Source organism: Amorphus orientalis (assembly GCF_030814015.1).
GTDB classification, from domain to species: domain Bacteria; phylum Pseudomonadota; class Alphaproteobacteria; order Rhizobiales; family Amorphaceae; genus Amorphus; species Amorphus orientalis.
This window is the reverse complement of sequence record NZ_JAUSUL010000001.1, coordinates 686,882-744,041: the sequence shown is the minus strand read 5'-3', so window position 1 is coordinate 744,041 and position 57,160 is coordinate 686,882. Positions and strand designations below refer to the sequence as shown.

The 57,160-nt window shown below is 66.9% G+C and carries 54 protein-coding genes (2 of these 54 cut by a window edge); 34 read left to right on the top strand and 20 right to left on the bottom strand.

Annotation, left to right across the window (positions count from 1 at the left end; all coding sequences use genetic code 11):
• Window positions 1-87, bottom strand: partial view of an NAD(P)H-quinone oxidoreductase gene (locus J2S73_RS03330; RefSeq protein WP_306883996.1) — the start only. It extends 936 nt beyond the left edge of the window; only the first 87 of its 1,023 coding nucleotides appear in the window; the start codon lies at window positions 85-87; its stop codon lies off the left edge, out of view.
• Window positions 88-315: 228 nt separating this feature from the next.
• On the opposite strand from J2S73_RS03330, the gene J2S73_RS03325 reads away from it, so the two are divergent.
• Window positions 316-510, top strand: a complete 195-nt coding sequence (locus tag J2S73_RS03325; protein WP_306883995.1) for a DUF1192 domain-containing protein — start codon at window positions 316-318, stop codon at window positions 508-510.
• Window positions 511-523: 13 nt separating this feature from the next.
• Here the strand turns inward: J2S73_RS03325 and J2S73_RS03320 are convergent, their stop codons facing one another.
• From J2S73_RS03320 to J2S73_RS03290, 7 genes are all read right to left on the bottom strand, one after another.
• Window positions 524-1,249 (bottom strand): alpha/beta hydrolase, encoded by a 726-nt coding sequence (locus J2S73_RS03320; protein ID WP_306883994.1) that lies wholly within the window; start codon window positions 1,247-1,249, stop codon window positions 524-526.
• Between the two features lie 307 nt (window positions 1,250-1,556).
• Complete coding sequence (locus J2S73_RS03315; protein ID WP_306883993.1) at window positions 1,557-2,018, bottom strand: RidA family protein; 462 nt, start codon at window positions 2,016-2,018, stop codon at window positions 1,557-1,559.
• Window positions 2,019-2,221: 203 nt separating this feature from the next.
• A complete protein-coding gene (locus J2S73_RS03310; RefSeq protein WP_306883992.1) occupies window positions 2,222-3,862 on the bottom strand; it encodes a benzoate-CoA ligase family protein in 1,641 nt (546 codons plus the stop codon).
• A gap of 69 nt (window positions 3,863-3,931) precedes the next feature.
• Entirely contained in the window at window positions 3,932-5,116 is a 1,185-nt protein-coding gene (locus J2S73_RS03305; protein WP_306883991.1) for an acyl-CoA dehydrogenase family protein, read from the bottom strand.
• Between the two features lie 4 nt (window positions 5,117-5,120).
• Window positions 5,121-5,954 carry an enoyl-CoA hydratase family protein gene (locus tag J2S73_RS03300; protein WP_306883990.1) on the bottom strand — a complete coding sequence of 278 codons (834 nt, stop codon included), beginning with the start codon at window positions 5,952-5,954 and terminating at the stop codon, window positions 5,121-5,123.
• Window positions 5,951-6,472, bottom strand: a complete 522-nt coding sequence (locus tag J2S73_RS03295) for a MarR family winged helix-turn-helix transcriptional regulator (RefSeq protein ID WP_306883989.1) — start codon at window positions 6,470-6,472, stop codon at window positions 5,951-5,953. Before J2S73_RS03295 ends, J2S73_RS03300 begins: the two co-directional genes overlap by 4 nt.
• On the bottom strand, window positions 6,472-7,236 hold the full coding sequence (locus J2S73_RS03290; RefSeq protein ID WP_306883988.1) for an SDR family NAD(P)-dependent oxidoreductase: 765 nt from the start codon (window positions 7,234-7,236) through the stop codon (window positions 6,472-6,474). Before J2S73_RS03290 ends, J2S73_RS03295 begins: the two co-directional genes overlap by 1 nt.
• 200 nt (window positions 7,237-7,436) lie before the next feature.
• Here J2S73_RS03290 and J2S73_RS03285 point away from each other — a divergent pair, with 200 nt between their 5' ends.
• The 5 genes from J2S73_RS03285 to J2S73_RS03265 all read left to right on the top strand — a co-directional run bounded on the left by J2S73_RS03285 (window position 7,437) and on the right by J2S73_RS03265 (window position 14,376).
• Window positions 7,437-9,782 (top strand): bifunctional salicylyl-CoA 5-hydroxylase/oxidoreductase, encoded by a 2,346-nt coding sequence (locus tag J2S73_RS03285; RefSeq protein ID WP_306883987.1) that lies wholly within the window; start codon window positions 7,437-7,439, stop codon window positions 9,780-9,782.
• Window positions 9,783-10,069: 287 nt separating this feature from the next.
• Window positions 10,070-11,251, top strand: coding sequence for a glycoside hydrolase family 3 N-terminal domain-containing protein (locus J2S73_RS03280; protein ID WP_306883986.1), 1,182 nt, complete (start codon window positions 10,070-10,072; stop codon window positions 11,249-11,251).
• Window positions 11,252-11,524: 273 nt separating this feature from the next.
• A complete protein-coding gene (locus tag J2S73_RS03275) occupies window positions 11,525-12,559 on the top strand; it encodes a TRAP transporter substrate-binding protein (protein ID WP_306883985.1) in 1,035 nt (344 codons plus the stop codon).
• Complete coding sequence (locus tag J2S73_RS03270) at window positions 12,556-13,077, top strand: TRAP transporter small permease (RefSeq protein WP_306883984.1); 522 nt, start codon at window positions 12,556-12,558, stop codon at window positions 13,075-13,077. Before J2S73_RS03275 ends, J2S73_RS03270 begins: the two co-directional genes overlap by 4 nt.
• A gap of 6 nt (window positions 13,078-13,083) precedes the next feature.
• Entirely contained in the window at window positions 13,084-14,376 is a 1,293-nt protein-coding gene (locus J2S73_RS03265) for a TRAP transporter large permease (protein ID WP_306883983.1), read from the top strand.
• Between the two features lie 33 nt (window positions 14,377-14,409).
• Here the strand turns inward: J2S73_RS03265 and J2S73_RS03260 are convergent, their stop codons facing one another.
• Together J2S73_RS03260 and J2S73_RS03255 are read right to left on the bottom strand one after the other, a co-directional pair.
• Complete coding sequence (locus tag J2S73_RS03260) at window positions 14,410-14,787, bottom strand: hypothetical protein (protein WP_306883982.1); 378 nt, start codon at window positions 14,785-14,787, stop codon at window positions 14,410-14,412.
• Window positions 14,788-14,893: 106 nt separating this feature from the next.
• The gene (locus J2S73_RS03255; RefSeq protein ID WP_306883981.1) at window positions 14,894-15,490 is read right to left on the bottom strand and encodes an alpha-ketoglutarate-dependent dioxygenase AlkB family protein; all 597 of its coding nucleotides are present in this window, start codon (window positions 15,488-15,490) and stop codon (window positions 14,894-14,896) included.
• Window positions 15,491-15,764: 274 nt separating this feature from the next.
• Between J2S73_RS03255 and dnaK the strand changes: the two genes are divergently transcribed.
• The 6 genes from dnaK (at window position 15,765) to J2S73_RS03225 (ending at window position 22,777) form a co-directional block, all read left to right on the top strand.
• Complete coding sequence (gene dnaK / locus J2S73_RS03250; RefSeq protein WP_306883980.1) at window positions 15,765-17,681, top strand: molecular chaperone DnaK; 1,917 nt, start codon at window positions 15,765-15,767, stop codon at window positions 17,679-17,681.
• Window positions 17,682-17,883: 202 nt separating this feature from the next.
• Window positions 17,884-19,017 carry a molecular chaperone DnaJ gene (dnaJ, locus tag J2S73_RS03245; RefSeq protein ID WP_306883979.1) on the top strand — a complete coding sequence of 378 codons (1,134 nt, stop codon included), beginning with the start codon at window positions 17,884-17,886 and terminating at the stop codon, window positions 19,015-19,017.
• A 64-nt stretch (window positions 19,018-19,081) separates the two neighbouring features.
• On the top strand, window positions 19,082-19,720 hold the full coding sequence (locus J2S73_RS03240) for a class I SAM-dependent methyltransferase (RefSeq protein WP_306883978.1): 639 nt from the start codon (window positions 19,082-19,084) through the stop codon (window positions 19,718-19,720).
• Between the two features lie 107 nt (window positions 19,721-19,827).
• Window positions 19,828-20,388 (top strand): ATP-dependent protease subunit HslV, encoded by a 561-nt coding sequence (gene hslV, locus J2S73_RS03235; protein ID WP_306883977.1) that lies wholly within the window; start codon window positions 19,828-19,830, stop codon window positions 20,386-20,388.
• Window positions 20,389-20,535: 147 nt separating this feature from the next.
• On the top strand, window positions 20,536-21,837 hold the full coding sequence (gene hslU / locus J2S73_RS03230) for an ATP-dependent protease ATPase subunit HslU (RefSeq protein WP_306884936.1): 1,302 nt from the start codon (window positions 20,536-20,538) through the stop codon (window positions 21,835-21,837).
• Between the two features lie 103 nt (window positions 21,838-21,940).
• Window positions 21,941-22,777 carry a glycosyltransferase family 32 protein gene (locus tag J2S73_RS03225; protein ID WP_306883976.1) on the top strand — a complete coding sequence of 279 codons (837 nt, stop codon included), beginning with the start codon at window positions 21,941-21,943 and terminating at the stop codon, window positions 22,775-22,777.
• On the opposite strand, the gene J2S73_RS03220 is transcribed toward J2S73_RS03225, so the two are convergent.
• Window positions 22,731-23,252 (bottom strand): AprI/Inh family metalloprotease inhibitor, encoded by a 522-nt coding sequence (locus J2S73_RS03220; protein ID WP_306883975.1) that lies wholly within the window; start codon window positions 23,250-23,252, stop codon window positions 22,731-22,733. The two genes, J2S73_RS03225 and J2S73_RS03220, sit on opposite strands and share 47 nt — an antisense overlap.
• Window positions 23,253-23,682: 430 nt before the next feature.
• On the opposite strand from J2S73_RS03220, the gene J2S73_RS03215 reads away from it, so the two are divergent.
• On the top strand, window positions 23,683-24,222 hold the full coding sequence (locus J2S73_RS03215) for a GNAT family N-acetyltransferase (RefSeq protein WP_306883974.1): 540 nt from the start codon (window positions 23,683-23,685) through the stop codon (window positions 24,220-24,222).
• 41 nt (window positions 24,223-24,263) lie between these two features.
• Here the strand turns inward: J2S73_RS03215 and J2S73_RS03210 are convergent, their stop codons facing one another.
• Entirely contained in the window at window positions 24,264-25,259 is a 996-nt protein-coding gene (locus tag J2S73_RS03210; protein WP_306883973.1) for a 2-hydroxyacid dehydrogenase, read from the bottom strand.
• A 535-nt stretch (window positions 25,260-25,794) separates the two neighbouring features.
• Between J2S73_RS03210 and J2S73_RS03205 the strand changes: the two genes are divergently transcribed.
• The gene (locus tag J2S73_RS03205) at window positions 25,795-26,340 is read left to right on the top strand and encodes an SH3 domain-containing protein (RefSeq protein WP_306883972.1); all 546 of its coding nucleotides are present in this window, start codon (window positions 25,795-25,797) and stop codon (window positions 26,338-26,340) included.
• A 126-nt stretch (window positions 26,341-26,466) separates the two neighbouring features.
• On the opposite strand, the gene irrA is transcribed toward J2S73_RS03205, so the two are convergent.
• A complete protein-coding gene (gene irrA, locus J2S73_RS03200; protein ID WP_370874383.1) occupies window positions 26,467-26,922 on the bottom strand; it encodes an iron response transcriptional regulator IrrA in 456 nt (151 codons plus the stop codon).
• A 435-nt stretch (window positions 26,923-27,357) separates the two neighbouring features.
• On the opposite strand from irrA, the gene fabA reads away from it, so the two are divergent.
• From fabA to J2S73_RS03145, 11 genes are all read left to right on the top strand, one after another.
• The gene (fabA, locus tag J2S73_RS03195) at window positions 27,358-27,891 is read left to right on the top strand and encodes a 3-hydroxyacyl-[acyl-carrier-protein] dehydratase FabA (RefSeq protein ID WP_306883971.1); all 534 of its coding nucleotides are present in this window, start codon (window positions 27,358-27,360) and stop codon (window positions 27,889-27,891) included.
• Window positions 27,892-28,089: 198 nt separating this feature from the next.
• Entirely contained in the window at window positions 28,090-29,307 is a 1,218-nt protein-coding gene (gene fabB, locus J2S73_RS03190) for a beta-ketoacyl-ACP synthase I (RefSeq protein ID WP_306883970.1), read from the top strand.
• Between the two features lie 184 nt (window positions 29,308-29,491).
• Window positions 29,492-30,364 carry an enoyl-ACP reductase FabI gene (fabI, locus tag J2S73_RS03185; RefSeq protein ID WP_306883969.1) on the top strand — a complete coding sequence of 291 codons (873 nt, stop codon included), beginning with the start codon at window positions 29,492-29,494 and terminating at the stop codon, window positions 30,362-30,364.
• Window positions 30,361-31,068 carry a phosphoribosylanthranilate isomerase gene (locus J2S73_RS03180; RefSeq protein WP_306883968.1) on the top strand — a complete coding sequence of 236 codons (708 nt, stop codon included), beginning with the start codon at window positions 30,361-30,363 and terminating at the stop codon, window positions 31,066-31,068. The genes fabI and J2S73_RS03180 overlap by 4 nt, the downstream gene beginning before the upstream one ends.
• An 87-nt stretch (window positions 31,069-31,155) precedes the next feature.
• Window positions 31,156-32,370: a tryptophan synthase subunit beta gene (trpB, locus tag J2S73_RS03175; RefSeq protein WP_306883967.1), complete on the top strand. Its 1,215-nt coding sequence runs from the start codon at window positions 31,156-31,158 to the stop codon at window positions 32,368-32,370.
• On the top strand, window positions 32,367-33,209 hold the full coding sequence (trpA, locus tag J2S73_RS03170; RefSeq protein WP_306883966.1) for a tryptophan synthase subunit alpha: 843 nt from the start codon (window positions 32,367-32,369) through the stop codon (window positions 33,207-33,209). Before trpB ends, trpA begins: the two co-directional genes overlap by 4 nt.
• Before the next feature lie 40 nt (window positions 33,210-33,249).
• Complete coding sequence (accD, locus tag J2S73_RS03165) at window positions 33,250-34,221, top strand: acetyl-CoA carboxylase, carboxyltransferase subunit beta (protein WP_306883965.1); 972 nt, start codon at window positions 33,250-33,252, stop codon at window positions 34,219-34,221.
• A 16-nt stretch (window positions 34,222-34,237) separates the two neighbouring features.
• Window positions 34,238-35,557, top strand: a complete 1,320-nt coding sequence (locus J2S73_RS03160; protein WP_306883964.1) for a bifunctional folylpolyglutamate synthase/dihydrofolate synthase — start codon at window positions 34,238-34,240, stop codon at window positions 35,555-35,557.
• 135 nt (window positions 35,558-35,692) lie between these two features.
• On the top strand, window positions 35,693-36,697 hold the full coding sequence (sppA, locus tag J2S73_RS03155) for a signal peptide peptidase SppA (protein ID WP_306883963.1): 1,005 nt from the start codon (window positions 35,693-35,695) through the stop codon (window positions 36,695-36,697).
• Entirely contained in the window at window positions 36,694-36,990 is a 297-nt protein-coding gene (ihfB, locus tag J2S73_RS03150) for an integration host factor subunit beta (RefSeq protein WP_306883962.1), read from the top strand. The genes sppA and ihfB overlap by 4 nt, the downstream gene beginning before the upstream one ends.
• Before the next feature lie 93 nt (window positions 36,991-37,083).
• Window positions 37,084-37,446: a lipopolysaccharide assembly protein LapA domain-containing protein gene (locus tag J2S73_RS03145; protein ID WP_306883961.1), complete on the top strand. Its 363-nt coding sequence runs from the start codon at window positions 37,084-37,086 to the stop codon at window positions 37,444-37,446.
• 147 nt (window positions 37,447-37,593) lie between these two features.
• On the opposite strand, the gene lpdA is transcribed toward J2S73_RS03145, so the two are convergent.
• From lpdA to zapE, 7 genes are all read right to left on the bottom strand, one after another.
• Complete coding sequence (lpdA, locus tag J2S73_RS03140; RefSeq protein WP_306883960.1) at window positions 37,594-38,994, bottom strand: dihydrolipoyl dehydrogenase; 1,401 nt, start codon at window positions 38,992-38,994, stop codon at window positions 37,594-37,596.
• Window positions 38,995-39,146: 152 nt separating this feature from the next.
• Window positions 39,147-40,733 (bottom strand): 2-oxoglutarate dehydrogenase complex dihydrolipoyllysine-residue succinyltransferase, encoded by a 1,587-nt coding sequence (odhB, locus tag J2S73_RS03135; RefSeq protein ID WP_306883959.1) that lies wholly within the window; start codon window positions 40,731-40,733, stop codon window positions 39,147-39,149.
• Between the two features lie 57 nt (window positions 40,734-40,790).
• The gene (locus tag J2S73_RS03130) at window positions 40,791-43,745 is read right to left on the bottom strand and encodes a 2-oxoglutarate dehydrogenase E1 component (protein WP_306883958.1); all 2,955 of its coding nucleotides are present in this window, start codon (window positions 43,743-43,745) and stop codon (window positions 40,791-40,793) included.
• Between the two features lie 140 nt (window positions 43,746-43,885).
• Window positions 43,886-44,797, bottom strand: a complete 912-nt coding sequence (gene sucD / locus J2S73_RS03125; RefSeq protein ID WP_306883957.1) for a succinate--CoA ligase subunit alpha — start codon at window positions 44,795-44,797, stop codon at window positions 43,886-43,888.
• A 94-nt stretch (window positions 44,798-44,891) separates the two neighbouring features.
• Window positions 44,892-46,082, bottom strand: coding sequence for an ADP-forming succinate--CoA ligase subunit beta (gene sucC, locus J2S73_RS03120; protein ID WP_306883956.1), 1,191 nt, complete (start codon window positions 46,080-46,082; stop codon window positions 44,892-44,894).
• A 70-nt stretch (window positions 46,083-46,152) separates the two neighbouring features.
• Window positions 46,153-47,115, bottom strand: coding sequence for a malate dehydrogenase (mdh, locus tag J2S73_RS03115; RefSeq protein WP_306883955.1), 963 nt, complete (start codon window positions 47,113-47,115; stop codon window positions 46,153-46,155).
• 141 nt (window positions 47,116-47,256) lie between these two features.
• Entirely contained in the window at window positions 47,257-48,402 is a 1,146-nt protein-coding gene (gene zapE / locus J2S73_RS03110) for a cell division protein ZapE (RefSeq protein ID WP_306883954.1), read from the bottom strand.
• A 190-nt stretch (window positions 48,403-48,592) separates the two neighbouring features.
• On the opposite strand from zapE, the gene J2S73_RS03105 reads away from it, so the two are divergent.
• The 9 genes from J2S73_RS03105 to J2S73_RS03065 form a co-directional block, all read left to right on the top strand.
• Window positions 48,593-49,366: an enoyl-CoA hydratase gene (locus J2S73_RS03105; protein ID WP_306883953.1), complete on the top strand. Its 774-nt coding sequence runs from the start codon at window positions 48,593-48,595 to the stop codon at window positions 49,364-49,366.
• A 401-nt stretch (window positions 49,367-49,767) separates the two neighbouring features.
• Entirely contained in the window at window positions 49,768-50,034 is a 267-nt protein-coding gene (gene rpsT, locus J2S73_RS03100; RefSeq protein WP_306883952.1) for a 30S ribosomal protein S20, read from the top strand.
• 755 nt (window positions 50,035-50,789) lie between these two features.
• Complete coding sequence (locus J2S73_RS03095; RefSeq protein ID WP_306883951.1) at window positions 50,790-51,230, top strand: rhodanese-like domain-containing protein; 441 nt, start codon at window positions 50,790-50,792, stop codon at window positions 51,228-51,230.
• A gap of 158 nt (window positions 51,231-51,388) precedes the next feature.
• Window positions 51,389-52,840, top strand: coding sequence for a chromosomal replication initiator protein DnaA (gene dnaA / locus J2S73_RS03090; RefSeq protein WP_306883950.1), 1,452 nt, complete (start codon window positions 51,389-51,391; stop codon window positions 52,838-52,840).
• A gap of 248 nt (window positions 52,841-53,088) precedes the next feature.
• Complete coding sequence (gene dnaN / locus J2S73_RS03085; protein WP_306883949.1) at window positions 53,089-54,207, top strand: DNA polymerase III subunit beta; 1,119 nt, start codon at window positions 53,089-53,091, stop codon at window positions 54,205-54,207.
• A gap of 39 nt (window positions 54,208-54,246) precedes the next feature.
• Entirely contained in the window at window positions 54,247-55,407 is a 1,161-nt protein-coding gene (gene recF / locus J2S73_RS03080) for a DNA replication/repair protein RecF (RefSeq protein ID WP_306883948.1), read from the top strand.
• Between the two features lie 120 nt (window positions 55,408-55,527).
• Window positions 55,528-55,833: a BufA1 family periplasmic bufferin-type metallophore gene (locus J2S73_RS03075; RefSeq protein ID WP_306883947.1), complete on the top strand. Its 306-nt coding sequence runs from the start codon at window positions 55,528-55,530 to the stop codon at window positions 55,831-55,833.
• A gap of 34 nt (window positions 55,834-55,867) precedes the next feature.
• Window positions 55,868-56,758, top strand: coding sequence for an MNIO family bufferin maturase (gene bufB / locus J2S73_RS03070; RefSeq protein ID WP_306883946.1), 891 nt, complete (start codon window positions 55,868-55,870; stop codon window positions 56,756-56,758).
• On the top strand, window positions 56,748-57,160 hold the 5' portion of the coding sequence (locus J2S73_RS03065; protein ID WP_306883945.1) for an HvfC/BufC N-terminal domain-containing protein. 364 nt of this gene lie beyond the right edge of the window; the window shows 413 of its 777 coding nt (coding positions 1-413); the start codon lies at window positions 56,748-56,750; its stop codon lies beyond the right edge, outside the window. The genes bufB and J2S73_RS03065 overlap by 11 nt, the downstream gene beginning before the upstream one ends.

Here is a 57,160-nt window from a genome sequence, read left to right as displayed (position 1 = left end):
CGGGCGCTTTTCGGGAACCAGAACCTCCGGGCCACCCGGCTCGCGGATCGCCACCACGGTCATGGTATCGGGCACTGAAACCGCCATTGTCTTCCTCTTCGCTGGTCTGCGTCACACGAGTTAACCGGTCCGGCGACCTGACGCCAGCAACCTGGCCCGTTCAACCGTCCCACGCGCTCATGGTTCAGCCCGGCCGCATCCTCGACAGGGCCGTCGGCCGCTTAACCAAACAGGCCTTCCGCACCGGCACGTGTTTCCCTTCACCTCATGTTTGCGTTAGACTCGCTACAGGAAACGGCACGAAGGTGCGCGATCATGATGTCGATCAGCGATGATGAACGGCTCAGCCGCCCCGCCGCGATCGTGATCGGGGAAGATCTGTCGGCTCATTCGCTGGAAGAGCTTGCCGACCGGCGCGCGGCGCTTCAGGCGGAGATCGAACGGATCGACGAACTCGCCGAATCCAAGTCCGCGAGCCGGGCGGCGGCCGACAGCTTCTTCAAGACCTGACGCGGCCCGTCCCTCAGTCGCGTCCGGCGATCATGATCTTCTCCGCCAGAAGACCCGGGTTCGTGAAGCAGAGTTCGTGGCTTCCGGGCGACTGGACCAGCCGGAACAGGCCCAGCTTTTCCGACATGCGCGGGTGCCAGCCGAGGCTCTGGGGCAGCGCCGTATCCTCCGTGCAGTTCACATAGGACTTTGCGACCTGCATCGCGGCCGGATTCGTCTTCAGCGAAATCTTGTCGGTGAAGGTCGCATAGGGATGCGGGTTCAGCTTCTCATAGGTGGACTGGGCCAGCTCCAGGTCGGCATCGTTGATGAAGACCTCCCGCCAGATCGGAAAGGGCAGCATCACGCCGTTGTCCGGGCTCGCCGCGGCAATCCCGTCGAACAGCGTGACGTAATGGGGCGGCACCAGATCGTTGAGGCTCTCGCCGTCGTTGGGAACGAACGCGTTCCAGTAGACCAGCCGCCGCAACCGGTCCGGAACCCGGTCGGCGACGCCGGTGATGACCATTCCGCCATAGGAATGGCCGGCGAGGATCACGTCGGACAGATCGTGCTCGGTCAGATAGTCCACGATCGAGGAGATCGCCGCGTCCAGGCCCACGCTCTTGGCGTCCCCGGGCCGGTTTCCCGCGATGGTCGGCAGGTGAACCACGTGCCCCGCGGCTCGGATCGGAGCCGCCGTCTCCTCGAAGAGCTCGCCCGTATGCCAGGCACCGTGAACCAGAACGTAGGTCGCCATCGTCATCCCCCTTTGAGCAGGTCGTGTTCAACGGCGAGGAGTTTGACCGAAAGGGACCCGCCGAAGCTAGAGCGTTTCCCGCGATCGGGCGTCGCCGCCGGATCGATAAAATCCGGCGCGCGCCCTTAACCCTTCGTTAAGGTCAACTGGAGATAAACTGTGTCATCCGCATCGCCGGATCGATCACTGTGCCGGACCGCTGCGCGGTTCCGCGGACGCCTCCAAGACCGACTTTCAGCCGTCCCTCATCGGGGCGGCTTTTTTTGGGGGGCGGCTTTTTTTGCGCCCGTGAGCGCGGTGTCGGCTCTCAGCCGGCGGTCTCGGGAATGACGGCGGTGGCCTCGATCTCGACCAGGGCCTCGGTCTCCACCAGAGACACGACCTGGACCAGCGCCATCGCCGGAAAATGCTTACCGAGCGCCGAGCGGTAGACCGGACCCAGCTCCTTCAAAGACGCCCGATAGGCCTCCATGTCGGTCACGTACCAGGTCAGGCGCGCGATGTGCTCCGGCCCGCCGCCGGCGGCCTCGACGACATCGAGGATGTTGCGCAGCGCCTGGCCGACCTGCGGCAGGAACCCGTCGGGAAATTTGCCCTCCGTGTCCCAGCCGATCTGACCGCCGACGAACAGGACGCGGCCGGCACCGATCATGCCGTTGGCGTAGCCGCGCGGCGCAGGCCACCCCTCCGGCTGGACCGCTTCGAGCGGCGACGGCAGGCGCGCAGGGGCTGCTGAGGATTTCGGATCTTGGGTGTCGGTGTCGCTCAACGCGCCATCTCCCGGTTCTGTTGCCGCTGGTGATCGTCTCGCCCGCGTGGCCCCCCGGAGGGCCGGCACGGCACGAGCGCTCACATGTGAAACTGCGGCTCCGGAGCGGATGGCGGCGGGTGCTCGCCACGCCGCTGGAGCCGTTCGAGATCAGGTGGACCCACCTGAGTACCGGTCCCGGGAAAGGTCCGGGCGAAGGCGGCTCACGCCGCCCCCGACGCCTGATTGCGTTCCGCGATCTGACGGAGCTGGAAGCGCTGCAGCTTGCCGGTTTCGGTGCGCGGCAACTGCGCCACATACTCCACCGCCCGCGGATACTTGTAGGGCGCGAGTTCGTTCTTCACGTGGTCCTGCAGCTCCTTGGTCAGCGCCGCGTCGCCGGTGTGGCCGTCTTCGAGCACCACATAGGCCTTGACGATGTGGCCCCGGTCGGGATCCGGCGCGGCGACGACGCCGCACTCCGCCACCGCCGGATGGGCGAGCATGGCCGCTTCCACCTCCGGGCCGGCGATGTTGTAGCCGGACGAGATGATCATGTCGTCGGAGCGGGCCTTGTACCAGAAGTACCCGTCGGCGTCGGTCTCGAAGGTGTCGCCGGGGATGTTCCAGCCGTCCTGCACGTAGACCGTCTGCCGGTCGTCGGCGAGGTAGCGGCAGCCGGTCGGTCCGCGCACCGCGAGACGTCCGGGCACGCCGGGCGGGCAGGTGTTGCCGGCCTCGTCGATCACCTTGGCCTCGTAGAACGGCACCGGCTTGCCGGTCGAACCGGGCCGGATCTCCTCCTCCGGCGCGGCGATGAAGATGTGCAGCATCTCCGTGCCGCCGATCCCGTCCATGAGCTTGATGCCGGTCTTGTCGTACCAGGCGTCCCAGGTCGGCTTCGGCAGGGCCTCGCCCGCCGAGACGCATTTGCGCAGGCTGGAGATGTCGAACTCGTCGAGCTTGGCGAGCATCGCCCGGTAGGCCGTGGGCGCCGTGAAGGTGACGGTCGCCTTGTACCTGGCGATCGCCTCCAGGAGATCGTCCGGCCCCGCCCGCTCCAGAAGGATGCCGGCTGCGCCGACCCGGAACGGGAACAGCACAAGGCCGCCCAGGCCGAAGGTGAAGGCGAGCGGCGGCGAGCCCACGAAGCGGTCGGTTTCCTCCGGACGCAGCACCTGCTTGCCGTAGCAGTCGCAGATCGCGAGCATGTCGCGGTGGAAATGCATCGTCCCCTTCGGCTGGCCGGTGGTGCCGGAGGTGAAGCCGATCAGGCAGATGTCGTCGCGCGAGGTGTCGCAGGCTTCGAAAGGCGCGTCATAGGCGGCCATCTGGGCTTCGAGACCGTCGTCCGCATCGGTGTGGAAATAGACGATGTCGGTCAGCCTGGGCGCCAGCGTCTTGGTCTTCTCCATCTCGTCGGCGAGGCGATTGTCGCAGACGGCGAGGGTCAGCTCCGACTTCTCGACCAGAACCGAGAGCTCCCGGGCGCGCAGCAGCGGCATGGTGGCCACCACGATGCCACCGGCCTTGATGATGGCGAAATAGACAGCCGTCATCATCGGATTGTTGGCCGAGCGCAGCAGCACCCGGTTGCCGGGCTTCAGCCCGTAGCGGTCGACCAGAACGTGGGCGATCCTGTCGACCACCTTCGCCAGGTCCGCGTAGGTCCATTCGATGTCGGTGCCGATCAGGGCGACGTTGTCGCCGCGGCCTTCGGCGACGTTGCGGTCGATCAGTTCGACGGCGCAGTTGAGCCGGTCCGGATAGCCGAGCTTCTCCAGGTTCGGAAACTCCGGCCACTGCTCCGGCGGCGGGAGATTGTCACGGGCAAACGTGTCGACGTGTGCGCTTTCGGTACCCATCACTCGGTCCTCTGGTCGGAAAGTGCTTTTTGTTGGTGATCCCAGACGCTTCCTCGGCATCGCGTGTTGTTATTGAGAGCCTCCCGCGGCGGCGTAGGCCTGGAGGGCCTGGCGGGCGATGACCACCTTCTGAACCTCGCTCGCGCCCTCGTAGATCCTGAGCGCCCGGATCTCACGGTAGAGTTCCTCCACCCGGGTGCCGGAGCGCACGCCGTCGCCGCCGTGAATCTGGACGGCCTTGTCGATGACGCGCTGGGCCGCCTCGGTGGCGTAGAGCTTGGCCATGGAGGCCTCGCGGGTGATGCGCGGCGCGCCCTGATCCTTGGTCCACGCGGCCCGGTAGACCAGAAGCGCCGCCGCATCGACGTCGAGCGCCATGTCGGCGAGCGCGGCCTGGGTGAGCTGAAGGTCGGCGAGCGGGGCCCCGAACAGATGCCGGGTGCTGGCCCGGTCGAGGCCTGCGTCGAGGGCGGCGCGGGCGAAGCCGAGGGCGGCCGCGCCGACGGTGGACCGGAACACGTCCAGGGTCGCCATGGCGATCTTGAAGCCGTCGCCGCCGCCACCCAGCCGATGATCCGCCGGCACATGGACGTCGTCGAACCGGATCCGGCCGAGCGGATGCGGCGCGATCACGTCGAGGCGTTCGGCGACCGACACGCCCGGCCTGTCCGCCTCGACCACGAAGGCCGACAGTCCCCGCGCGCCCGGTGCCTCGCCAGTGCGCGCGAACACCACGTACTGGTCGGCGATGCCGCCGTTGGAGATCCAGGTCTTCTCGCCGGTGATCCGGAACCCGTCCCCGTCCGGCTCGGCGGTGCTGGCCATGGCGGCAACGTCGGAGCCGGCTTCCGGCTCCGTCAGGGCGAAGGCGGCGATCGCCTTGCCGGCCGAGACGTCGGGAAGGAAACGGGCCTTCTGGTCGTCGCTGCCGTAGAGGCTGATGGATCCGGTGCCGAGCCCCTGCATGGCGAAGGCGAAATCGGCGAGCGCGTGGTGCCGGCCCAGCGTTTCCCGGGCGATGCACAGCGTCCGGACGTCGAGTTTCTCCGAGGCGCCGCCGTAGGGGGCGACCACCGTGTGCTTGAGGAACCCGGCCTCGCCGAGCGCCTGGACGAGGCGGCGGCAGGTGCCGTCGACATCGTGGTGATCGACCAGACCGGGAACCGTGGCTGCCGCCCACCGGTCCAGCTCGGCGGCGAAGGCGCGGTGCCTGTCCTCGAAGAACGGCCAGTCGAGAAAGCTCGTGTCCGCCATCGGCTCAGTTTCCCTCGAAGATCGGCGTCTTCTTTTCCGCGAACGCCTCGAAGGCGCGGCGGTAGTCCTCGGTCTGCATGCAGATCGACTGAGCCATCGCCTCCGCGTCGACGAGCTGGTCGACCGACATGTCCCACTCCATGTGCATCATCTTCTTGGTGATGCCGTGGGCGAAGGTCGGCCCCTTGGCGAGTTCCGCGGCGAAGGCCTGGGCTTCCGACAGCACTGCGTCCGACGACAGCAGGCGGTTGAAGAAGCCCCAGCGCTCGCCCTCGTCGCCGCGCATCACCCGGCCGGAATAAAGCAGTTCCGCGGCGCGCCCGAACCCGATGATCCGGGGCAGGATCCCGCAGGCGCCCATGTCGCAGCCGGCCAGTCCGACCTTGGTGAACAGGAAGGCGACCTTCGAGGCCTCGGTGCCGAAGCGCACGTCGGAGGCCATCGCGATGATCGCGCCGGCGCCAACGCAGACCCCGTCGACGGCCGCGATGATCGGCTGCGGGCAGGCGCGCATCGCCTTGACCAGATCGCCGGTCATCTGGGTGAAGTCGAGAAGCCCCTTCATGTCCCGGGAGAGCAGCGGCTGGATGATCTCGAACACGTCGCCGCCGGAGCAGAAGTTCCCGCCGGCCCCGGTCACGACGATGGTCTTGACCTGCTCCTCGTGGTGCAGCGCGCGGAAGGTGTCGCGCAGCTCCGCATAGCTTTCGAAGGTGAGCGGGTTCTTCCGCTCGGGACGGTTGAGCGTGATGGTCGCCACCGGTCCGTCGACCGACAGAAGAAAATGCTTGGGCGTGTAGCCGGACAACGGCAGGTCGATCTGGAATCGGTCGCTCATCGCGCGCTCTCCCATTTTTTCGAATGATGCTGCACCGATGCCTTCGCCTGACCGAGCTGGTCGAGAAGCACCTCGATATCGTTGCCCGACAGATCGGCGAACAGCTCGCCGATCCATTCGGCATGTTCTTCGGCCATGACGGCGAACGCATTGCGGCCGGCCGGCGTCAGACGCACGAACGTGGACCGGCGATCGGTGTCCGATGCCCGCCGCTCCACCAGCCCGTCGTCCGCGAGACGTTCGACGAGACCGGTGACGTTTCCGTTCGACACCATCATCCGGCGCGAGATCTCGCCGAGCGACAGACCTTCCGGCGCCTTGTCGAGCTGGGCCATGAGGTCGAACCGCGGCAGCGTGACGTCGAAGCGCTCGCGCAGCCGCCGGCGGATTTCCGCCTCGATCATGTTGGTGCAGGCCAGCATGCGCAGCCACAGACGCAGCTCGCCGGTGTGGTCGCGCGGACGCTCCAGCGCCCTGGTCTCCGCATCCAGCGCCGTGAAGCCGGTCATCGGAGCCATCACATCACCTCGCCGCCGGCGACCGCGATCGACTGTCCGGTGACCGCGCTCGCCGCCGGCCCGACCAGCCAGCGCACGGCATCGGCCACTTCCTCCGGACGGATCAGACGCTTCAGCGGGTTGGTCTTGGACAGGGCCTCCCGGGCCTGGTCCTCGCTCCGCCCGGTCAGCGACACGATCCGCTCGACGCTCTCGGCGGTCAGATCGGTGTCGGTGAAGCCCGGGCAGACGGCATTCACGGTGATGCCTTTGCCGGCGGTCTCCAGCGCCAGCGACCGGGTCAGGCCGATCACCGCGTGCTTCGAGGCCGTATAGGCGGAGGTGTAGGCGTAGCCCTTCAGCCCGGCGGTGGACGCGACGTTGACGATCCGTCCGGCTTCCGCTTCCAGCATCGCCGGCAGCACCGCCTGGGAACAGGTCACCACCCCTTCGACATTGACGGAGAACAGCTTTCTCAAAAGTGCCATGTCGGTCTTCAGGAACGGAGCCGTGCTGGCGATTCCCGCGGAATTGACCAGCACCTCGACCGCGCCGTTGTCCGCGGTCGCCTTGTCGAAGGCAGCCGCAACGGACTCCGGGTCCGTCACGTCCGCCGGGACCGTCGTGGCCCCGCCTATCGCCTCGGCGGTCCGCTCCAGAACGTCCTTTCGCCGCCCGAGCAGCGTGACACGGAATCCGTCGGCCTTGAGGGCCTGTGCAATCGCCGCGCCGATCCCCGTTCCCCCGCCGGTAATCGCCGCATGCCGTCCGCTTGACCCGTTCAAATCGCGCCCCTCAAATTCGACCGTTCCGGCCGGTGCACGCGCTGGCGAGCTCCAAACTCCGGCATTCGGCCATGATTTTTATCAATGACATTGATCGCTTGCGCCCTAAATTGTTTCAAGCTTAAAATATCCGTACGGGGCGCACAAGAGGTGCGATACTCCCCGATCCCACCACACGCGGCCGCTTCGGGAGACGAGCCATGAAGATTTCCGTGATGGGCGGCGGGCCCGCCGGGCTCTACTTCGCCATTTTGATGAAGAAAGCGCGACCGGCTACGCAGATCACTGTCTACGAGCGGAACCGTCCCGACGACACCTTCGGCTTCGGCGTGGTGTTTTCGGATGAGACGCTGCAGACGTTCGAGAAGTACGACTTCGAGAGCTACCGCCTGATTACCGATCACTTCGCCTACTGGGACGACATCGAGATCCAGTTCAAGGACAACGTGTATCGGATCGGCGGAAACGGTTTCTGCGGCACCTCCCGCAAGCAGCTCCTGCTGCTCCTGCATCAACGCGCCCGCGAGCTCGGCATCGACCTGCAGTTCGAGACCGAGATCCAGGATTTCGAGGCCCTGATGCGGGACTCCGATCTGGTCATCGCCTCCGACGGCATCAACTCGCTGGTGCGCGAGACCTACAAGGATCACTTCGAGCCGTCGGTCGATCTCCGGCCGAACAAGTTCGCGTGGATGGGCTCGACCAAGCCTCTGGACGCGTTCACGTTCTTCTTCGAGGAGAACGAGCACGGCATCTTCATTGCCCATAGCTACCAGTACGAGCCGGGCCTCTCGACCTGGGTCATGGAAACCGATCCGGACACCTGGGAGCGGGCCGGCCTGGGCAACATGAGCGAGCAGGAGTCGGCGACCTATCTGGAGAAGGTGTTCGCCAAGCAGCTCGACGGACATCCGCTGCTGATCAACCGCTCCTACTGGCGCAACTTCCCGGCCATCCGCAACAAGCGCTGGACCAAGGACAACATCGTCCTGGTGGGCGACGCAAAGTCCACCGCGCACTTCTCCATCGGCTCGGGCACCAAGCTCGCCATGGAGGACGCGATCGCCCTGTTCGAGGCGTTCAAGGCGAACGGCTCCTCCGTTGCCGACGCGCTGGCCGCCTACGAGACCGACCGTCGCGAGGACGTGGAGAAGATCCAGCACGCGGCGGAGGTCTCGCTGGTCTGGTTCGAGCACGTCGACCGCTACTGGGACATGGATCCGCTCCAGTTCGCGTTCGGCCTGATGACGCGCTCCAAGGCGATCACCTACGACAATCTGGAGCTGCGCGAAGAGGAGTTCGTCCGCGACGTCGACAAGATGTTCGCCAGGCAGGTCGCCGCTGAAGGCTTCGACGTCGACGTGGACAACCCGCCGCCGCCGATGTTCCACCCGCTGCGCATCCGCGACATGGTCGTGGAGAACCGGCTGGCCGTCTCGCCGATGGACACCTACTCGGCCGTCGACGGCCTGCCCCAGGACTTCCACCTGGTGCACTACGGCGCCCGCGCCATGGGCGGCGCCGGCCTCGTCTACACGGAGATGACCTGCGTGTCGGAGAAGGGCCGGATCACCCCGGGCTGCGCCGGCATCTACACCGACGATCAGGAGGCCGCCTGGAGGCGGATCGTCGACTTCGTGCACACGAACTCCCACGCGAAGTTCTGCATGCAGATCGGCCATTCCGGGCGCAAGGGCTCGACCAAGCTGATGTGGGAGGGCATCGACCAGCCGCTCGAAAGCGGCGGCTGGGACGTGGAGGCGCCGTCGGCCCTTCCCTACTTCGACAACAGCCCGATCCCGAAGGTCATGGACCGCGCGGCCATGGACCGGATCAAGGGCGAGTTCGTCCAGGCGGCCGAGCGCGCCAACCGGGCCGGCTTCGACATGCTGGAGTTGCACTGCGCCCACGGCTACCTGCTGGCCAGCTTCCTGTCGCCGCTGACCAACACCCGGACCGACGAGTACGGCGGATCGCTGGAGAACCGCCTGCGCTATCCGCTGGAGGTGTTCGACGCCGTGCGGGCCGTGTGGCCGAACGAGAAGCCGATGTCGATCCGCCTGTCTGCGACCGACTGGAAGGAAGGCGGCATCACCGGCGACGATGCGGTGGAGATCTCCCGCGCCTTCGTCGAGCACGGCGCGGATCTGGTGGACGTGTCCACGGGCCAGACGGTGCCGGATGCCAAGCCGATCTTCGGCCGCATGTTCCAGACGCCCTTCGCCGAGCAGATCCGCAACGAGGCCGGGGTGAAGACGGTCGCGGTCGGCAACATCACCACCGCCGACCAGGTCAACACGATCCTGGCGGCGGGACGAGCGGACCTGGTGGCCATGGGCCGCCCGCACCTGCTCGATCCGGCGATGGGGCTCGACGCGGCGGCCGAATACGGCTTCGCCAAGATGTACTGCCCGCCGCAATATCTCGCGGGCTATGATCAGGCCCTGCGCAACGGACAGCGCGCCCGCGCCGAGCTGAAGGAACTCAAGCTCAAGGCCCGGCCGCAGCACCGCTACACCACCGAGCGCAAGCAGGCGGCCGAGTAGGCGCACCGGAGCCGTCGGGCTCCGGGCACAACATTGGCTCCGACACGCCGGGGCGTCCGTCACGATCAGGTGTTTTCAGCCGGTCGTGACGGGCGCCCCGGTTTCGTTTTGCCGCGGAATTCCTGTGCGTTCGCGGACGGACCTGCTGTGCGGAAGTTGCCGGGAGGAGTTGATCCCGACGGCAGGAACGGGCAGGTACGGGCCGGGTCCTCGCATCGCGACGGTCCGTACCCTGCCGCACCGCAATCGGATGGCGGCGCCCTGCCGCCAAGGAGCTGCCGCCGCCGATGACGTTGATCCGTTCCGCGTTCGCCGCTGTGATCCTGCTGGCCGCCTCGGCCTGCGTCGCCACCGGCGATGACCCCTCCTCCGTCATCAAGGCCGGCAACCAGAGCGCAAGCTGCTCGGCGCCCGCCGCGCGGGTGCCCTCCGGCGTGCCGCTGGAGACGATGGTCGGGCAGCTTCTCGTGGTCGGCTTCGAGGGATCCTCGCCGGGCTCCGCCTCGGCCGCGGCCGTGCGCGACGACCTCGCCGCGGGACGGGTCGGCGGCGTCCTGTTCCTCCGCCACAACGTCTCGACGGCGGCGAACGTGAAGGCATTGGCCGCCGGCTTCATCGAGGCGGCCGGGTCGACGCCCCCTCTCCTGATGATCGACCAGGAGGGCGGCGCGGTCGCGCGGCTGACGCCGTCCATGGGCTTCCCGGCGACGCCGTCGGCGGAAACCGTGGCCCAGCGCTATTCGCCCGGGGAGGCCGAAGCGGTCTACCGCAAGATGGCCGACGGGCTGCGCGCCTGGGGCTTCAACGTCAACCTCGCCCCCATCGCCGACGTCGAGGTCAATCCGTCCAACCCGGTCATCGCAAAGCCGAACCGGGCCTATTCCAGCGATCCGCAAGTGGTCGCGGCCTACAACCGGGCCTTCCTCTCCGCGCACCGCGCCGCCGGTGTGGCCGGCACCCTGAAGCACTTCCCCGGCCACGGCTCCTCCGCCGGCGACAGCCACAACGGCGCCGTCGACGTCTCGGCGACCTGGAGCGAGGCGGAGCTGATCCCCTACCGGACGCTGATCGATGCCCGGGCCGTGGACGTCATCATGGTCGGCCACCTGCGGCTCGACCGGCCCGGCGCGACCGACACCCTGCCGGCCTCGATCTCGCCGTCGCTGATCCAGGGACTGCTGCGCGACGAGCTGTGCTTCAGCGGCGTGGTCGTCACCGACGATCTCATCATGCGCGCCATCCGCAACCGCATGAGCGCCATCGACGCGGTGGTTGCCGCGCTGAAGGCCGGCAACGACATCGCGGTGGTCTCCGGCGACGCCTCGACGGGGCCCGACTTCCCCCAGAAGGCGATCGCCGCCGTGGTCTCCGCCGCCGAGCAGGACCCTGCGTTCCGCCGGTCGCTGGAGATGTCCTATGCGCGGGTCATGGACCTGAAGCGCCGGTTCGGGGCCCCGAAGGGGCTCTAGAGGCCTCGCACGACCCAACTTTCGGGCACCCAAGGCCATCGCGCAGGCGAACTGCCTGCGCGTTAATCCTCATCGCACGCGCTCGCCCGGGATCACCGCGCTTTCGCTCCGTTCCGCTCGACAGCGGCAACGTTTTAGGTTTGAAATATCGCCACTGACCCGGGGCTTTGCGCCACAGCGAGGAAATCGGAGCACGCCTGTGCCCCGATGTGGCGCAGGCATTGCAGGGTCGGGGTCGAGAGAGAATGAAACCGGACAGAGGAGAACCCGAGCATGTCCGTCCTTGGTAAGACCTTGAGGACCGGCGCCCTGGCGCTCGCGGTCTGCACGGCCGCCGCAGTCGGCCAGGCAGACGCCCAGACCACCCTGCGCGTATCGAACTGGCTGCCGCCGGGACATCCGCTGATGACGGACATCATCGGACCGTGGGGCGAGAAGGTCGAAGAGGTGACCGACGGCCGCGTGAAGGTCGAGGTCATGCAGGCGCCGATCGGCAAGCCGCCGGCCCAGTACGACCTGATCCGCAACGGCGCCGCCGACGTCGCCTACGGCGTGCACGGCTACACGCCGAACCGGTTCGGCCTGACCTCGCTGGTGGAACTTCCGTTCCTGTCGAACACCTCCGAGGCGCTCTCGGTCGCCTACTGGCGGGTGTTCGAGGAGTATCTGAAGGAGGCCAACGAGCACGAGGGCGTCAAGGTCGTCACCCTGTTCACCCACGGCCCGGGCGAGATCTACACCACCCAGGACGCGGTGACCTCCGCCGATCAGCTCAACGGCGCCAAGTACCGCGTCGGTGGCGGGCTCGCCAACATGGTCGCCCAGAAGCTCGGCATCGTGCCGGTCTCCGCGCCGTCGCCGCAGGTTTACGAGATCCTGTCCAACGGCGTCGCCGACGGCATCCTGTTCCCGGCCGAATCGGTGCCCTTCTTTAAGATCGACACGGTCATCAAGAACGGCACCAGCGTTGACGGCGGGCTCTACAACACGAGCTTCTTCATCATCATGAACCAGCGTACCTGGGACGGGCTCTCCGAAGAGGACCAGAAGGCGATCGACGAGGTCTCCGGCGAGACGCTCGCGCGGATCGCGGGCCAGGCCTGGGACAACGCCGACACCGCCGGTGTGGAGAAGATGAAGTCCGAGGGCATCGAGATCATCGAGGCCGACGACGCCTTCATGTCGGCGCTTCAGGAGAAGCTCGCCGGCATCGATTCCGTGTTCCTCGACGCGGCGAAGGAAAAGGGCATCGACGGCGAAGCCGCCCTCAAGATGCTCAAGGAAGAAGTGGCCAAGGAAAGCAAGTGACCGCACGGTCCGGGCCAACCGAAGCAGCAGCGCGCCGCCGGTGGGCGGCGCGTCTGCCGGCGGCATGTGCGGCCGCGCTGCACGTCATCGCGGGCGTTCTGCTGTTCGCGATGATGATCCTGACCGTCGTGGACGTGATCGGGCGCTATCTCTTCACCGCACCCGTCCCCGGCGCCTTCGAGGCGACGGAGGTCATGCTGGTCCTCATCGTGTTCGTCGGAATGCCGATCGTGACCGGTCGGCAGGAACATGTGAGCGTGCTCCTGTTCTACGACCGCGCGCCCGCCGCGCTGGTTCCCGTTCTGCGCATTCTGAGCCGCGTCCTGACCGCCGTCGCCCTCGGCGTTGCGGCCTGGCTGCTCTACGAGAAGGGGGTCGAGCTCGCCGCCTATGGCGACACGACCGTTCTTCTGCGCATCCCGCTCGCGCCCGTCGCCTACGCGATGGCGGCGCTGTCTGCCGTGGCGACCGTGGTCGCTGCCATCGCCGTGTTCCATCGCGGCGAAGCGGAGGCATAGGATCTCTTGGATAGCTGGGTTCCGGGCCTGATCGGCCTTCTCATTCTCCTGTTCGCCGGCGTTCCGATCGCCGTCGCCATGGGCATCGTCGGGAGCGTCGGACTGATCCTGATGATCGGAGCCCAGGGTGCCTGGGCGATCGTCGGCCAGACCGTGTTCGACACCGGCCTCTCCTACACCCTGTCGGTGGTGCCGCTGTTCATCCTGATGGGCAACTTCGTGACCCGGGCGGGCCTCTCCGACGAGCTCTATGCGGCGTGTCACGCCTGGCTCGGCCCCCGGCCGGGCGGGCTCGCGATGGCCACCGCGGTCGCCTGTGGCGGCTTCTCCGCCGTCTGCGGATCATCGCTGGCGACGGCCGCCACGATGGGCAAGGTCGCGCTGCCGCAGATGCGCAAGTACCGCTACGACGACAGCCTCGCCTCCGGCGTGATCGCCGCCGGCGGCACGCTGGGCATCCTGATCCCCCCGAGCGTGATCCTCGTGATCTACGGCGTCACCACCCAGCAGGACATCGGCCGGCTGTTCATCGCCGGCATCGTCCCGGGCATCATCGGGATCCTGAGCTACATCGTCGCCGTCCGCGTCGTCTGCGCCCTCGACCCGTCCAAGGGGCCGCGCGGACCGAAGGTCCCCATGGCGGAAAAGCTGCGCGCCACCCGCGGCGTGCTCGGCATCATGGGGCTGTTCGTGCTGGTGATCGGCGGCATCTATGTCGGCGCCTTCACCGCGACGGAAGCCGCCGGCATGGGCGCGTTCGGCGCGTTCCTGATCGCGCTGTACCGGCGCGCCCTCACCTACCGCATCGTCGGAGAGATCCTGGCCGAAACGGCGGCGACGACCACCATGATGTTCGCCGTCCTGATCGGCGCGCTGGTGTTCGCCAACTACGTCAACATCGCCGGTCTGCCGAACGATCTGACCGCCTTCGCCTCGGCCCAGGACGTGCCGCCGTTCGTGATCCTGCTCGGTGTGCTCGCCGTCTATCTGGTGCTCGGCATGGTGCTGGAGAGCCTGTCCATGGTGCTCCTGACCGTGCCGATCTTCGCGCCGCTGATCGGAGCGCTCGGCTACGACCTGGTCTGGTTCGGCATCGTCGTCGTGATCATGACGGAGATCTCGCTGATCACGCCGCCGGTCGGGCTCAACGTGTTCGTGCTGAAGACCGTCCTGCCGGACGTGCCCATCGGCACGATCTTCAAGGGCGTGGTGCCGTTCATCCTCGCCGACGTGGGCCGGATGATCCTGCTTCTGGCCTTCCCGGCGATCGCCCTCGGCCTGCCCAACCTGATGGGGTGAGGGTTCTCCCTCACCTTCCGCCGCATCTCCGGTTTACCGCGGCACCGTGACGACCATCTCACGACCGCCCGTCGCGTGAACCGAATCGACGGCCCGCACGGTCACCTCGTGGAGGCCCGCGGGGATCGCGACGCCGGAGAGGCTCCGGGTGAACGGCTGCTCGTCCACATGGGGATGCAGGAGTTCGCGGGTTCCCAGCACCGCCCCGTCCGGACCCAGCACCTGGAACGCGTTGGCGTAGTGGTCCCAGCCTTCGTCGGCATGGCGCACCGTCACGTCGAAGCGATAGGTGCCGCCGCCTTCGGCCCGGACCACGACATCCACGACATCGGCTTCTCCCGCATACGCGGCGAGCGGCCAGAGCGACGCCGCAAGCAGCGTGATCAGAAATCTTGATCGGGTTCGGGCCATGGCATTTCCTCCGTGCGTCTGCCGCAGACCGGTCGTCCCCCTGCCGGGTGCACACGGGCAACTCACGTCCCCGCGAGTGCCCGGAAGGTGCAGAGCCGAAATAGGCCTAGAACGGGGTCACCCTTCTCAGCGTCAGATTGATACGACCACCTTCCGGCAGCAGCGACGACGAGCCGGACAGGATCCGGTCGATGCCGTGATAGGCCAGCCGATCGTCGCCGCCGAAGACGATGACATCGCCCGACGCCAGGCGCATCGACCGTGTCGCTGCCTTGCGGGTGGTGCCGCCGATCCGGAAGACCGCCGTGTCGCCCAGCGAGACGGAGACCACCGGGGCCTCGAAGGTCCGCTCGTCCCGGTCCTGATGCAGGCCGAGCTTCGTTCCGGGCCCATAGAGATTGACCAGACACGCCTCCGGCCCGACCGGCACGCCGGCCACCTCGTGCCAGAGATCCAGAAGACGCTGCGGAATCTCCGGCCACGGCGCGCCTGTCTCCGGATGGTGCGGCTGATAGCGATAGCCGTCGATATCGGACACCCAGCCGAGCGGACCGCAATTCGTCATGCGGACGGAAAAGGGCTTTCCGCTGCGCGGCATGCGCGGAACGAACAGGGGCGCCCGCTCCAGGACCGCGCCGAGGTCCGCCACGAGTGCCCGCTGATCCTCGGTTTTGAACCGTTCCGGCAGGATCTGAACCGTCATCGTCGCCTCTTCCCGCAGTTTGCGCGGCGGCGGCCACCTGCGACCGTCCCGGCGTCACTCTGGCAAAAAATCGCATCGGAAGAGACCCCGGTTCCGCCCGGGGCCGGCTTGCGGCCTTTTTGCGCCCTTCTTATATAGCTCGCAGCGATTTGACCCATCGTCGGTCAGATCTCATCCGTTTGCGTTCGTAATGACATCAGGGGGCCGGCCGGCATTCGCCGGCTTTGTCGGACGCCGCCAGGGTCCGAACGGTCTGCCAGAAGGAGAGAGTGATATGAGCAAGGTCATCGGCATCGACCTCGGCACGACGAACTCGTGCGTCGCGGTGATGGACGGCAAGCAGGCAAAGGTGATCGAGAATGCGGAAGGCGTGCGCACCACGCCGTCGATGGTCGCATTCAACGATGACGGCGAGCGTCTGGTTGGACAGCCGGCCAAGCGCCAGGCGGTCACCAACCCCGAGAACACCCTGTTTGCCGTGAAGCGCCTGATCGGCCGCCGCTACGATGACCCGACCGTGACCAAGGACAAGGATCTTGTGCCGTACAAGATCGTGCGCGCCGACAATGGCGACGCCTGGGTCCGCGTCGAGGAAACCGATTATTCGCCCTCGCAGATTTCCGCCTTCATCCTCCAGAAGATGAAGGAGACCGCCGAGTCCTATCTCGGCAGCGAGGTCACCCAGGCGGTGATCACCGTTCCCGCCTACTTCAACGATTCCCAGCGTCAGGCCACCAAGGACGCCGGCAAGATCGCCGGCCTGGAAGTGCTGCGCATCATCAACGAGCCGACCGCGGCCGCCCTCGCCTACGGCCTGGACAAGACCGAAGGCAAGACGATCGCCGTGTACGACCTCGGCGGCGGCACCTTCGACGTCTCGATCCTGGAGATCGGTGACGGCGTGTTCGAGGTGAAGTCGACCAACGGCGACACCTTCCTCGGCGGCGAAGACTTCGACATGCGCCTCGTCGACTACCTGGCCGGGGAGTTCAAGAAGGAGCAGGGCATCGACCTGCGCGGCGACAAGCTCGCCCTTCAGCGCCTCAAGGAGGCGGCCGAGAAGGCGAAGATCGAGCTGTCGTCGGCCAGCCAGACCGAGATCAACCTGCCCTTCATCACCGCCGACCAGTCCGGTCCGAAGCACATGGCGCTGAAGCTCTCGCGCTCCAAGTTCGAGAGCCTGGTGGACGATCTGGTGCAGCGCACGATCGACCCCTGCAAGAACGCCCTCAAGGACGCGGAGATGCAGGCCGGCCAGATCGACGAAGTGGTTCTCGTCGGCGGCATGACCCGCATGCCGAAGATCCAGGAGACGGTGAAGCAGTTCTTCGGCAAGGAGCCGCACAAGGGCGTGAACCCGGACGAGGTCGTGGCCATCGGCGCCGCGATTCAGGCCGGCGTGCTCCAGGGCGACGTCAAGGACGTGCTGCTGCTGGACGTCACCCCGCTCTCGCTCGGCATCGAGACCCTCGGCGGCGTGTTCACCCGCCTGATCGACCGCAACACCACCATCCCGACCAAGAAGTCGCAGACCTTCTCCACGGCCGAGGATGGACAGACGGCGGTGACGATCCGCGTCTTCCAGGGTGAGCGCGAGATGGCGGCGGACAACAAGATGCTCGGCCAGTTCGACCTGGTCGGCATTCCGCCGGCACCGCGCGGCGTGCCCCAGATCGAGGTCGCCTTCGACATCGACGCCAACGGCATCGTGAACGTGTCCGCCAAGGACAAGGGCACTGGCAAGGAGCAGCAGATCCGCATCCAGGCCTCCGGCGGCCTGTCCGACGCCGACATCGAGCAGATGGTGAAGGACGCGGAGAGCCACGCCGAGGAAGACAAAAAGCGGCGTCAGCTCGTCGAGGCCCGCAACCAGGCCGAGGCGCTGGTCCACTCCACCGAGAAGATGCTCGAGGAGAACGGCGACAAGGTTCCGGAAGCCGAGAAGGCCACGGTCCAGGGCGCGCTCGACGACCTGAAGACCGCGCTGGCCGGCGAAGATCCGCAGGAGATCGAGGCCAAGAGCCAGGCGCTGGCCCAGGCGTCCATGAAGCTCGGCGAGCACCTCTACAGCCAGAGCGGCGAGGAGGCCCCGACGGGCGAGCAGGACGAGCAGGCTTCGAGCCAGAACGACGACGTCGTCGACGCCGACTTCGAAGAGGTCAAGGACGACGACCAGAAGCGCAGCGCCTGATCCGGCCTGCGGACCGACAAAAGATGCGGCGCACCCGGTGTGCCGCATCTTTCGCATTCGAGCACGTTTGAACCGAAGCCCGGGATCCCAAGTGCCGACCTGCTCCCTTCCGCATTCCGCCCCTCGCCACATCCACGGTGAAGGGCACGTAATGCCGATGGTCCGAGCGGCGGCCGGATCCGCAAGCTAGAGTCTGCACACCATGGCAAAGCGCGACTACTACGAGGTTCTGGGCGTCCACGCGCAGGCGTCCGAAACCGAGTTGAAGAGCGCCTACCGCAAGCTCGCCATGCAGTTCCACCCGGACCGCAATCCGGGCAATGCCGACGCCGAGGTCAAGTTCAAGGAAGTCAGCGAGGCCTACGAGATCCTGAAGGATCCGCAGCGCCGGGCGGCCTATGACCGGTTCGGCCACGCGGCATTCGAGAACGGCGCGGGTGGAGGCCCCGGCGGCGCCGGATTCGGGGGCGACTTCGCCTCCGCGATGTCCGACATCTTCGACGAATTCTTCGGCATGGGTCCGCGGCGCCGGTCCGGCGGCGGCCGCGAGCGCGGGGCGGACCTGCGCTACAATCTCGAGATCGACCTGGAAGAGGCCTTTAAAGGCAAGACCGTCGAGATCGAGGTCCCGACCTCCGTGACCTGTTCGACCTGCTCGGGCAGCGGCGCCAAGCCGGGCACCTCGCCCAGCGCCTGCCAGACCTGCAAGGGCGCCGGCCGCGTTCGGGCGACCCAGGGCTTCTTCACCCTCGAGCGGACCTGCCCGACCTGCCAGGGCCGCGGCAGCGTGGTCACCGATCCCTGCGATGCGTGTTCCGGCCAGGGCCGCATCGCCGAGGAGCGCAAGCTCTCCGTGAACATTCCCGCCGGCATCGAGGACGGCACCCGCATCCGGCTCGCCGGCGAGGGCGAGGCCGGCGTGATGGGCGGTCCGGCCGGGGATCTCTACATCTTCCTGTCGATCAAGCCGCACGCCTTCTTCCAGCGCGAGGGCGCCGACATCTTCTGCCGGGTACCGATCTCGCTGACCACGGCGGCGCTCGGCGGCGAGTTCGAGGTGCCCACGGTCGCCGGCGACAAGACCCGGGTGAAAGTGCCGGAGGGGACCCAGACCGGGCGCCAGTTCCGGCTGAAGTCGAAGGGCATGCCGGTCATTCGCGGGCCGCAGTTCGGCGACATGTACATTCAGGTTGTTGTCGAGACGCCGCGCAATCTCACGAAAAGACAGCGCGAGCTTCTTGAGGCCTTTGAAGAAGAGACGTCACAGGATAATCATCCCGAATCGCATGGCTTCTTCTCCCGGGTGAAGGATTTCTTCGACAGCCTCGGGAGCTGAGGCGGGAGCGCGCGTGGACCCCGGCGCGGGCGCGGCGCTGCCGATTGAGACGAAAAGGCTTCCGATGCTTGCCATTGCCCGCACTCATGCCCGTCGCTTTTCCGACCGCTTCGTGGACGAAGTCCGGTTTCTCCGGGCCTGGGTCGAGCGACCTTTGATCACCGGCGCGGTCGCCCCGTCCGGCGCCAGCCTCTCGCGCCTGATGGCGAGCTTCGTGGATGCCGACTGCGGCAGCCCGATCGTCGAGCTGGGTCCGGGCACCGGCGTCGTCACCGACGCGCTGGTCAAGCGGGGCATCGACGAGTCGCGGCTGATCCTGATCGAGTACAGCCCCGACTTCTGCGCGCTTCTGGCCGAACGCTTCCCGCGCGCCACGATCATCGAGGGCGACGCCTACGCGATGGCGGAGTCGCTGGGGACTCCGACGCCCGGCTCGCTGGCCGGCGTCGTCTCCAGCCTGCCGCTGTTCACCCGGCCGCTGGAAGCCCGCCAGAAGCTGATCGAGGATGCGCTGGAGCTGAACCGGCCCGGCGCTCCGTTCATCCAGTTCTCCTATGCGCTGGTGCCGCCGGTGCCCGAGGTCCACGGCCGCTACGGCGTGACGCGGACGTCCTGGGTCGTGCGCAACGTTCCGCCGGCCCGGGTGTGGCTGTATCGGCGCGCCGTCGAGGCCCAGACCGATACCCCCACCATGGCCGCCTGACACGCGGCTTCCGACCGCGTTTGCAATACGGCGTCGGCACCATACATCAGGGTGCGTAGCCGGCGGGCCCTCCCCGCCGAGACAGTCAGTGTTTGTTTGAGGTCTCCATGACGTCTTCCGCAGATCCGATCGGCTGGCACGGCACCACCATCCTGGCCGTGCGCAAGGGCGACGAGGTCGTCATCGCCGGCGATGGCCAGGTGTCCTTCGGCCAGACGGTCATGAAGTCCAACGCCCGCAAGGTCCGCCCGCTGGGCGACGGCGACGTGATCTCCGGGTTCGCCGGGGCCACTGCCGACGCCTTCACGCTTCTGGAACGGCTGGAGCAGAAGCTCGAGCAGTATCGCGGCCAGCTCCTCCGCTCCTGCGTCGAACTGGCCAAGGACTGGCGCACCGACCGCTATCTGCGCCGCCTCGAGGCGATGATGATCGTCGCCGACGTCAACCAGACGCTGGTGCTGACCGGCAACGGCGACGTGCTGGAGCCGGAGGACGGCGTCGTCGGCATCGGCTCGGGCGGCCTCTACGCCCTTGCCGCGGCGCGCGCGCTGATGGACACCGACATGGACGCCGAGACCATTGCGCGGCGCGCGATGGGGATCGCCGGCGACATCTGCGTCTATACCAACAACGAGCTCGTCGTGGAGCGCCTCAAGCCCGGCGCCTGACCGGTAGCTGCGGCCGTCAGGCGGCGCCAGCCCGATATCCTCCAGATCTTCGGAAAGACAATCATGGCTTTTGCATCCACCAAGGACGATGACCCAGAGACGGCCGCCGGCGCGCAGCAGTGGGGCTCCGACCGCAAGGACACCCCCATGGCGACCTTCTCGCCGCGCGAGATCGTGTCCGAACTCGACCGCTTCATCGTGGGCCAGCATGCCGCCAAGCGGGCGGTTTCCATCGCGCTCCGGAACCGCTGGCGGCGGCAGCAGCTCGCCGACGACATCCGCGACGAGGTGATGCCGAAGAACATCCTGATGATCGGCCCGACCGGCGTCGGCAAGACGGAGATCTCGCGCCGTCTCGCCAAGCTCGCCAACGCGCCCTTCATCAAGGTCGAGGCGACCAAGTTCACCGAGGTCGGCTATGTCGGCCGGGACGTGGAATCGATCATCCGCGACCTTCTGGAGATCGGCATCTCCCAGGTTCGCGAACGCCGGCGCAAGGACGTGCGGGCGACCGCCCACCTGGCGGCGGAAGAGCGCGTGCTGGATTCGCTCGTCGGCAAGAACGCCAGCCCCGCCACCCGCGACAGCTTCCGCAAGCGCCTGCGCGCCGGCGAGCTGGACGACAAGGAGATCGAGATCGAGGTGACCCAGTCACCCTCGATGCCAAGCTTCGACGTGCCGGGCATGGGCGGCAATGTCGGCGTGATGAACCTCTCCGACGTGCTTGGCAAGGCGTTCGGCGGCGTCAAGAAAACCCGCAAGACCAGCGTCGCGGATTCCTACGAGTACCTCATCAACGAGGAGTCCGACCGGCTGCTCGACGAGGAAAGCCTGGTCCAGGAAGCCATCGCCGAGGTCCAGGGCAACGGGATCGTGTTTCTCGACGAGATCGACAAGGTCACCGCGCGCGGCGGCAAGGTCTCCGGGGACGTCTCCCGCGAAGGCGTGCAGCGCGATCTGCTGCCGCTCGTCGAAGGCACCACCGTCCAGACCAAGCACGGCGCGGTGAAGACCGACCACATCCTGTTCGTGGCCTCGGGTGCCTTCCACGTCTCCAGCCCGTCCGACCTCCTGCCGGAGCTGCAGGGCCGGCTGCCGATCCGCGTCGAACTCAAGCCGCTCACCCGCGAGGACTTCCGGGCGATCCTGACGGAGACCGAAGCCAGCCTGATCCGGCAGTCGGTCGCGCTGATGAAGACCGAGGACGTGAACCTCGTTTTCACCGAGGATGCCATCGACGCGATCGCGGAAGTGGCGGTCGAGATCAACGCCACGGTGGAGAATATCGGCGCGCGGCGGCTGCAGACCGTCATGGAGCGGGTGCTGGACGATATCTCGTTCACGGCGTCGGACCGCAGCGGCGAAACCGTGACGATCGATGCGGCCTACGTGCACGACAATCTCGGCGAGCTCGCCAAGAACGCGGACCTGAGCCGCTTTATTCTGTAGCCGACCACACGCCGTCCCGGTGGACAGCCGGCGGCGCGCCTTGTAGGTCCTTCGGCGGGCCGCATCGCAGGATGCGGCCGTCGCTTGAACCTCGGAAAACCTGATGGCGCGCCTGCGTGACATCCACTCGTTCTGGATCGGGCCGGAGCTGCCGCCGCTCGCGCAGATGTGCCTCGCGTCCTTCGTGGCCGCCGGTCACAGGGTGGTTCTGCATGCCTACGAGCCTCTGACAGGACCGGCCGGCGTGGAAGTCGTGGACGCGGCCGACGTGCTGCCGGCAGACGCGGTCTTCCAGCACGAACGGTCGGGCGGCCTGTCGATGTTCGCCGACCTTTTCCGTTATCGCATGCTGCAGAAGCACGACGGTGTGATCTGGGTCGACACCGACGTCTACTGCCTGCGCCCGTTCGACTTCGAGCCCGATTATGTCTTCGGCGTCGAACGAACCCGGTTCCGCGACGATTCGATCAGCAACGCGATCCTGGCGGCACCGGCCGGAAGCGAACTTCTCAAGCGGCTGGTCGGCCTGTTCGAGACCCCGGTGCGCGCGGCCCGCTACGAGCGGCTGCCGCAGCAGCGGCTGCGCTTCTATGCGCTCTGGGCTCTCGGCATCCGGTTTCCGATCTCACGCATGAGTCGGCACGTCGCCGGCCCGCCGGCCCTCACCCATCTGGTCGACCGGCTGGAACTGCGCCGGCACGCGCTGCCGCTGCCGGCGTTCTTCGAAGACCAGGGGCCCCGGCTGTTTCAGCCGGGGACGGCATCCCTTCTCGAGGATCCCGATCGCTACGCGGTCCATTTCTGCGCCGCCACGGTGCCGGACGGGCTGACGCCCGCGGCCGACAGCGCATTCCAGGCCTGCGCGCAGCGGGCCGGCCTCGGCGGGCAGGCGATCAGCGATAGACCGAGATCGCCCGCCCGGCGACAGTCGCACCGTTGAAGCGGTTTTCCTCGGTCGCCAGCAGCGTCGCGACGTTGCCGCCCTCGCCGTTCTTCAGCGTGATCTGCTTGCCCGACAGGTCCCAGGCCGAGACGGTCGACAGTTCGTCGCCCTCGCAGCCACGGGTCGAGGCGCGGTAGCCGCCGGTCCAGGTGGTCAGCGTCATGAACAGCTGGCAGGTTTCGCCGGCCGACGTCACGCCCCAGCCGCCGAGCAGATCGGACCGCTCGAGATTGAGCGCGGTCGACTGATCGGGAAGCGAGGCGACCTGGGTTTCCTCGGTCGTCTGCTCCGTCGTCTCCTCGACCGGAGGCTGTTCCGGCGGAGCCGGCTCGATCGGCTGGAGTTGTCCGGAACTGACCGGCTGGCTCGGGGTCGCTGGGAGTGACGGCGCGTAGCGCCCCGACGTGCTCGAGCAGCCGCCAACGGCCACTCCGACAGCTACCAGCGCTAGGATCCATGTCTTACAGGCCATTGTCTCCGACTTCCTGTTTCCGCGTTCCGGGTCCACCCACTACAATGTCTTTGGCGGGATAAGGTTTACCCATTCTTGACGCAAGTTTTTGGGCAAACGCGAATCCGACCGTTTTCCGTCGGCCGGATCGCTCCCGACAGCGACATCCCGACCGGCCAGCCCGCCGCTGCTCCTGTCAGTCCCGCGTACCAGCGGCCACGTCTTTTCCCCTCGATCCGATCCGCCCGGCCTTGTCTTTGTGTGCACCGCACAATACATAGAGTTCGGATTTGCGAGTAGCGCATGCGTATCTTGGCGCGAAAAAATCGGCGCATTCCATGAAAAATTGAATAGGGAAGCACCGAGGGGCGGCAGATTTCCGGATCGGCTGGAGATATTTATGCCGCAACGCAACACGACTTTTGCCACTTTTCCCGGCGTCAGCCGCCGGATGAGACGCAGCGATGAAGCTGCGTACCGCGCACATCTCTTGCGCCTCGACCAGCAGACGCGACGCGGCCGGTTCGGCCACGGCGTATCGGACGATTTTCTGAGCGACTACGCCGCGCGAACCATCGCCAGCGAGGCGACTCTGCACGGCTATTTCGAAGACGGGCTCCTGCGCGGCGTCGCCGAGCTGCACCCCTTGGGCAGCATGGACGTCGCCACCGCCGAGGCCGCCTTCTCCGTCGAACCGGGCTGGCAGGGGCGCGGCATCGGCAGCATGCTGATGGAGCGCATTCTCTCCACGGCCTGTGCCCGCGGCATCTCCCGGGTCATCGTCACCTGTCAGGCCTCCAACCGCACCATGCGGCGGCTGGCGACCGGTTTCGCCGCCGAGCTGGAGATCATCGGCGACGAGGTGATGGGCCAGATGACCACTCCGCGCCCGACGGCGTTCACCTATGCGCGGGAAGCCATCGAGGAGGGCTACGACTTCGCGACCGCCCTGATGGACGCGACGTGGCCCATGCGGCCGAAAAGCAGCTGACGCACGCCCGGCTGTCGGGAACCGCGCGGCAGTCGCAGTCGTCACAGCATGGACGGCAGGATCCGGTCCGGAGGCCGGTGGCCGTCCATGAACGTGCGGATGTTGATGATGACCTTCTCGCCCATGTCGACGCGGCCTTCGATCGTGGCCGAGCCCATATGCGGCAGGAGCACGACCTGGCCCGTCCGGGTGAGCGCCATCAGCTTCGGATTGACCGCGGGCTCCTGCTCGAACACGTCCAGACCGGCCCCGGCCAGATCGCCCGCCTCCAGCATGCGCACCAGGGCGGTCTCGTCGAGCACCTCGCCGCGCGCCGTGTTGACGATGTAGGCCTCCGGCCGCATCAGCTTCAGCCTGCGCGCCGACAGGAGGTGATAGGTCGCGGGCGTGCGCGGGCAATGGATCGAGATGACGTCCATCCGGGCGAGCATCTGGTCGAGGCTGTCCCAGTAGGTCGCCTCCAGCTCCTCCTCCAGCCCGGAGGCCACCCGGCGCCGGTTGTGATAGTGGATCGACATGCCGAACGCCTTCGCGCGGCGTGCCACCGCCGTACCGATGCGCCCCATGCCGACGATCCCCAGCCGCTTTCCGGAGATCCGCCGTCCGAGCATCCAGGTCGGCGACCAGCCATTCCACTCGTTCTGTTCGATCGCGCGGATGCCGTCCACCAGCCGGCGCGGCACCGCCAGCATCAGCGCCATCGTCATGTCGGCGGTGTCCTCGGTCAGGACGCCGGGCGTGTTGGTGACGGTGATGCCGCGGTTGTTGGCTGTCGGCACGTCGATGTTGTCGACGCCGTTGCCGAAGTTGGCGATCAGCCGCAGCTTGTCCCCGGCCTGGGACAGCACGGCCGTGTCGATCTTGTCGGTGATGGTGGGAACCAGCACGTCCGCCGTCTTGGCGGCTTCGACCAGTTCCGCCTGGGTCATCGGCCGGTCGTCGACGTTCAACCGTGTATCGAAGAGCTCCCGCATCCGGGTTTCCACGGCATCCGGAAGCTTCCGTGTGACCACCACCAGCGGCTTTTTCTTTGCCATCGCGACCGACTCGCCCGAGTTGTTGACGTCCCAGAGGCCTTCCGGGCATAGCGCAGACCGGCTCGCCGCCCGAAAGACACGACACTAAAAATCCTTGGAGCCGGTCCGCCTTTCCTGCGAAGGGCAGGCCCGCTCCAGACCCCGACCCGGTCCGGCGGCGCGGCCGGGCTCCTGCGGTCATGATCGTTCCTAACAGGTCGGAGCGCGATCCGGGAAGAAGCCGTCGTCCGACTTTTCCCCACCCCGCTCCGGCCGGCATCGTGCGCATGCGGCGGCGGGAAAGGCCCGCTCCGCATGCTGAGAAGGTCTATCAGACCGAAGTCGAAACACAACTCGACACCGCAAACGCCGCCGCCCGCAAGCCGACGCTCACCCGAAGCGCTTGATCGACGGGCGATGGTCTCCTAGAGCCTTTCGGGATCGGACGGAAACACCCGACCGACGGACACGGGCTCCACCATTGTTTTACGGAGCCCTGCCGGCCGGACTGCACCGAGCCGGACCGGGTGCCGCCGACAGACGCGGAGACAGCAAGTTGGTAGAGTATCGCCTGCCCGGACCACCCTTCCGCCTTTGGGCCGCCACGCTTGTGACCGTTCTCGCCCTCGCCTGTGCGGGCGGCGGCGCGCTGGCCCAGGTCCAGGTTCAGAAAGGGCCGAGCGGGCTTCCCCTGCCCCGGTTCGTCAGCCTGAAGTCCAACGAGGTGAACGTGCGCGTTGGACCGGGCACCGACTACGGAATCAAGTGGACCTTCACGCGGGAGGGCTGGCCGGTCGAGGTGGTGCAGGAATTCGACAACTGGCGACGCATCCGCGATTCGGACGGCGCGGAGGGCTGGGTCTATCACAGCCTCTTGGCGAGCCGGCGCACCGTTCTGGTCGCCCCGTGGCGGACCGACCCCGTGCCCCTGCGTGCACGGCCTGACGACGAAGCCGATGTCACCGCCATGCTGCAGCCGATGGTGATGGCCGACGTCGACAATTGCGACAAGACCTGGTGCGAGATCTTCGGATCCAACTGGCGCGGCTTCGTCGCCCAGAAGACCCTGTTCGGCGTCTATCCCAACGAAATGATCGACTGAGCCGAACGCCGGGCGCGCCACCGGTGCGCCGGACCGGTCTTTCCGGCCCCGAAAAAGAAAAACCCGCCCGTTCGCTGTCCGCGAACGGCCGGGCCTTCGATCTCCGTGGCGGGAGGCCTGGTCGGGTCAGCCGCGCTCGATCGGGCGAATGCGCACGACCACGTCGACCCGGACGATCTCCATGCCTTCCGGCGCTTCGGGAATGTCGTCGATCGCCAGCGAGCCACCCGGAATGTCGACCACCGAATTGTCTTCCTCGTTGAAGAAGTGGTGATGGTCACTGGTGTTCGTGTCGAAATAGGTCTTCGTGCCGTCGACGGCGACCTCACGCAGGAACCCGGCCTGGGTGAACTGGTGCAGGGTGTTGTAGACCGTCGCGAGCGACACCGGCACGCGGGCGGAAATCGCCTCCTCGTGCAGTTGCTCCGCGGAGATGTGCCGGTTGCCGTGCTTGTACAGCAGGTCGGCCAGCGCAATGCGCTGCCGGGTCGGGCGGAGACCGGCGTCCCGCAACATCATCTTGATGTCCCGCGCCTTGCTCGCACCGTGATGCATCTCGTGGTGGATGCGGGCTCCGTGCATCTCGTTCTCCTTCGTTCCCGCCATCGCGTGCTCGACCTAGTCCCGCCAACCTCGCTGCCAGAACCGCCGTACCGATCGATTGTCGGAATATGGTTGCAGATGTAACCGTTGTAAATGCAGATCTCAATAGTCGAAATTAACAGAGCCTCAGCCAGCGTGCAATCATGGCGCCATTTCGAGGTCGCGGCGCAACGCGCCATTGTGTCGCGTTTTCCATTTCGCGCGCAATGCTCAGCGGTGGCTTTGCGGTCATAAAACCGTATGTTAGGAAACCCGCCGTTGCGTTCCCCCTATTCGATGGGTCTTCAGGACCATGACCGCCTGGGAGCGTGGCGCAGTTGCGGCTCGGCCGATGCGCCTGCCTGTTGAAGACCCGGCTCCGCCGGGCCCCGGCAGACGGGATCGGCCAGGAACGGATGAGGAATTTGAACCGGCATGGGCACTGATCAGCGCCGCTCCAGTTTCGAGTATGAGGATCTTCTGGCGTGTGGTCGCGGCGAGCTGTTCGGACCGGGCAACGCGCAGCTTCCGCTGCCCCCGATGCTGATGTTCGACCGGATCTCGTCGATCTCCGACGAAGGCGGCGCCCACGGCAAGGGCCAGATAACCGCGGAGCTGGCCATTCGCCCGGACCTCTGGTTCTTCGCCTGCCACTTCAAGGACGATCCGGTGATGCCGGGCTGTCTCGGGCTGGACGCCCTCTGGCAGATGCTCGGCTTCTTCCTGGGCTGGCTCGGGGCGCCGGGCCGGGGCCGCGCCCTGTCGGCCGGGGAGGTGAAATTCTCCGGGATGGTCCTGCCGTCCGTCAAGACCGTGGAATACGGCGTCGACATCAAGCGCGTGATGCGCTCCAAGCTGACCCTCGGAATCGGTGACGGGTGGGTGAAGGCCGACGGCGAACCCATTTTCTCTGCCCAGGGTCTGCGCGTCGGCCTGTTCGTCGACGACGCTCAGGTGTCGATGGGTTGACGGCGGCGCGTCCGCGCACGAAACAGCCAGCTATCATCAAGCGGCGCCCCGGTCTGCCGGGCGCGCCGGATCAGGATCCCGCCGGCCGATATGGACACGCCGGAAGGACCGGGAGATGATCGACCCCGAAGCGGCAGTCGCCGCGGACGGTCGATCCCGGAAGTCATCAGGCGCCGGCGGAAGACCAAGGAGGCCCGAATGAGACGAGTGGTCGTTACCGGGATGGGGATCGTGTCCTCGATCGGCAACTCGACCCAAGAAGTGCTCGCGTCGCTGCGCGAAGCGCGTCCGGGCATCGTGCGGGCCGAGGACTACGTGCGGCTCGGGTTCCGCAGTCAGGTCCATGGCGCCCCCACGCTGAACGCCGAAGAGGTCGTCGACCGGCGCGCCATGCGCTTCCACGGCGGCGGCACGGCCTGGAACCATGTGGCCATGGAGCAGGCGATCCAAGATTCGGGGCTCGAGGAGAGCGACATCTCCAACGAGCGCACGGGCATCATCATGGGATCGGGCGGCCCCTCCACCCACGCCATCGTCGAAGCAGCCGACATCACGCGGGACAAGGGACCGCGCCGGGTGGGGCCCTTCGCGGTCCCCAAATCGATGTCGTCGACCGCGTCGGCGACGCTGGCCACCTGGTTCAAGATCAAGGGGCTGAACCACTCGATCTCGGCGGCCTGCGCCACCACCAACATCTGCATCGGCTCGGCTTGCGAACAGATCCAGATGGGCAAGCAGGACGTCATCTTCGCGGGCGGCTGCGAGGAACTCGACTGGACCCTGTCGGTCCTGTTCGACGCGATGGGCGCGATGTCGAGCAAGTACAACGACACTCCGCAAAGGGCTTCCCGCGCCTATGACGCGGACCGGGACGGTTTCGTCATTTCCGGCGGCGCCGGTGTCCTCGTGCTGGAAGAGCTCGAGCACGCCAAGGCGCGCGGCGCCACCATCCATGCGGAAATCGTCGGCTATGCCCACACCTCGGACGGCGTCGACATGGTGCAGCCGTCCGGCGAGGGCGGCGCCCGCTGCATGAAGGCGGCCGTGGAACAGGCGGGCATGCCGATCGACTACATCAACCCGCATGCCACCTCCACGCCGATCGGCGACATCAAGGAGATCGAGGCGATCAAGTCCGTCTTCGGCGACAAGATTCCGCCGATTTCCGCGACCAAGTCCCTTACCGGGCACTCTCAGGGTGCCGCCGGCGTGCACGAGGCGATCTATTCGCTGCTGATGATGAAGAACAATTTCATCTGCGAATCGGCCAACATCGAGACGCTCGATCCGGCCTTCGAGGATGTCCCGATCGTCCGGGAGCGCCAGGACGACGTCGCGCTGGAATGCGTCATGTCCAACGCATTCGGGTTCGGCGGAACCAACGCATCGGTCGTGTTCAAGCGCTACGACGGGTGACGAACAAAACGGGCGCCATGGCAGCCGCCGGTCGGATCGTCGCGATCCGGTCGCCGGCAGGGCTGCCGAAGTGATTGAGTCTGGAGTTCGGTCGCGCCGGTCAGATGAAGTCATCTGACCGCAACGGGGCTCCATCGGAGACGCAGATCCCGATCGACGCGGTCGGAGCCAGGAGGTTGGTCGAATGGCGGGAGTAATGGCGGGCAAGCGGGGCCTCGTGTTTGGCGTCGCGAACAACCATTCGATCGCGTGGGGCATTGCCAAGCGTCTTGCCGAAGAAGGCGCGGAGATCGGCTTCACCTACCAGGGCGACCAGTTCGGCCGCCGGGTCCAGCCGCTCGCCGACTCCGTCAACGCGCCCTTCGTGATGCCGTGCGATGTGGAGGACACCACCTCCGTCGACGCGGTCTTCGACAAGGCCCGGGAGACCTGGGGCTCGATCGACTTCATGGTCCACGCCATCGCCCACTCCGACCGGACCGAGCTGAAGGGCCGCTACTGCGACACCAGCCGCGAGAATTTCGTGCGCACCATGGTGATCTCGTGCTTCTCCTTCACCGAGGCCGCCAAGCGCGCCGCCGACCTGATGACCGACGGCGGTTCGATCGTGACGCTGACCTATGGCGGCGCGACCCGGGTGATGCCGAACTACAATGTGATGGGTGTGGCCAAGGCCGCGCTGGAATCCTCCGTGCGCTATCTCGCGGTCGATCTCGGCACCCAGAACGTCCGCGTGAATGCGATCTCGGCCGGACCGGTCCGCACCCTCGCCGGCGCCGGCGTCACCGACGCGCGCTTCATGTTCAACTATCAGCGCAAGCACGCGCCGCTCCGGCGGACGGTGACCATCGACGAGATCGGCGGAACCGGCCTCTATCTCCTTTCCGACCTCTCCTCCGGCGTGACCGGCGAGGTTCACTTCGTCGATTCCGGCTACAACATCATCTCCATGCCGCAGCTCGACGAGCTGAAGGCGGAGGAGCGCCGCGAGATGGTCGAGGAAGAGCTCGAGGCGGCGGGGCAGTCGATCCACCCGACCCGTTCGGCAAGCGGATGACGGAGCGCGCCGGATCCCCGCGTCCGCCGCTGGCGGAGCGAGCGTCGCCGCGGATCAAGATCTGCGGGCTGACCGATCCGGCTGCCGTCGACGCCGCCATCGCCGCCGGGGCCGACATGATCGGCCTCGTCTTCTTCCCCCCGAGCCCCCGCAACCTGTCGCTGGACGCGGGCGCCGTCCTGGCGGAGCGCGCACGCGGCCGGGCCGGCATCGTCGCGCTGACGGTGAACGCCGAGCCGGCGCTGCTCGACCGGATCGCCGAGACTGTCAGACCAACCCTCCTCCAGTTTCATGGCAAGGAGAGCCCCGAGACCGTGGCGGCGACGCGGACGCGGCTCGGTCTTCCGGTCATGAAGGCGATCGGCGTGGCGACCGCCGACGACCTTGAACCGGTCGCAGCCTATCGCGATATCGCGGACCATATCCTGCTGGATGCCAAACCGCCCAGGGACGCGACGCGGCCGGGCGGGAACGGAGCGGCGTTCGACTGGTCGCTGCTCGCCGCGCTTGACCGGGGCTTGCCCTTCATGCTTTCCGGTGGGCTTACTCCGGAGAATGTATCGGACGCCGTGACAGTTGTTCGCCCCTGGGCCGTCGACGTCTCCTCCGGAGTGGAGAGCGCGCCCGGGCAGAAGGATGTGTCCCGGATGTCGGCCTTCGTCGCATCCGTCCGGCGGGCCAGCGAAACCCTGGCCGCCGTCTGAAAATCCGCCGATCGGGCCCGGTCGCTGCGCTGCAAGGACCAGGGCCGGCGATCACCTGGGTCATGACCTAACAAGAGCCGAACCGCCGTGACGCATCATCCCAACTCGCTCCGCTCCGGTCCTGACGGGACCGGCCACTTCGGCATTTTCGGCGGCCGCTTCGTGGCCGAGACGCTGATGCCGCTGATCCTGGAGCTGGAGGAAGCCTATCGCACCGCCAAGCACGATCCGGACTTCGCCGCCGAGCTTGCCGGGCTGAACGCCACCTACACCGGCCGGCCCTCGCCGCTTTATTTCGCGGAACGGCTGACGGAGGAACTCGGCGGCGCCAAGGTCTACTTCAAGCGCGACGAGCTCAACCACACCGGCTCCCACAAGATCAACAACTGCCTCGGCCAGATCCTGCTGGCCCGGCGCATGGGCAAGACCCGCATCATCGCGGAGACGGGCGCCGGCCAGCACGGCGTGGCCACCGCCACCGTCTGCGCCCGCTTCGGCCTGCCCTGCGTGATCTACATGGGCGCCACCGACGTGGAGCGGCAGAAGCCCAACGTCTTTCGGATGAAGCTCCTCGGCGCCGAGGTGATCCCGGTCACCTCCGGCGCCGGCACCCTCAAGGACGCCATGAACGAGGCGCTGCGCGACTGGGTCGCCAACGTGGACGACACCTACTACCTGATCGGCACGGCTGCGGGGCCGCACCCCTATCCCGAGCTGGTGCGCGACTTCCAGTCGGTGATCGGCACCGAGGCCCGGGCCCAGATCCTGGAGGCCGAAGGCCGGCTGCCGGACCAGATCGTCGCCTGCGTCGGCGGCGGCTCGAACGCCATCGGCATGTTCCATCCCTTCCTGGACGATCCGGAGGTGGCCATCACCGGCGTGGAGGCCGGCGGCGACGGGCTCGACGGCGACCGGCACTGCGCCTCGCTGACGGCGGGCCGGCCGGGCGTGCTGCACGGCAACCGCACCTATCTGCTCCAGGACGACGACGGCCAGATCCTGGAAGGCCATTCGATCTCCGCGGGCCTCGACTATCCCGGCATCGGCCCGGAACACTCCTGGCTGAAGGAGACCGGGCGCGTCACTTATGTCCCCATCGGCGACCGGGAGGCCCTCGACGCCTTCCAGCTGTCGGCGCGCACGGAAGGCATCCTGCCGGCCCTGGAACCGGCCCATGCGCTTGCCCATGTGTCGAAGATCGCGCCGGAGATGGACAGGGACCGGATCATCGTCATGAACATGTGCGGCCGCGGCGACAAGGACGTGCACACCATCGCCAAGACCATGGGGTGGGACCTGTGACCGTCGCCCGTCTCGACGCCCGCTTCGCCGCCCTCAAGACCGAAGGCCGCGCCGGCCTGGTCACGTTCGTGACCTCCGGCGATCCCGACCCTGCGACCTCCCAGGCCATTCTCGACGGGCTGCCGGCGGCCGGCGCCGACGTGATCGAGCTTGGCATGCCGTTCACCGACCCCATGGCCGACGGCCCGGCGATCCAGGCGGCCTCGCTGCGCGCGCTCAAGGCCGGCCAGACCGTGGTGAAGACCCTCGACATGGTCCGCGCGTTCCGCGCCAAGGATGCCGACACGCCGATCGTGCTGATGGGCTACTACAACCCGATCTACTCCTATGGCCGCGACCGGTTCCTGGCCGATGCGGTCGAGGCCGGGGTGGACGGGCTGATCGTGGTCGACCTGCCGCCGGAGGAGGACGCCGAGCTGTGCCTGCCGGCGATGGACGCGGGCCTCGCCTTCATCCGGCTGGCGACGCCCACCACCGACGAGAAGCGCCTGCCGGTGGTCCTCGCCAACACCTCCGGCTTCGTCTACTACGTCTCGATCGCCGGGGTGACCGGCACCGCGACGCCGGACCCGGAGCGGGTGGCGCAGGCCGTGGCCGGCATCAAGGCCCACACCCGGCTGCCGGTGGCCGTCGGCTTCGGCGTCAAGACGCCCGAACAGGCCGCCGCCTTCGCCCGCACCGCCGACGCCGTGGTGGTCGGCTCCGCCCTCGTCGCCGCTGTCGCAAACACGCTCGACGATGACGGCCGGGCGACGGACGCAACCACACACGCCGTGATTGACTTGGTCAAAGACCTCGCAAACGGCATTCAATCCGCTCGCAGCGGCGCGGCGGCATGATCCGCTCCGTCCTCAACGACACATCGCAAAGGATCCGTCCGTGAACTGGATCAACAGCGTCTTCCGTCCGAAGATCCGCTCATTCCTCGAGAAGCGGGAAGTCCCCGAGAATCTCTGGATCAAGTGTCCCGAGACCGGAGAGATGGTCTTCCACCGCGATCTGGAGGCCAACCAGTACGTGGTGCCGAACTCCGGCGTGCACATGCGCATCCCGGTGGTGCACCGGCTGGAAATGCTGTTCGACGAGCGCACCTACCAGACCATCGCCACGCCCTCGGTCGCCAGCGATCCGCTCAAGTTCCGCGACGAACGCCGCTATTCCGAACGCCTGCGCGACGCCCGCGCGAAGACCGGCCGCGAGGATGCGGTTCTGGTTACCCGGGGCCGCATCGAGAGCCTGGAGACGGTCGTCGCCGTGCAGGACTTCGCCTTCATGGGCGGATCGCTCGGCATGGCGGCGGGCGAGGCGCTGATCACCGGCCTGGACGAGGCCCGCCAGAAGGGGCTTCCGTTCGTGCTGTTTGCGGCCTCCGGCGGCGCGCGCATGCAGGAGGGCATCCTGTCGCTCATGCAGATGCCGCGCACGACGGCCGCCGTCATGGCCCTCAAGGAAGCCGGCCTGCCCTATATCGTGGTCCTGACCAACCCGACCACCGGCGGCGTGACGGCCTCCTACGCCATGCTGGGTGACGTCCATATCGCCGAGCCCGGCGCGCTGATCGGCTTCGCCGGCCCCCGGGTGATCGAGCAGACGATCCGCGAGAAGCTGCCGGAGGGATTCCAGCGCGCGGAATATCTGCTGGAGCACGGCATGGTGGACATGGTCGTGCACCGTCACGACATCAGGTCGACGCTGGCGCGGCTCCTGCGGCTTCTGACGCATCAGCCCGATCCGGCCAGCCTGCCGGTCCCGGTCGACGGAGAAAGCGACACCGACGCCAAGGCCGGCCCCTCTCCGGCGGCCACCGAAACAGCGCCCGCCTCGGCAGAGGCCGGACAAACGGTCAGTTAGGCCCGCTTCCATCATCATGGACCATACAAACGCGATCCTGGAGCGCCTGCTCGCGCTCCATCCCAAGGTCATCGATCTCTCCCTGGAGCGCATGGAGCGGCTCCTGGCCGCGCTTGACCATCCCGAGCGGCGCCTGCCGCCGACGATCCACATCGCCGGCACCAACGGCAAGGGATCGACCACGGCCTTCCTGCGGGCCGCTCTGGAGGCCGCGGGCAACGGGGTCCACGTCTACACGTCTCCGCACCTGGTCCGCTTCAACGAGCGCATCCGCCTGGCGGAGCCCGGCGGCGGACGCCTGGTCGACGACGCGACGCTCGCCGAGGCGCTGGAGCGCGCGGAACGGGCGAACGGCGGCGAGCCGATCACCTTCTTCGAGATCACGACGGCGGCCGCGATGCTCCTGTTTTCGGAGCGGCCGGCGGAAGCGCTTGTGCTGGAAACCGGGCTTGGCGGACGCCTGGACGCCACCAACGTCATCGACAGCCCGCTGGTCAGCGTCATCACCCAGATCGGGCTCGACCATCAGCGCTTTCTCGGCGACGGCATCGAAGCGATCGCGGGCGAGAAGGCCGGCATCATCAAGCCGGGCCGGCCCGTCGTCGCCGCCCCCCAGAGCGATCAGGTTACCGCGGTGCTCGAAAAGGCGAGCGCCCGGGCGCGGGCACCGCTTCATCTCGGCGGTCAGGACTGGTCGGTCCTGGAGGAACACGGGCGGCTGGTCTACCAGGACGAGAATGCCCTGTTCGACCTGCCGGCGCCGCGACTTCCCGGCCGCCATCAGTTCGTCAACGCCGGCACCGCGATCGCGGCGATCCGGGCCGCCGGGCTGTGGACCGGGGTCGAGGCCGCCGAAACCGCCCTCACGACCGTGGACTGGCCGGCCCGCCTGCAGCGGCTGACCAAGGGCCGTGTCGTGGAAACGGCCATGCCGGGCGCCGAGATCTGGCTCGACGGCGGCCACAATCCGGACGCCGGCGAAGCGCTCGCCGCCTATATGGCCGACCTGGAAGACCGGGTCTCGCGGCCTCTGTTCCTGATCACGGGCATGCTGTCGACCAAGGATCCGGTCGGCTTCTTCCGCCCCTTCTCCGGGCTCGTCCGTCACGCCTTCACCGTTCCGGTGTTCGGCTCCGACGCGGCGATCGAGCCGGCGCCGCTGGCGGACATGGCGGAGGCGGCCGGTGTGCCGGCCGAACCGGTCTCCAGCGTGCGCACCGCGCTCCGGCTTCTGGCGGAAAGCTGGCGCTTCGAGCCGCCGCCCCGGATCCTGATCTGCGGATCGCTCTATCTGGCCGGCGACGTCCTGTCCCAGAACGGCACGCCGCCGACCTGACCGAGCCGGCGGTTCCGGACCGCCTTCATTGCCCCTTTCACACCGGCTTGAGGCCGCCGGACATCGGCGCCGCGATCATGTATGGTCGTCGCCGGCCGGCAGTCCGGCCGCCGTCGTCGCCTCGGAGGACCCCGTATGACACTCGACGCCGATGTCCTGGTCGATCGCCGTCGGCTGAGACGTTCCGCCAGCTTCTGGCGGGCGCTGGCCGTGATCGCGATCGCCGCAACCGTGGCCGCCGTCGCCATCGCGTTCGGTGTCGGTGACGGCCTCGTCGGCAAGAACACGCCGCATATCGCGCGGCTGCCGATCGAAGGGGTGATCACCGACGACCGCCGCACCGTCGAGATGATCGAGGACCTGACCGACAACGACGCGGTGAAGGCGGTGATCCTCTACGTCAATTCGCCGGGCGGCAGCACCACGGGCGGCGAGGTCACCTACAACGCGCTGCGCGAGCTGGCCGAGAAGAAGCCGCTTGTGGCCCAGATCGGCACCCTCGGCGCCTCCGCCGGCTACCTGATCGCGCTGGCCTCAGACCACATCGTCGCCCATCGCACCTCGCTGACCGGCTCGATCGGCGTCCTGATGCAGTACGGTCAGGTCTACGAGATGCTGGATTCCCTGGGCATCCAGGTCGACACCGTCCAGAGCGGGCCGCTCAAGGCCGAGCCCTCGCCCTTCTCCGAACCGCCCCAGGCGGCCATCGACATGCTCCAGGGCATCATCGGCGACAGCTACGACTGGTTCCTGGGCCTGGTCGTGGAACGGCGGAACATGGACGACGCCACCGCGCGCGGCCTCGCCGACGGGCGCGTGTTCACCGGCCATCAGGCGCTTGAGGCCAAGCTCATCGACGCGCTCGGCGGCGAGCGCGCCGCCGTCGACTGGCTGAGCTCGGAAAAGAGCATCGATCCGGAGCTGCCGGTCCGCACCTGGTCCCTCGAGAACGACCTGGAGGACCTGCCCTTCTCCGCCCGCATCGCCCACGGCATCACCCACGGCGTGCTCACTGCCACGGGCCTGGATCGGGCGCTTCCTCTGAACATTGGTGGTGGCGGCCAGCTTGACGGTCTGGTGTCGCTTTGGCACGGTCCATCCGTGCCCGACACTGGTGGGCGACAAGGGCGGGCCCAATGATCAAATCGGAATTGGTGCAGCGGATCGCACAGCACAATCCGCACCTCTACCAGCGCGACGTCGAGAACATCGTTAACGCCATTCTCGACGAGATCGCCGATGCGATGATGCGCGGTGACCGCGTGGAACTGCGCGGCTTCGGGGCGTTCTCGGTGAAGAGCCGGCCGCCGCGGACGGGCCGCAATCCGCGGACCGGCGCGCAGGTCGACGTGGAGGGCAAGCACGTGCCCTTCTTCAAGACCGGAAAGGAGATGCGCGAGCGTCTCAACAACGGTTATGCTGGATCGAAGTAGACTTCCCTCTCCGCCGGCCGGGTGTATCCGCCGTCAGCCGGCGGACCGGCCGCGAACCGCTCTCCGGCCGATCCTTTTCGGAGACCAGACGTCGTGAAGCGCTTTCTCGAGACCCTCGTCCTCCTTCCGATCGCGATCATCCTCGTGATCCTGGCGGTCGCCAATCGCTCCCCGGTTCGCCTCGTCCTCGATCCGTTCCGGCCGTCCGAGACGGCGCTCTCCGTCACGCTTCCGCTCTACTGGGTGATCTTCGCCTGCCTCGCAATCGGCGTCATTCTGGGCGGCATGGCGGTCTGGATGCGGCAGGGCCGCTTCCGCAAGGCTGCCCGGCGCAACCGCCGCGAGGCCGCGCATCTGCGCGAAGAGGTCGAGACCATCAAGAAGTCCAACGCACCGGAAGCCCCCGCGCTCCCGTCGGGCCGTCCCGCGCCGCTGGGCCTCACCCACCGCGCCTGATGTCCATAAACCCGCCAGCAGGTCCGTCGGCACGCTGATCTGTGTCAGAGCCCGCCGACATGCGGTTGCCGCGACCAGGCGACATTCCGGACACGAAAAAGGGCCGCATGAGCGGCCCTTTCCGTATCAGGTCATGCCGGGAACCGGTCACATGTGGATGGCGCGGCCATCGACGGCGAGCGCGGCTTCCTTGACGGCTTCCGGCAGCGTCGGGTGGGCGTGGCAGGTCCGCGCGATGTCCTCGGCCGCGGCGCCGAACTCCATGCCCAGAACCACTTCGGCGATCATGTTGCCCACGTCGGCGCCGATCATGTGCACACCGAGAACCCGGTCGGTCTTGGCATCCGCCAGGATCTTCACAAAACCGTCCGTGGTCCGGTTCACCTTGGCGCGGCCGTTGGCCATGAACGGGAACTTGCCGACCTTGTAGTCCACTCCGTCCTTCTTGAGCTCCTGCTCGGTCTTTCCGACGGAAGCCACTTCCGGATAGGTGTAGACCACGCTCGGGATCGCGTCGTAGTTCACGTGGCCCGCCTGGCCGGCGAGGATCTCGGCCACGGCCATGCCCTCGTCTTCCGCCTTGTGGGCGAGCATCGGGCCGGCGATCACGTCGCCGATGGCGTAAATACCGTCGATATTGGTCTTGAAGTGGCCGTCGGTCTTGACCCGGCCCTTGTCGTCGCGCTCCACGCCGACCTCGTCGAGGCCGAGATTGTCGGTGAAGGGGCGCCGACCGACGCACACCAGCACCACGTCCGCCTCGAGCGTCTCCGCGTCGCCGCCCTTGGCCGGCTCCACGGTGGCCTTCAGGCCGTCGCCTTCCTCGGCCACGCCGGTGACCTTCGAGGAGAGCTTGAACTTCATGCCCTGCTTCTGAAGGATCTTCTGGAACTGCTTGGAAACCTCTTCGTCCTCCAGCGGGAGGATGCGGTCGAGATACTCCACCACGGTGACCTCGGCTCCGAGGCGGCGCCAGACCGAGCCGAGCTCCAGTCCGATCACGCCGCCGCCGATCAGGATGAGGCGCTTCGGCACCTCCGGCAGCGACAGGGCGCCGGTCGACGAAACGACCTTCTTCTCGTCGATCTCGATGCCCGGCAGGCTCGACACTTCCGACCCGGTCGCAATCACGATCGACCTGGTCTCCAGCGTCTGGGCCTCGCCCTCTTCCGGCGTGACCGTCACCTTGCCGGCGCCGGCGATGGTGCCGGTGCCGTGATAGGTGTCGACCTTGTTCTTCTTCAGCAGGAACTCGACGCCCTTCACGTTGCCGTCGACGCCCTCGTCCTTGAACGCGAGCATGCCGGCCAGATCCAGCTCCGGCTGGACCTTGATGCCCATGCCCTCGAAGCCGTGGCCGGCCTCCTCATAGAGTTCGGAGGCGTGCAGCAGCGCCTTGGACGGGATGCAGCCGACATTGAGGCAGGTGCCGCCATGGGTGGCACGCTTCTCCACCACGGCGACCTTCATGCCGAGCTGGGCGGCGCGGATGGCGCAGACATAGCCGCCGGGGCCGGTTCCGATCACGATCAGGTCGTACGAGCTCACACCAGTCTTCCTTCTGTCCTGGTCAAAACGGCGCCCGCCCGGCGATACGGGCTGACGGGTCGTCCCCGGATCGGGCCGCCCAATGCCGTTTCCGGTCGGGCGGACCTCAGTCAGGGCCCGCCGAACCGGCTTTCACGCGGCCTGGCGACGCTCTAGAGGTCCAGAACCAGCCGCTGCGGATCTTCGATGGCTTCCTTCACGCGCACCAGGAACGTCACCGCTTCCTTGCCGTCGACGATCCGGTGGTCGTAGGAGAGCGCCAGATACATCATCGGCCGGATCACCACCTGGCCGTTCACCGCCATCGGGCGCTGATCGATGCGGTGCATGCCGAGGATGCCCGACTGGGGCGCGTTCAGGATCGGCGTCGACATCAGCGAACCGTAGACGCCGCCGTTGGAGATGGTGAAGGTGCCGCCCTGCATCTCCTCCATCTTCAGCTTGCCGTCCCGGGCGCGCTTGCCGAAGTCGTTGATCGTCTTCTCGATATCGGCGATCGACAGCTGGTCGGCGTCGCGCACCACGGGGACCACGAGGCCCTTGTCCGTGCCGACGGCCACGCCGATGTGGTAGAAGTTCTTGTAGACGATCTCGTCGCCGTCGATCTCGGCGTTGACGTTCGGGATCTCCTTCAGCGCCTGGATCACGGCCTTGGCGAAGAAGCCCATGAAGCCGAGCCGGACGCCGTGCTTCTTCTCGAAGAGATCCTTGTAGCTTTTGCGCAGCTCCATGACCGCGCCCATGTCCACGTCGTTGAACGTGGTGAGCATGGCCGCGGTGTCCTGCGCGTCCTTCAGGCGGCGCGCGATGGTCCGGCGCAAGCGGGTCATCTTGACCCGCTCCTCGCGTGCATCGTCTTCCGCCGCGACCGGCGCCCGCTGGGGCTGCTGCTTCGATCCGCCGGAGGCCTGCATGTCCGTCAGCCCCTTCTCGATCGCCGACAGCACGTCCTCCTTGAGGACCTGGCCGCGCTTGCCGGAGCCTTCGACCTGATCGGCCGACAGATTGGCCTCCTTCAGGTGCTTGGAGGCGGCCGGGGACGGCGGCATCTCGGACGAGCCGGACGACTTCGACTGACCGGACGGCGCGCTTTCCTTATCGGACGACTTGCTTTCGGCCGGCTTGGACGCCGCGCCGCCACCGGCGCCGGCCATCACCTGGCCGAGCACGGCGCCGACCTCGACGGTCTCGCCTTCCTTCACGGCGATCGAGCCGAGCTTGCCCGCGGCAGGCGCCGGAACCTCGACGCTCACCTTGTCGGTCTCGAGCTCGACCAGCGGCTCGTCGGCGGCGACGTCATCGCCCTCGTTCTTGAGCCACTTGCCGATGGTCGCCTCGGTCACGGATTCGCCGAGCGCGGGAACCTTGATGTCGACCCCCTCGCCGCCGGACGACGCGGGCGCCTCGGCCGGCTCCTCGCTCTTCGGCGCCTCGGCTTCGGCAGCCTTCGGCTCGCTCTTCTCGGACGATCCGGTATCCTTTTCCTTCGCGCCCGCGCCGGAGCCCTCGCCGATCTGGCCGAGCAGCGCGCCGACCTCGACGGTCTCGCCTTCCTTCACGGTGATCTCGGAGATCGTGCCTGCGCTCGGAGCCGGAACCTCGACGGTGACCTTGTCCGTCTCGAGCTCCACCAGCGGCTCGTCCTGGGAGACCGCGTCGCCCTCCTTCTTGTACCACTGGGCGATTGTCGCCTCGGTGACGGATTCCCCGAGATTGGGGACGCGGATCTCGCTGGCCATGGCGCCTGTTTCCGTATGCTCTGTAAACGATGCGAAGGTCGGGAACCGGGGGAAACGCTAGGACGAGGGTCCGAGCGCCTCCTCCAGGAATGCTTTCAGTTGGGCAAGATGCTTGGACATCAGGCCGGTGGCGGTGGACGCCGCCGGCTGACGGCCCGCATAGCGCGGTGCGGTCTGGTTCGAGTTGGCCTGGTTCAGGACCCACTCCAGGAACGGACGGACGAAGCTCCAGCCGCCCATGTTCGCCGGCTCTTCCTGACACCACACCATCTCGGCGTTCGGGAAGCGCTTGAACTCCGCCAGGACCGACTTGGTCGGGAACGGATAGAGCTGCTCCACGCGGAGAAGGTAGACGTCGTTGACGCCGCGCTCCTCGCGCTCCTCCAGAAGGTCGTAATAGACCTTGCCGGAGCACAGCACCACGCGACGGATCTTGTCGTCGGCGACCAGGCCGTTCTCGCCCTTGCCGTCCAGATCGTCGAGCAGGATGCGGTGGAAGCTCGATTCCGGCGTCATCTGGTCGAGACGCGAGACCGCCCGCTTGTGGCGCAGGAGGGATTTCGGCGTCATCAGGATGAGCGGCTTGCGGAAGTCGCGTTTGATCTGACGGCGCAGGATGTGGAAGTAGTTCGCCGGCGTGGTGCAGTTGGCGACCTGCATGTTGTCTTCGGCGCACAGCTGCAGGAAGCGCTCCAAGCGCGCGGAGGAGTGCTCCGGCCCCTGGCCCTCGTAGCCGTGCGGCAGGAGCAGCACCAGGCCGGACATGCGCAGCCACTTGCGCTCGCCCGACGAGATGAACTGGTCGATGATGACCTGCGCACCGTTGGCGAAGTCGCCGAACTGGGCTTCCCAGCACACCAGCGTGTTCGGCTCGGCCAGGGAGTAGCCGTACTCGAAGCCGAGCACCGCCTCTTCCGAGAGCATCGAGTTGATGACCTCGTACCGGGCCTGGGTCTCCGCCAGATTGTTCAGCGGGATGTAGCGGTCTTCGGTCTGCTGATCGTAGAGCACCGAATGGCGCTGCGAGAAGGTGCCGCGCTCCACGTCCTGGCCGGACAGCCGGACCGGGAAGCCCTCGACCAGGAGCGAGCCGAACGCCAGCGCCTCGCCGGTCGCCCAGTCGATCCCCTCGCCGGTGTCGATCATCTTGCGGCGATGATCCATGAAGCGGGAGATCGTGCGGTGGGCCTGGAAGCCTTCGGGAACCTCGGTCAGCTTGGCGCCGATGTCCTTCAGGGTCGGCTCGGCGACATCGGTCTTGCCGCGGCGCGGATCGTCCGGGCTGGTGGCGATGCCGAGCCCACTCCAGCGTCCGTCCAGCCAGTCGGCCTTGTTCGGCTTGAAGCTCTCGCCGGCGGAATATTCCTGCTCGAGATGGTCGCGCCAGGCCTGCTTCAGACCGTCGAAATCCTCCGAGGTCATCAGCCCCTGGTCCATCAGCCGCTTGGCGTAGATGTCCAGGGTCGAGGGATGATCCCGGATGACCTTGTACATCAGCGGCTGGGTGAACGCCGGCTCGTCGGACTCGTTGTGGCCGAAGCGCCGGTAGCAGAACATGTCGATGACGACCGGCTTGTGGAACTTCTGCCGGAACTCCGTCGCGACCTTGGCGCAGTAGACCACCGCTTCCGGATCGTCGCCGTTCACGTGGAAGATCGGCGCCTCGATCATCTTCGCCACGTCCGACGGATAGGGCGACGAGCGCGCGAACCGCGGATTGGTGGTGAAGCCAATCTGGTTGTTGACGATGAAGTGGATGGAGCCGCCGGTGCGGTGGCCCTTCAGCCCGGACAGGCCGAAACACTCCGCCACAACGCCCTGGCCGGCGAACGCCGCGTCGCCGTGCAGCAGGATCGGCATGACCATGGTCCGCTCGGTGTCGGAGAGCTGGTCCTGCTTGGCGCGCACCTTGCCGAGCACAACCGGATCGACGATTTCCAGATGCGACGGGTTGGCGGTCAGCGACAGGTGGACGTTGTTGCCGTCGAACTCGCGGTCCGATGACGCGCCAAGATGGTATTTGACGTCGCCGGACCCCTCGACCTCGTCGGGTGCGAACGAGCCGCCCTTGAACTCGTTGAAGATCGCGCGGTGCGGCTTGCCCATCACCTGGGCGAGCACGTTGAGGCGGCCGCGGTGCGGCATGCCGAGCACGATGTCCTTGAGGCCGAGATTGCCGCCGCGCTTGATGATCTGCTCAAGCGCCGGGATCAGCGCCTCGGCACCGTCCAGGCCGAACCGCTTGGTGCCGGTGTACTTGACGCCGAGGAACTTCTCGAAGCCGTCCGCCTCGATCAGCTTGTTCAGGATCGCCTTGCGGCCGTTGTCGGTGAACTCGATGGTCTTGTCGGGACCTTCGATGCGCTCCTGGATCCAGCTCTTCTCCTCCGGATCGGAGATGTGCATGAACTCCACGCCGATGGTGGAGCAGTAGGTCCGCTTGAGGATCGACTTCATCTCCCGGATGCTGGCGAATTCCAGCCCGAGCACGTTGTCGATGTAGATCGGCCGGTCGAGATCAGCCTCGGTGAAGCCGTAGGTCTCCGGCTTCAACTCCTCGTGATCCTCCAGCTGGGTGATTCCGAGCGGGTCGAGATCGGCGTGCAGATGGCCGCGCACGCGGTAGGCGCGGATCATCATCAGCGCGCGGACGGAGTCGCGCGTCGCACGCAGCGCCTCGTCCTCGGTCAGCTCGACGCCCTTCTCCTGGGCCTTCGACTTGATCTTCTCGCCGATGGCGCCTTCGGTCGGGCCCCAGTCGCTGTCGAACGCGGAGACCAGCTCGCCGTTGGCCGGAATCGGCCAGTCGGTACGCTGCCACGGCGCGCCGCGGGCTTCCGCGAGAACCTGGTTCTTGTCGTCCTTGAGGCTTGCGAAGAAATCGCGCCACTCGGCGTCTACGGACGTGGGGTCAGTCTGATAGCGGGCGTAGAGGTCTTCGAGATAGGCGGCGTTGCCGCCGTAGAGGAAGGAGGTCAGCCGAAACGCTTGGTTCGGATCCTGTTGTGTCATCACTCTCGCGCCCGGGCCGCACACGGCCCTCTGTTCTGATCAAAGGTTTGCCGCCCGAAGATGACGTCACCGTCGGGCGGACGCAACCTGTCTAAACTTAGTCACGTTCCAGGCGCCTGAAAGCCCCCGGACCGCGATCGTCACCCTTTCAGAAGCGCACTCAAGGTTGCGCCAAGCTGTGCCGGCGACGGAGATACCTTGATTCCGGCCGCTTCCATCGCGGCGATCTTGTCTTCCGCGCCGCCCTTGCCGCCGGACACCACGGCACCGGCATGGCCCATGGTCCGGCCGGGAGGCGCCGTGCGGCCAGCGATGAAGCCGACGGTCGGCTTCTTGCGGCCCTTCTTGGCCTCGTCGGCTAGGAACTGGGCGGCGTCCTCTTCGGCCGAGCCGCCGATCTCGCCGATCATGATGATGGATTCCGTCGCGTCGTCGGCGAGGAACATCTCCAGCACGTCGATGAACTCGGTGCCCTTCACCGGGTCGCCGCCGATGCCGACCGCCGTGGTCTGGCCAAGGCCCTCGTTGGTGGTCTGGAACACCGCTTCATAGGTAAGCGTGCCGGAGCGCGAGACGACACCGACCGAGCCCTTCTTGAAGATGTTGCCCGGCATGATGCCGATCTTGCACTCTTCCGGCGTCAGAACGCCGGGGCAGTTCGGGCCGATCAGGCGCGACTTCGACTTGTCGAGCTTGGCCTTCACGTTGACCATGTCCATCACCGGGATGCCTTCGGTGATGCAGACGATCAGGCCGACCTCGGCGTCGATCGCCTCCTCGATGGCCGCGGCCGCGCCGGCCGGCGGAACGTAGATCACCGAGGCGTCGGCGCCCGTCTTCTCCTTGGCTTCGGCCACGGAGGCGAAGATCGGCAGCTCGACCGAATTCCCGGCGGCGGTGCCCTGCCAGGTCTCGCCGCCCTTCTTCGGGTGCACACCACCGACCATCTTGGTGCCGTAGTAGGCCAGCGCCTGCTCAGTGTGGAAGGTGCCGGTCTTGCCGGTCAGACCCTGCACGATCACCTTGGTGTTCTTGTCGACGAGAATGGACATAACGTGCCTTCTTTAGCTGTGCATCAAGTCGCAGGCCGCACGCCGGCACCATTGTGAGCCCCAGGGGCGCCGGCGGGGCAGCGGAAGACCGGACCTAGCCGACCGCCGCGACGATCTTCTTGGCGGCGTCGTCGAGATCGTCGGCCGCCGTGATGGCCAGCCCGCTCTCGTTGAGGATCGCCTTGCCCTTGTCGACGTTCGTGCCTTCCAGCCGAACGACGAGCGGAACCGTGAGGCCGACTTCCTTCACCGCGGCCACCACGCCCTCGGCGATGATGTCGCAGCGCATGATGCCGCCGAAGATGTTGACCAGGATGCCCTTCACGTTCGGGTCGGCGGTGATGATCTTGAACGCCGCCGTGACCTTCTCCTTGCTCGCGCCGCCGCCGACGTCGAGGAAGTTCGCCGGCTCCTTGCCGTAGAGCTTGATGATGTCCATCGTCGCCATGGCGAGGCCCGCGCCGTTCACCATGCAGCCGATGTCGCCATCGAGGGCGATGTAGGCGAGATCGTACTTGGACGCCTCGATCTCCTTGGCATCTTCCTCGGTCTCGTCGCGCAGCGCCTTGATGTCGTCGTGACGGAACATGGCGTTGCCGTCGAAGGAGACCTTGGCGTCGAGCACGCGCAGGTGACCGTCGGTCATGACGATCAGCGGATTGATCTCCAGAAGGCTCATGTCCTTCTCGCCATAGGCCTTGTAGAGGATCGGGAACAGCTTCATCCCGTCCTCGCGGGCCGGCCCGTCGAGCTTGAGCGCATCGCAGAGCTTGGCCGCATCGGCCTCGGTGACGCCGGCTTCCGGATCGATGGGAAGCGTGAGGATCTTCTCCGGCGTTTCCTCGGCGACGGTCTCGATGTCCATGCCGCCCTCGGTCGAGGCGACGAAGGCCACCTTGCCGACGGTGCGGTCGACCAGCAGGGAGAGATAGAGTTCGCGGTCGATGTCGGCGCCGTCCTCGATATAGAGGCGGTTGACCTGCTTGCCGGCCGGGCCGGTCTGCTTGGTCACCAGCGTGTTGCCGAGCATCTCCTTGGCGAAGGCGGCAACTTCTTCCACCGACTTGGCGAGGCGCACGCCGCCCTTGGCGTCCGGGCCGAGTTCCTTGAACTTGCCCTTGCCGCGGCCGCCGGCGTGGATCTGGCTCTTCACCACATAGAGCGGCCCAGGAAGCTTGGACGCAGCCGCCTCGGCCTCGGCGGCATCGGTGATCGGAACGCCGTTGGCCACCGGCGCGCCGTAGCCCTTGAGGACTTCCTTGGCCTGATATTCGTGGATGTTCACGTCTGTCTCCCGGCCTGTCGCACAGCAAAGAAATGGAAAGGGCCGGATTCACCGGCCCCCGAGGCGCGCCTCAGCCGAGGCTCGGCTGGATGCCCTTGCAGGCATCCATGAGTCCCCGCACCGAGTCGACGGATTTCTGGAAGTTGTCCTTTTCGGCGCCCTGAAGCTCGATCTCGATGATGCGCTCGATGCCGCCTTCGCCGATCACGGTGGGCACGCCGACATACATGCCGTCGAGACCGTACTGACCGGTGAGATAGGCCGCGCAGGGCAGGACCCGCTTCTTGTCCTTGAGATAGGCTTCGGCCATCTGGATCGCCGAGGAGGCCGGCGCGTAGAAGGCCGACCCGGTCTTCAGCAGACCGACGATCTCCGCACCGCCGTCCCGGGTGCGCTGGACGATCTCTTCCAGACGCGCGTCGGTGGTCCAGCCCATTTTCACCAGATCCGGCAGCGGAATGCCGGCCACGGTGGAATAGCGCACCAGCGGCACCATCGTGTCGCCGTGGCCGCCGAGCACGAAGGCGGTCACGTCCTCGACGGACACCTTGAACTCCTCGGCCAGGAAATAGCGGAAGCGCGCACTGTCGAGAACGCCGGCCATGCCGACGACCTTGTTAGCCGGCAGTCCGGAGAACTTCTGCAGCGCCCACACCATGGCGTCGAGCGGGTTGGTGATGCAGATCACGAAGGCGTCGGGGGCGTTGTCGCGGATGCCCTGGCCGACCTGCTCCATGACCTTCAGGTTGATGCCGAGCAGATCGTCGCGGCTCATGCCGGGCTTGCGCGGCACGCCGGCCGTCACGATCACGACGTCGGCGCCTGCGATCGCCTCGTAGCCGTTGGTGCCGGCGACGACGGCATCGAAGCCCTCGACCGGCGAGGCTTCGGCGATGTCGAGCGCCTTGCCCTGCGGGGTTCCTTCGGCAATGTCGAACAGCACGACGTCGCCGAGCTCCTTGAGGCCAGCGAGCAGCGCAAGCGTGCCGCCGATCTGGCCGGCGCCGATCAATGCGATTTTCGTGCGCGCCATGAGAACCGGTCCCTTTCTAACTGATGCAAGGCTGGAAAATGAGAAAAGAGCGGCGCCGGAGCGCGAGCCGGGGGTGTCACTACTCCCTTTGGCATGATGGTTCAAGCCACGAGAGACGCGACATGCCTGCCGATGGGAAGATCAGGTGAGCGGCAGCTGTTCGCTGGCTTCCAGATAGCTCATCGAGCGCATCTCCGTCAGGCGCGACGCGGTGCGCTTGAACTCGAAGGCCTCGGTGCCATCCTCCCCGGAAAACAGCCCGTCCGGCTCAGCCTGTGCGGAGATCACGACGCGGACGTGCGCGTCATAGAAGACGTCGATCAGGGTGATGAAGCGCTTCGCCTCGTTGCGACGCTGCGGCGACAGCAACGGCACCCCCGTCACCACCACCGTGTGGAAGCGGTCGGCGATCGCCCGGTAGTCGCTCGCCCCGAGCGGCCGTTCGCACAGATCGGAGAAGGAGAATCGCGCGACCCCGCCGAGCATGGCCGGCACCTCGACCTTGTGGCCCAGCACCTCGATGGTCTGGGCAGCCGGCTCCTCGCCTCCGGTGAGCCTGCGCCAGAGCCCCTCCATGGCCCGCTGGTCTTCCGGGCTGTCGGCATCGAAATAGACCCGCGTCCCGGCCAGCTTGTCGAGCCGGTAATCGGCGTGGGCATCCAGCCGCTGCACGTCGACATGCCGCTTCAACAGATCGATGAAGCCCAGGAAGTGGCCGCGGTTGAGCCCGCCCTTGTAGAGATCGTCCGGCGCCACGTTGGAGGTGGCCACCAGCACCAGACCGTCCTCGAACAGCCGCGTGAACAGCCGGCCGAGGATCATCGCGTCGGCGATGTCGGTCACGGTGAATTCGTCGAAGCACAAAAGCTCCGTCTCCTCCGCGATGGAGGCGGCCACCGGCGGGATCGGGTCGTCGCCCTTCGTCCGGCCGTCCGCGATCGCCTGGCGGGCGGCGTGGACCCGGGCGTGCACGTCGGCCATGAAATTCGTGAAATGGGCCCGGCGCTTCTTCTCAATGGGCGCGGCCTCGAAGAAGAAGTCCATCAGCATCGTCTTGCCGCGCCCCACCTCGCCCCAGAGATAGAGCCCGTGCACGGCCTCGCGCGGCCGCGGCCGGCGGAACAGGCGTCCGAGCACACTTTGCGAGCGGCCCGCCTCCGGCCGCTCCTCCAGCGCGTCGCAGAGCTCGCCGAGGCGCAGGGCCACGGCTTCCTGAGCGGGGTCGCGATCGAGCGCGCCGGAAGCAACCAGCGCGTCGTATCGTTCGAGCACGGACAATTCGGACATTGGGGATGACGGGTCTCGCGGGAAAGGAAGAGCCCCACGTCTAGACGATCGCGCCCGGCGTTGAAATCCTCCGGCGCCAGGACCGGTCCGCCGGCGAGCGGCTTGCCGGTTGAAAGCGCCCCACGGCTTCGCTACCGAATTGGCAGCGGCGCGGTGGCAACCGGGCGCCGCCCAGGTGAGGAGCCTCCCAATGGCCTATGAGACCATCCTTTACGAGACGCGCGGCAAGGTGGCGCTGATCACGCTGAACCGGCCGAAGGCGATGAACGCGCTGAACGCGCAGCTGATTGCCGAAGTGACCGACGCGCTGACCCATGTCGAGCAGGATCCGAAACTCGGCGCGAGCGTGATCACCGGCTCCGACAAGGCGTTCGCCGCCGGTGCCGACATCAAGGAGATGGCGTCGCTCGATTTCGTGCAGGCCTATGTCGGCGACTTCATCTCGCCCTGGGACCGGGTCGGACAGATGCGCAAGCCGGTGATCGCGGCGGTGGCCGGCTACGCGCTCGGCGGCGGCTGCGAGCTGGCGATGATGTGCGACTTCATCATCGCCGCCGAGAGCGCCAAGTTCGGCCAGCCGGAGATCACCCTCGGCGTCATGCCGGGCGCCGGCGGCACTCAGCGCCTCACCCGTTTCGTCGGCAAGTCGAAGGCCATGGAGATGGTGCTGACCGGACGGCTGATGAAAGCCGACGAGGCCGAGCGGTCAGGGCTCGTGTCGCGGGTGGTCCCCTCCGACGAGCTGATCGGCGAGGCGCTCGCCGCCGCGGAGAAGATCGCCGACTTCTCGCAGCCGATCGTGATGATGGCGAAGGAGAGCGTGAACCGCTCCTACGAGACGACGCTGGCGGAAGGCGTCCGCTTCGAACGGCGCCTGTTCCACGCCATGTTCGGCACCGAGGACCAGAAAGAGGGCATGGACGCCTTCGTCGACAAGCGCACGCCCCAGTTCAAGAACCGCTAGCGCCTCTTCCGCTCGGACGGCACCGTCCGGGCGGTCGCGAACGGCTCCGGCCCGGGCGCGCCGGTGCGGCGGAGCGGGACACCGACAGGCGGTCAGCGGGCTGGAAACGCCACCTTTTGATGCGAAAACCGGGCTGAACCGTTGACCGGGGGGTTGCGCGAGCGTATAGACGCGCCCTTATCCTCAGGATGCCGAGGCTGAACAGGCCGGTTCGGGAGGCGCCGTCAGGCGAGCGTCGACTGGAGCGGCGCCATCGGCATCACAAGCGACATCACCGACCATGCGGAGCGGAGCGCGGCATCGAGCGCCGACACCGCGGGTTCGGATCTGGAAGACCGGTTCGGGTCCTGAAGCGGAATGCCCCCGCGAACGGCCCGGCGAGAAAAAGGACAGGAGCGTCGATGGCCAACACGCGATCGGCTAAAAAGATGACCCGGAAGATCGCGCGCCGGACCGAGATCAACAAGTCTCGCCGGTCTCGGATGCGCAGCTTTGTGCGCAAAGTCGAGGAGGCGATCAGCTCCGGGGATTCCACCGCCGCACAGTCGGCGCTGAAGCAGGCGCAACCGGAGATCATGCGCGCGGCAACCAAAGGCGTTATTCATCGCAATACCGCTTCGCGCAAGGTTTCGCGGCTCGCCCAGCGAGTGAAGGCCCTGTCGGTCTGATCAGACGGACACCTTCAATCCGGGCTGCCTTGAGGGGCTCGACGCATCTCGCGTCGGGCCTTTTTCATGTCTGGATGCCAACGCCCTCGGCAGCGGCCGAGAGCCTCCGGTCAGGGCGGAAGCCCGTTTTCACAGCTATCCACAAGGCTTAACCGGCTAATCTAAATCCCGCCCGCCGCCGCCCCTTTCCCGGCGCCCCACTTGGCCAAAAAAACACTTACATTTCAGATAATTAGCGTGACATAGCGCTCATTTTTCCGAAAGAGGGCCTGCATCCGAAAAGTCAAGTAGCTCCCTCAAAATTTTTTTGCCACCTTCGTTCCGGCGCGGTCGGGCCGCCACTTCGGAGGAGGAATCCATTGAGTCGAAACAGGTTGCCGGAACGAGTTGCAAAAGGCCCTGACGAATCACCCGGCTCCGTTAAGGGGCCGTTTACAATTTAGTCACCAATGCCCATTGCGGCCCTGGGGGCGCATCTGTATCTTCAAGTCATCGGTCGGCACCCACCGGCCTTTTCAAATAATCACAAAAATAAATTTGTGTATGTTGTGTATAGTTTAAGCCAATGAAGTATTGGAGGACACCAATTTGAGTTCTCTCGTCGTTTGGACCTAGCTCCATACATCCAGCGTATCTTAACAGCGGCGACCTGAAGCGCGCACCCGCGAGGGGATAGCGCGCATCTGGCCGACAACCAAAACCATGAGTTGAAGCGGCGCCGGACGGTGGTTCGGCGTGTCGAAGGAAATTTGTCGATGGCGTCCGAACCAGCCTATGCCGGCGACCTCCCCAGCACCGAGGTCTGGAAGGCCCTCCAGGAAGACAAGACTGCGGTGCTGGTGGATGTCCGCACCCGTGCGGAATGGACCTTCGTCGGCATCCCCGATCTGTCGGGTATCGGCAACACCCCCGTTCTGATCGAATGGCAGAGCTATCCGGCCATGGACGTGGACCCCGGTTTCGTGGATAACGTCCGCGCCGCTCTCGCCGAGCGGAACGCCGGCCCCGACACGCCGGTCTATTTCCTCTGCCGCTCAGGCGCGCGCAGTCGCAGTGCGGCAACCGCGCTGACGCAGGCCGGGTACACCGCCTGCTTCAACATATCCGACGGCTTCGAAGGCCCATGTGACGACCTCAGCCACCGCGGCCAGGTCTCGGGCTGGAAGGCGGCCGGACTTCCCTGGGTTCAATCCTAGACGACACGGAATTCAATCCCGTCGATCCGGAGCAATCTCCGCGGTCCAGGGACAAGACTGCCGGAAAATACCTAGCCGGCTTAATAAAAAGCGCACCGGATGCGCGTTCAGTGAGTATCGAGGCGGATGAAAGAACAGGCGGAGAAGGAGTGGAAAGGATGACGACGGCCCAAATCGACCCAACCCAGGATCAGAAGTGGGGGCGCGTCCTGCAGCGTCTCCACGATGAGCTGGGCGAGGAGGTCTATTCGAGTTGGTTCACGCGGATCGATTTTGAGTCCCGCAGTGCATCCGTGGTGAAGGTGTCGGTTCCGACGCTGTTCATCCGGCAGTGGGTGGAGCAGCGCTACGGCGCGCGGATCGTTCAGCTGTGCCAGCAGGAAATGGGCGACATCCGCCGCGTGGACTTCGTGGTTCGCGGCTCCGTGCGTCCGGGCAGCCCGTCGGCTCCGGGCCGTGCCGACAAGCCGTCGCAGCCGTCCCCCGAGCGTGCGCCCCGCGGCAGCGCGAAGGGGACCTCCGCAAAGGCGCCCAAGACCGAACCCGACCAGCCCGAGGATGCGCTCAACGGATCTCCGCTCGATCCCCGCTACACGCTGAGCAGCTTCGAAGAGGGTCCTTCGAACATGCTCGCGCTCGCCGCCGCCAAACGGGTCGCCGTGGCCGCGTCCGGCGAGAAAGCCGCCTTCAATCCGCTGTTCATCCACGGCTCCGTCGGCTACGGCAAGACCCACATCCTGCAGGGCATCGCCGCCGAAGCCCGCCAGCACGCGCAACGGCGCGTGCTATACCTGACTGCAGAACACTACATTTACAGGTTCGTCGCGGCCCTGAAAAACCAGACCGCGCTTGCCTTCAAGGAGCTCCTCCGGGACATAGACGTCCTCCTGATCGACGATCTGCAGTTCCTGCACGGGGGAAAGGTCCAGGAGGAGTTCTGCCACACCCTGAACGCGCTCGTGGACGGCGCCCGTCAGGTGGTCCTCGCCGCGGACCGTCCGGTCAGCGAACTGGAAGGCCTTGACCAGCGCGTCCGCTCCCGCATCGGCGCCGGCCTGTCGGTGGAAATCGGCGCCCCCGACCTGGAGCTGCGCTCCAAGATCCTGGAGCGGCGTCTCGCCGCCCAGAAGGCCGCCTTCCCGGAGCTGGAGTTCCCCCGGGACGTGCTCGACTTCGTGGCCCGCTCGGTCACCTCGAACGGCCGCGACCTGGACGGTGCCGTGAACCGCCTCGTGGCCCGCAACCAGCTCACCGGTGCGGCCATCACCCTGGACATGGCCGAGTCGGCCCTGAAGGATCTGGTCCGCGCCCGCGAGGGCCGGCGCCCTAAGATCGAGGACATCCAGCGCGTCGTCGCGCAGCACTACAACGTCTCCAAGGCGGACCTGGTGTCCGCCCGCCGCACCCGGGCCGTCGTCCGTCCGCGTCAGGTTGCCATGTTCCTGGCCAAGTCCCTGACGCCCCGGTCGCTTCCGGAAATCGGTCGTCGCTTTGGCGGAAGAGACCACACAACTGTTTTGCACGCTGTGCGAAAGATCGACAGCCTGGTTGGCACGGATAATGCTCTGGCCGAGGACGTCGAGACGCTGAAGCGGCTCCTGGACAGCTGACCTGAGGCCGCTTCGGCGGCCGCCCCTTCTCCGCCAGATACGGCCGGTCCCGCCCCGCGGTGACCGGCCGATCTGTTTCACACCCCGAAATTCCCGACAGGGCTTGCATCCGTGCCGCGTTGGCGGCACCTTGCGCTCCCCCGAAGCCGCACCGTCCGCATTGCCGGACGACGGCCTCGGACCGGTCGACCCTTCCATCCGTCGACCGTCCCTTACGTGACAACGGCAGCCTCGGACGTCTCAAGGCCATGCGCGCGACATTGGAACGGGCCCACCTCCTGAAATCGCTGACCCACGTCTATCGCGTGGTGGAACGGCGCAACACGATTCCCATCCTGTCGAACGTCCTGATCCGTACGGACGGCAGCGCCTTGAACCTGAAGGCGACCGATCTCGACATCGAGGTTACCGAGCAGGTTCCCGCGATGGTCGAGCAGACCGGCGGCACCACCGTGCCCGCCCACATGCTCCACGACATCGTCCGCAAGCTGCCCGAGGGGGCGCAGATCTCGCTTGAGACCAACAGCGACGGCACCTCGATGACGCTTTCGGCGGGACGCTCGCGCTTTTCGCTGCAGATCCTGCCGGAAGCGGACTTCCCCGACATCACGGCCGGCACCTTCACCCACTCCTTCACGCTGAAGGCAAGCGAGCTGAAGCTGCTGATCGACCGGACCCAATTTGCGATCTCCACCGAGGAAACGCGCTACTATCTGAACGGGATCTACGTGCACACGGTGGACGGCGCCGAGGGCACGATGCTGCGCGCGGTCGCCACCGACGGCCACCGGCTCGCCCAGGCGGAACTGCCGGCGCCGGACGGCTCCAACGGGATCCCCGGCGTGATCGTGCCCCGCAAGACCGTCAGCGAGATCCTGCGCCTGATCGAGGATCCGGAAGAGGCGGTCAAGATCGAGCTGTCGGACGCCAAGATCCGCTTCACCTTCGAGAACGTCGTGCTGACGTCGAAGCTGATCGATGGCACCTTCCCGGACTATGTCCGCGTGATCCCGCAGAACAACGACAAGCTGCTCCATGTCGACCGCCAGGAGTTTTCCAGCGCCGTCGACCGTGTCTCGACCGTGTCCAGCGAGCGCGGCCGCGCGGTGAAGCTGTCGCTGCAGCCGGGCAAGCTGATCCTCTCGGTGAACAACCCTGATTCCGGCAGCGCCACCGAGGAACTGGTGGTCGAGTACGACGCCGAGCCGCTCGATATCGGCTTCAACTCCCGCTATCTGCTGGACATCGCCGCCCAGCTCGAGACCGAGACCGCCGAGTTCAAGCTCGCCGATCCCGGATCGCCGACGCTGGTCCACGACATCAGCGAGAACCGGACGCTCTACGTCCTGATGCCGATGCGGGTGTAAGCCACCCGGCCCACCCGAAACGCGCACCGTGTGAAGGCCATGACGGACGCCAGCTCACCGTCCGTCGCCCGGGTCGCCCTGACCGCCCTCACGCTGACGGACTTCCGCAATTATGCGCATCTGGCGCTGAAGCTCGACGGACGCTCCGTCGTGCTGGTCGGCGCGAACGGATCCGGCAAGACGAACCTGCTCGAGGCCGTCTCCTTCCTGTCGCCCGGGCGTGGTCTGCGCCGCGCGCCCTATGACACCGTGGCCCGCTCCGGCGGCTCCGGCGGGTGGACCGTCCATGCGGAACTTGAGACCGCTTCCGGTCCGGTTGCGATCGGAACCGGGATCGCGCCCGACGCCGGGGGTCCGCGCAGCCGCCGCATCCGCATCGACGGCGAGGACGCCTCCTCTTCCGACGCGCTTCTGTCCCATCTCGACGTGGTGTGGCTGACCCCGGCCATGGACGGCCTGTTCACGGGTCCGGCCGGCGATCGCCGCCGTTTTCTCGACCGTCTGGTCATGGGGCTGGATCCGGCCCACGGCCGCAACGCGACCCGCTACGAGAAGGCGGTGCGCCACCGCAACCGGCTCCTGGAAGACCCCGGCGCCGATGCCGGCTGGTTCGATGCGATCGAGACGGAGATCGCCCAGCACGGCGCGGCGATCGCCGCGGCGCGGGCCGACCTCGTCGCGCGGTTCCGCAACGCGATCGACGCGATCCCGCCTGACGCGAGCGCCTTCCCCCGCGCCCACCTTGCCCTCGACGGCGACTTCGAGGCCCGGACCGACGGCGCCGATGCCCAGGAGCGCGCCGAAACCTTCCGGCGGCTTCTGAGCGAAGGCCGCCCCCGGGACCGGGCCGCCGGGCGGACCCTGACCGGCCCTCATCGCGCCGATCTTGTGGTCACCCACGCCGACAAGGCCATGCCCGCCGCCCAGGCCTCGACCGGAGAGCAGAAGGCGCTCCTGATCGGCCTGATCCTGGCTCACGCCGAACTGATCGCGGACGCCAACCGCCGGGCTCCCGTGCTGCTTCTCGACGAGGTGGCGGCCCATCTCGACCCGAACCGTCGGGCCGCCCTCTACGATCGGCTGGAGCGGCTCGGCGGCCAGATCTTCATGACCGGCACCGATCCGATCCTGTTCGAGGCGATTGGAGAGCGGGCGGAAATCTTCCATGTCGCCGACGGCCGGCTTGCGCCAGGCGCGTAACACAAGCCTCGCACCATATTGATTTCCTGTTGTTCCCCGGTCTCATTTTGAGTGAGATGTGGGCTGCCGAGCCTGGCCGGCGGGCCGCGCCAAAAATCCAACACAAGGGGACTGACGAAAATGGCTGACACCAAGTTCTTCACCGCCGCCGCAATCGCCGGCGCGGTCGCGACCGCGCTCTCCGGCATGGCCGCTCCGGCCACCGCCGCCGACATGGTCAAATGCTACGGCGTCGCCAAGGCCGGCGAGAACGACTGCGCCGCCGGCCCCGGCACGACCTGCGCGGCAACCTCCACGGTCGACTATCAGGGCAACGCCTGGAAGCTGGTTCCCAAGGGCACCTGCACCTCCATGGATCTGCCCGGCGACCGCCACGGTAGCCTGGAGCCCCTGAAGCGCGACCTGCCGGAGAAATCCTCCACCTGAGGCGAAAGCCGGCGCCGAGGGAGCGCAAACGGCGATGGCACCGCCCCGTCCCGACCGTGTGGACAACCCGGTCCCGGCCCGCGCCGGGGTCGGGTTCAAGCGCGATCACGCGGGCGAAATCCTGTCGGACATGCCGGACATCGGCTTCTTCGAGGTCCACGCCGAGAATTATATGGGCGATGGCGGGCCGCCCCATCGCCACCTGGAAGCGATCCGCCGGCACTACCCGCTCTCCGTCCACGGTGTCGGCATGTCGATCGGCGGCTCGGGGCCGCTGGACGCGGCGCATCTGTACCGGCTGGCCCGGGTGGTGGAGCGCTACGAGCCCGGGCTCGTCTCCGAACATCTGGCGTGGTCGACCCATGACGGCACCTATGTGCCGGACCTTCTGCCCCTCCCCTACACCGAGACGACGCTGGCGCGGGTCGCCGCCCACATCGACCAGGTCCAGTCGCGGCTCAAACGATCCATCCTTCTGGAAAACCCGTCGACCTACGTCGCCTTCACGGAGACGACGCTTTCGGAAACGGACTTTCTGCGGGAGCTCGCCCGGCGCACCGGCTGCGGCCTGCTTCTGGACGTGAACAATGTCCACGTGGCCTGCACCAACGGCGCGGCCGACGCGGACGCCTATCTGCGCGCGTTTCCGCTGGATCTCGTGGGCGAGATCCACCTCGCCGGTCATGCCGACGACACCGACGCCCACGGCCGACCGCTTCTGATCGACACCCACGACCGGGAAGTCTGCGACCGGGTCTGGGAGCTCTACGATCTGACGCTCGCCCTTGCAGGGCGACCGATCCCGACCCTGATCGAGTGGGACGGCGACCTGCCGGATTGGGCGACGCTCGCCGCCGAAGCAGCGGACGCCGACGCCCGGCTGGCCACGGCCGGCACACCGCGGGAGATCCGCCGTGCCGTCTGAGCCGGACGCCAGCCGTGCCTTCTTCACTGCCGTCACCGCGCCCGAGCCGAACATCCCCGAGGGCGTGGTCGGTCCCGACGGCCAACCCGACGGCAAACGGTTCGGCGTTTATCGCAACACCGTCGCCTCCACCCTCACCGAAGCGCTGTCGGCCACTTTTCCCGCCGTGGTCCGCCTGGTGGGCGAGGAATTCTTCGCCGCCGCCGCCCGTGCTTTCGCCTCGGAGGAAAAGCCCGCATCGCCGCTTCTCTTCCGTTACGGAGCAGGTTTCCCCGATTTCCTGGCGCGGCTGCCGTCGCTCGCGCCCTACCCTTACATCCCCGACGTCGCGCGCCTCGACTGGGCCTGGCTCCAGGCCTACCACGCCGCCGATGAAGCGCCGCTCGACCCGTCGGCCCTTGC

Coding starts and splice junctions, on each gene's coding strand:
- J2S73_RS03325 (WP_306883995.1), top strand. CDS start 316: ATGATGTCGATCAGCGATGATGAACGGCTCAGCCGCCCCGCCGCGATC.
- J2S73_RS03320 (WP_306883994.1), bottom strand. CDS start 1,249: ATGGCGACCTACGTTCTGGTTCACGGTGCCTGGCATACGGGCGAGCTC.
- J2S73_RS03310 (WP_306883992.1), bottom strand. CDS start 3,862: ATGGGTACCGAAAGCGCACACGTCGACACGTTTGCCCGTGACAATCTC.
- J2S73_RS03305 (WP_306883991.1), bottom strand. CDS start 5,116: ATGGCGGACACGAGCTTTCTCGACTGGCCGTTCTTCGAGGACAGGCAC.
- J2S73_RS03300 (WP_306883990.1), bottom strand. CDS start 5,954: ATGAGCGACCGATTCCAGATCGACCTGCCGTTGTCCGGCTACACGCCC.
- J2S73_RS03295 (WP_306883989.1), bottom strand. CDS start 6,472: ATGGCTCCGATGACCGGCTTCACGGCGCTGGATGCGGAGACCAGGGCG.
- J2S73_RS03285 (WP_306883987.1), top strand. CDS start 7,437: ATGAAGATTTCCGTGATGGGCGGCGGGCCCGCCGGGCTCTACTTCGCC.
- J2S73_RS03280 (WP_306883986.1), top strand. CDS start 10,070: ATGACGTTGATCCGTTCCGCGTTCGCCGCTGTGATCCTGCTGGCCGCC.
- J2S73_RS03275 (WP_306883985.1), top strand. CDS start 11,525: ATGTCCGTCCTTGGTAAGACCTTGAGGACCGGCGCCCTGGCGCTCGCG.
- J2S73_RS03260 (WP_306883982.1), bottom strand. CDS start 14,787: ATGGCCCGAACCCGATCAAGATTTCTGATCACGCTGCTTGCGGCGTCG.
- J2S73_RS03255 (WP_306883981.1), bottom strand. CDS start 15,490: ATGACGGTTCAGATCCTGCCGGAACGGTTCAAAACCGAGGATCAGCGG.
- dnaK (WP_306883980.1), top strand. CDS start 15,765: ATGAGCAAGGTCATCGGCATCGACCTCGGCACGACGAACTCGTGCGTC.
- dnaJ (WP_306883979.1), top strand. CDS start 17,884: ATGGCAAAGCGCGACTACTACGAGGTTCTGGGCGTCCACGCGCAGGCG.
- J2S73_RS03240 (WP_306883978.1), top strand. CDS start 19,082: ATGCTTGCCATTGCCCGCACTCATGCCCGTCGCTTTTCCGACCGCTTC.
- hslV (WP_306883977.1), top strand. CDS start 19,828: ATGACGTCTTCCGCAGATCCGATCGGCTGGCACGGCACCACCATCCTG.
- hslU (WP_306884936.1), top strand. CDS start 20,536: ATGGCGACCTTCTCGCCGCGCGAGATCGTGTCCGAACTCGACCGCTTC.
- J2S73_RS03225 (WP_306883976.1), top strand. CDS start 21,941: ATGGCGCGCCTGCGTGACATCCACTCGTTCTGGATCGGGCCGGAGCTG.
- J2S73_RS03220 (WP_306883975.1), bottom strand. CDS start 23,252: ATGGCCTGTAAGACATGGATCCTAGCGCTGGTAGCTGTCGGAGTGGCC.
- J2S73_RS03215 (WP_306883974.1), top strand. CDS start 23,683: ATGAGACGCAGCGATGAAGCTGCGTACCGCGCACATCTCTTGCGCCTC.
- J2S73_RS03210 (WP_306883973.1), bottom strand. CDS start 25,259: ATGGCAAAGAAAAAGCCGCTGGTGGTGGTCACACGGAAGCTTCCGGAT.
- irrA (WP_370874383.1), bottom strand. CDS start 26,922: ATGCACGGAGCCCGCATCCACCACGAGATGCATCACGGTGCGAGCAAG.
- fabA (WP_306883971.1), top strand. CDS start 27,358: ATGGGCACTGATCAGCGCCGCTCCAGTTTCGAGTATGAGGATCTTCTG.
- fabB (WP_306883970.1), top strand. CDS start 28,090: ATGAGACGAGTGGTCGTTACCGGGATGGGGATCGTGTCCTCGATCGGC.
- fabI (WP_306883969.1), top strand. CDS start 29,492: ATGGCGGGAGTAATGGCGGGCAAGCGGGGCCTCGTGTTTGGCGTCGCG.
- J2S73_RS03180 (WP_306883968.1), top strand. CDS start 30,361: ATGACGGAGCGCGCCGGATCCCCGCGTCCGCCGCTGGCGGAGCGAGCG.
- J2S73_RS03160 (WP_306883964.1), top strand. CDS start 34,238: ATGGACCATACAAACGCGATCCTGGAGCGCCTGCTCGCGCTCCATCCC.
- sppA (WP_306883963.1), top strand. CDS start 35,693: ATGACACTCGACGCCGATGTCCTGGTCGATCGCCGTCGGCTGAGACGT.
- ihfB (WP_306883962.1), top strand. CDS start 36,694: ATGATCAAATCGGAATTGGTGCAGCGGATCGCACAGCACAATCCGCAC.
- odhB (WP_306883959.1), bottom strand. CDS start 40,733: ATGGCCAGCGAGATCCGCGTCCCCAATCTCGGGGAATCCGTCACCGAG.
- J2S73_RS03130 (WP_306883958.1), bottom strand. CDS start 43,745: ATGACACAACAGGATCCGAACCAAGCGTTTCGGCTGACCTCCTTCCTC.
- sucD (WP_306883957.1), bottom strand. CDS start 44,797: ATGTCCATTCTCGTCGACAAGAACACCAAGGTGATCGTGCAGGGTCTG.
- mdh (WP_306883955.1), bottom strand. CDS start 47,115: ATGGCGCGCACGAAAATCGCATTGATCGGCGCCGGCCAGATCGGCGGC.
- zapE (WP_306883954.1), bottom strand. CDS start 48,402: ATGTCCGAATTGTCCGTGCTCGAACGATACGACGCGCTGGTTGCTTCC.
- J2S73_RS03105 (WP_306883953.1), top strand. CDS start 48,593: ATGGCCTATGAGACCATCCTTTACGAGACGCGCGGCAAGGTGGCGCTG.
- rpsT (WP_306883952.1), top strand. CDS start 49,768: ATGGCCAACACGCGATCGGCTAAAAAGATGACCCGGAAGATCGCGCGC.
- J2S73_RS03095 (WP_306883951.1), top strand. CDS start 50,790: ATGGCGTCCGAACCAGCCTATGCCGGCGACCTCCCCAGCACCGAGGTC.
- dnaA (WP_306883950.1), top strand. CDS start 51,389: ATGACGACGGCCCAAATCGACCCAACCCAGGATCAGAAGTGGGGGCGC.
- dnaN (WP_306883949.1), top strand. CDS start 53,089: ATGCGCGCGACATTGGAACGGGCCCACCTCCTGAAATCGCTGACCCAC.
- recF (WP_306883948.1), top strand. CDS start 54,247: ATGACGGACGCCAGCTCACCGTCCGTCGCCCGGGTCGCCCTGACCGCC.
- J2S73_RS03075 (WP_306883947.1), top strand. CDS start 55,528: ATGGCTGACACCAAGTTCTTCACCGCCGCCGCAATCGCCGGCGCGGTC.
- bufB (WP_306883946.1), top strand. CDS start 55,868: ATGGCACCGCCCCGTCCCGACCGTGTGGACAACCCGGTCCCGGCCCGC.